At 59.7% G+C, this 57,671-nt stretch carries 48 protein-coding genes and 2 pseudogenes (2 of these 50 cut by a window edge); 32 read left to right on the forward strand and 18 right to left on the reverse strand.

Annotated features, from left to right (window positions below; genetic code table 11):
• A protein-coding gene (locus ABLV52_RS16470) for an amino acid permease (RefSeq protein WP_023290924.1) crosses the window boundary here: on the reverse strand, positions 1–1,010 show its 5' portion. 220 nt of this gene lie to the left of the window's left edge; only the first 1,010 of its 1,230 coding nucleotides appear in the window; the start codon lies at positions 1,008–1,010; the stop codon falls past the left edge of the window.
• A 123-nt stretch (positions 1,011–1,133) separates the two neighbouring features.
• Complete coding sequence (locus tag ABLV52_RS16475; protein WP_017899256.1) at positions 1,134–1,595, reverse strand: multidrug/biocide efflux PACE transporter; 462 nt, start codon at positions 1,593–1,595, stop codon at positions 1,134–1,136.
• Positions 1,596–1,697: 102 nt separating this feature from the next.
• Between ABLV52_RS16475 and ABLV52_RS16480 the strand changes: the two genes are divergently transcribed.
• From ABLV52_RS16480 to ompK26, 3 genes are all read left to right on the forward strand, one after another.
• Positions 1,698–2,567, forward strand: a complete 870-nt coding sequence (locus ABLV52_RS16480; protein WP_023290923.1) for a LysR family transcriptional regulator — start codon at positions 1,698–1,700, stop codon at positions 2,565–2,567.
• A 118-nt stretch (positions 2,568–2,685) separates the two neighbouring features.
• Complete coding sequence (locus ABLV52_RS16485; protein ID WP_044524632.1) at positions 2,686–3,864, forward strand: acetyl-CoA C-acetyltransferase; 1,179 nt, start codon at positions 2,686–2,688, stop codon at positions 3,862–3,864.
• 250 nt (positions 3,865–4,114) lie between these two features.
• Positions 4,115–4,810, forward strand: coding sequence for a KdgM family porin OmpK26 (ompK26, locus tag ABLV52_RS16490; RefSeq protein ID WP_004205398.1), 696 nt, complete (start codon positions 4,115–4,117; stop codon positions 4,808–4,810).
• A gap of 132 nt (positions 4,811–4,942) precedes the next feature.
• On the opposite strand, the gene ABLV52_RS16495 is transcribed toward ompK26, so the two are convergent.
• Entirely contained in the window at positions 4,943–6,118 is a 1,176-nt protein-coding gene (locus ABLV52_RS16495; RefSeq protein ID WP_032453989.1) for an oligogalacturonate lyase family protein, read from the reverse strand.
• A 483-nt stretch (positions 6,119–6,601) separates the two neighbouring features.
• Between ABLV52_RS16495 and kduD the strand changes: the two genes are divergently transcribed.
• Positions 6,602–7,363: a 2-dehydro-3-deoxy-D-gluconate 5-dehydrogenase KduD gene (kduD, locus tag ABLV52_RS16500; RefSeq protein ID WP_023290920.1), complete on the forward strand. Its 762-nt coding sequence runs from the start codon at positions 6,602–6,604 to the stop codon at positions 7,361–7,363.
• A gap of 296 nt (positions 7,364–7,659) precedes the next feature.
• The gene (locus tag ABLV52_RS16505) at positions 7,660–9,081 is read left to right on the forward strand and encodes a sugar porter family MFS transporter (protein WP_004205402.1); all 1,422 of its coding nucleotides are present in this window, start codon (positions 7,660–7,662) and stop codon (positions 9,079–9,081) included.
• Here the strand turns inward: ABLV52_RS16505 and ABLV52_RS16510 are convergent.
• On the reverse strand, positions 9,078–10,073 hold the full coding sequence (locus ABLV52_RS16510; RefSeq protein WP_032453988.1) for a LacI family DNA-binding transcriptional regulator: 996 nt from the start codon (positions 10,071–10,073) through the stop codon (positions 9,078–9,080). The genes ABLV52_RS16505 and ABLV52_RS16510 overlap by 4 nt on opposite strands.
• Positions 10,074–10,167: 94 nt before the next feature.
• Between ABLV52_RS16510 and ABLV52_RS16515 the strand changes: the two genes are divergently transcribed.
• The 4 genes from ABLV52_RS16515 (at position 10,168) to ABLV52_RS16530 (ending at position 14,474) form a co-directional block, all read left to right on the forward strand.
• Positions 10,168–10,302 (forward strand): hypothetical protein, encoded by a 135-nt coding sequence (locus ABLV52_RS16515; RefSeq protein ID WP_032429210.1) that lies wholly within the window; start codon positions 10,168–10,170, stop codon positions 10,300–10,302.
• 12 nt (positions 10,303–10,314) lie between these two features.
• A complete protein-coding gene (locus ABLV52_RS16520) occupies positions 10,315–11,556 on the forward strand; it encodes an MFS transporter (RefSeq protein ID WP_023290917.1) in 1,242 nt (413 codons plus the stop codon).
• A gap of 19 nt (positions 11,557–11,575) precedes the next feature.
• Positions 11,576–13,009 (forward strand): glycoside hydrolase family 32 protein, encoded by a 1,434-nt coding sequence (locus tag ABLV52_RS16525; RefSeq protein WP_032429209.1) that lies wholly within the window; start codon positions 11,576–11,578, stop codon positions 13,007–13,009.
• 121 nt (positions 13,010–13,130) lie between these two features.
• Complete coding sequence (locus tag ABLV52_RS16530; RefSeq protein WP_023290915.1) at positions 13,131–14,474, forward strand: carbohydrate porin; 1,344 nt, start codon at positions 13,131–13,133, stop codon at positions 14,472–14,474.
• A gap of 59 nt (positions 14,475–14,533) precedes the next feature.
• Here the strand turns inward: ABLV52_RS16530 and ABLV52_RS16535 are convergent, their stop codons facing one another.
• From ABLV52_RS16535 to ABLV52_RS16550, 4 genes are read right to left on the reverse strand one after another with little or no spacing between them, the layout of a single operon-like run.
• Positions 14,534–15,820: an ABC transporter substrate-binding protein gene (locus ABLV52_RS16535; RefSeq protein ID WP_309319390.1), complete on the reverse strand. Its 1,287-nt coding sequence runs from the start codon at positions 15,818–15,820 to the stop codon at positions 14,534–14,536.
• Between the two features lie 16 nt (positions 15,821–15,836).
• A complete protein-coding gene (locus tag ABLV52_RS16540) occupies positions 15,837–16,964 on the reverse strand; it encodes an ABC transporter ATP-binding protein (RefSeq protein ID WP_205425655.1) in 1,128 nt (375 codons plus the stop codon).
• Between the two features lie 12 nt (positions 16,965–16,976).
• Entirely contained in the window at positions 16,977–17,879 is a 903-nt protein-coding gene (locus ABLV52_RS16545) for a carbohydrate ABC transporter permease (RefSeq protein WP_023290913.1), read from the reverse strand.
• Positions 17,872–18,762, reverse strand: coding sequence for a sugar ABC transporter permease (locus ABLV52_RS16550; protein WP_002915995.1), 891 nt, complete (start codon positions 18,760–18,762; stop codon positions 17,872–17,874). Before ABLV52_RS16550 ends, ABLV52_RS16545 begins: the two co-directional genes overlap by 8 nt.
• Positions 18,763–19,021: 259 nt before the next feature.
• Here ABLV52_RS16550 and ABLV52_RS16555 point away from each other — a divergent pair, with 259 nt between their 5' ends.
• Positions 19,022–19,219, forward strand: coding sequence for a hypothetical protein (locus ABLV52_RS16555; protein WP_072420552.1), 198 nt, complete (start codon positions 19,022–19,024; stop codon positions 19,217–19,219).
• Here ABLV52_RS16555 and ABLV52_RS16560 read toward each other — a convergent pair.
• Complete coding sequence (locus ABLV52_RS16560) at positions 19,216–19,542, reverse strand: cupin domain-containing protein (RefSeq protein WP_023290912.1); 327 nt, start codon at positions 19,540–19,542, stop codon at positions 19,216–19,218. The two genes, ABLV52_RS16555 and ABLV52_RS16560, sit on opposite strands and share 4 nt — an antisense overlap.
• 139 nt (positions 19,543–19,681) lie before the next feature.
• Here ABLV52_RS16560 and ABLV52_RS16565 point away from each other — a divergent pair, with 139 nt between their 5' ends.
• Positions 19,682–20,395: an aspartate/glutamate racemase gene (locus tag ABLV52_RS16565; RefSeq protein ID WP_348890619.1), complete on the forward strand. Its 714-nt coding sequence runs from the start codon at positions 19,682–19,684 to the stop codon at positions 20,393–20,395.
• Here the strand turns inward: ABLV52_RS16565 and ABLV52_RS16570 are convergent.
• Positions 20,361–21,287 (reverse strand): LysR family transcriptional regulator, encoded by a 927-nt coding sequence (locus ABLV52_RS16570; protein ID WP_023319085.1) that lies wholly within the window; start codon positions 21,285–21,287, stop codon positions 20,361–20,363. The two genes, ABLV52_RS16565 and ABLV52_RS16570, sit on opposite strands and share 35 nt — an antisense overlap.
• Before the next feature lie 136 nt (positions 21,288–21,423).
• On the opposite strand from ABLV52_RS16570, the gene lysA reads away from it, so the two are divergent.
• Positions 21,424–22,686: a diaminopimelate decarboxylase gene (gene lysA / locus ABLV52_RS16575; RefSeq protein ID WP_023290909.1), complete on the forward strand. Its 1,263-nt coding sequence runs from the start codon at positions 21,424–21,426 to the stop codon at positions 22,684–22,686.
• Here lysA and ABLV52_RS16580 read toward each other — a convergent pair.
• Positions 22,679–23,680 carry a LacI family DNA-binding transcriptional regulator gene (locus ABLV52_RS16580; protein WP_004229436.1) on the reverse strand — a complete coding sequence of 334 codons (1,002 nt, stop codon included), beginning with the start codon at positions 23,678–23,680 and terminating at the stop codon, positions 22,679–22,681. The genes lysA and ABLV52_RS16580 overlap by 8 nt on opposite strands.
• A gap of 299 nt (positions 23,681–23,979) precedes the next feature.
• Between ABLV52_RS16580 and ABLV52_RS16585 the strand changes: the two genes are divergently transcribed.
• The 4 genes from ABLV52_RS16585 to ABLV52_RS16600 all read left to right on the forward strand — a co-directional run bounded on the left by ABLV52_RS16585 (position 23,980) and on the right by ABLV52_RS16600 (position 28,069).
• Positions 23,980–25,317, forward strand: coding sequence for a PTS transporter subunit EIIC (locus ABLV52_RS16585; protein ID WP_023290908.1), 1,338 nt, complete (start codon positions 23,980–23,982; stop codon positions 25,315–25,317).
• A 7-nt stretch (positions 25,318–25,324) separates the two neighbouring features.
• On the forward strand, positions 25,325–26,752 hold the full coding sequence (locus ABLV52_RS16590; RefSeq protein WP_023290907.1) for a glycoside hydrolase family 1 protein: 1,428 nt from the start codon (positions 25,325–25,327) through the stop codon (positions 26,750–26,752).
• Between the two features lie 67 nt (positions 26,753–26,819).
• Positions 26,820–27,593: a GntR family transcriptional regulator gene (locus tag ABLV52_RS16595; protein WP_348890620.1), complete on the forward strand. Its 774-nt coding sequence runs from the start codon at positions 26,820–26,822 to the stop codon at positions 27,591–27,593.
• Positions 27,590–28,069: a GNAT family N-acetyltransferase gene (locus ABLV52_RS16600; RefSeq protein ID WP_023290906.1), complete on the forward strand. Its 480-nt coding sequence runs from the start codon at positions 27,590–27,592 to the stop codon at positions 28,067–28,069. The genes ABLV52_RS16595 and ABLV52_RS16600 overlap by 4 nt, the downstream gene beginning before the upstream one ends.
• Here ABLV52_RS16600 and galR read toward each other — a convergent pair.
• Positions 28,030–29,046 (reverse strand): HTH-type transcriptional regulator GalR, encoded by a 1,017-nt coding sequence (gene galR / locus ABLV52_RS16605; RefSeq protein ID WP_002915981.1) that lies wholly within the window; start codon positions 29,044–29,046, stop codon positions 28,030–28,032. The two genes, ABLV52_RS16600 and galR, sit on opposite strands and share 40 nt — an antisense overlap.
• A 93-nt stretch (positions 29,047–29,139) precedes the next feature.
• Here galR and ABLV52_RS16610 point away from each other — a divergent pair.
• From ABLV52_RS16610 to lplT, 3 genes and pseudogenes are all read left to right on the forward strand, one after another.
• Positions 29,140–29,404 (forward strand): annotated as a pseudogene (locus ABLV52_RS16610) (hypothetical protein).
• 262 nt (positions 29,405–29,666) lie between these two features.
• Entirely contained in the window at positions 29,667–31,826 is a 2,160-nt protein-coding gene (gene aas / locus ABLV52_RS16615) for a bifunctional acyl-ACP--phospholipid O-acyltransferase/long-chain-fatty-acid--ACP ligase (protein ID WP_348890621.1), read from the forward strand.
• The gene (gene lplT / locus ABLV52_RS16620) at positions 31,819–33,012 is read left to right on the forward strand and encodes a lysophospholipid transporter LplT (RefSeq protein ID WP_023290904.1); all 1,194 of its coding nucleotides are present in this window, start codon (positions 31,819–31,821) and stop codon (positions 33,010–33,012) included. The genes aas and lplT overlap by 8 nt, the downstream gene beginning before the upstream one ends.
• Before the next feature lie 198 nt (positions 33,013–33,210).
• On the opposite strand, the gene ABLV52_RS16625 is transcribed toward lplT, so the two are convergent.
• The 5 genes and pseudogenes from ABLV52_RS16625 to ABLV52_RS16645 form a co-directional block, all read right to left on the reverse strand.
• Positions 33,211–34,251, reverse strand: a complete 1,041-nt coding sequence (locus ABLV52_RS16625; protein ID WP_008806332.1) for an NADP(H)-dependent aldo-keto reductase — start codon at positions 34,249–34,251, stop codon at positions 33,211–33,213.
• A 221-nt stretch (positions 34,252–34,472) separates the two neighbouring features.
• Positions 34,473–34,691: a YgdI/YgdR family lipoprotein gene (locus tag ABLV52_RS16630; RefSeq protein ID WP_002915974.1), complete on the reverse strand. Its 219-nt coding sequence runs from the start codon at positions 34,689–34,691 to the stop codon at positions 34,473–34,475.
• A gap of 123 nt (positions 34,692–34,814) precedes the next feature.
• Entirely contained in the window at positions 34,815–35,528 is a 714-nt protein-coding gene (locus ABLV52_RS16635) for a TerC family protein (RefSeq protein WP_023290903.1), read from the reverse strand.
• A 63-nt stretch (positions 35,529–35,591) separates the two neighbouring features.
• The gene (mutH, locus tag ABLV52_RS16640) at positions 35,592–36,287 is read right to left on the reverse strand and encodes a DNA mismatch repair endonuclease MutH (protein ID WP_048298206.1); all 696 of its coding nucleotides are present in this window, start codon (positions 36,285–36,287) and stop codon (positions 35,592–35,594) included.
• An 88-nt stretch (positions 36,288–36,375) separates the two neighbouring features.
• Positions 36,376–36,516 (reverse strand): annotated as a pseudogene (locus ABLV52_RS16645) (hypothetical protein); the annotation flags it as partial.
• Positions 36,517–36,969: 453 nt separating this feature from the next.
• Here ABLV52_RS16645 and rppH point away from each other — a divergent pair.
• From rppH to recD, 12 genes are all read left to right on the forward strand, one after another.
• On the forward strand, positions 36,970–37,500 hold the full coding sequence (rppH, locus tag ABLV52_RS16650) for an RNA pyrophosphohydrolase (RefSeq protein WP_004205443.1): 531 nt from the start codon (positions 36,970–36,972) through the stop codon (positions 37,498–37,500).
• Positions 37,501–37,512: 12 nt separating this feature from the next.
• A complete protein-coding gene (gene ptsP / locus ABLV52_RS16655; protein ID WP_023290901.1) occupies positions 37,513–39,759 on the forward strand; it encodes a phosphoenolpyruvate--protein phosphotransferase in 2,247 nt (748 codons plus the stop codon).
• Between the two features lie 244 nt (positions 39,760–40,003).
• Positions 40,004–40,879, forward strand: a complete 876-nt coding sequence (gene lgt, locus ABLV52_RS16660; RefSeq protein ID WP_004205445.1) for a prolipoprotein diacylglyceryl transferase — start codon at positions 40,004–40,006, stop codon at positions 40,877–40,879.
• 6 nt (positions 40,880–40,885) lie between these two features.
• Positions 40,886–41,680 (forward strand): thymidylate synthase, encoded by a 795-nt coding sequence (thyA, locus tag ABLV52_RS16665; protein WP_348890622.1) that lies wholly within the window; start codon positions 40,886–40,888, stop codon positions 41,678–41,680.
• Positions 41,681–41,867: 187 nt separating this feature from the next.
• Positions 41,868–42,419 carry a prepilin peptidase-dependent protein gene (locus ABLV52_RS16670; protein ID WP_032429208.1) on the forward strand — a complete coding sequence of 184 codons (552 nt, stop codon included), beginning with the start codon at positions 41,868–41,870 and terminating at the stop codon, positions 42,417–42,419.
• Positions 42,416–42,973, forward strand: a complete 558-nt coding sequence (locus tag ABLV52_RS16675; protein WP_032453975.1) for a prepilin peptidase-dependent protein — start codon at positions 42,416–42,418, stop codon at positions 42,971–42,973. The genes ABLV52_RS16670 and ABLV52_RS16675 overlap by 4 nt, the downstream gene beginning before the upstream one ends.
• A complete protein-coding gene (locus tag ABLV52_RS16680; RefSeq protein WP_348890623.1) occupies positions 42,970–43,377 on the forward strand; it encodes a DUF2509 family protein in 408 nt (135 codons plus the stop codon). The genes ABLV52_RS16675 and ABLV52_RS16680 overlap by 4 nt, the downstream gene beginning before the upstream one ends.
• On the forward strand, positions 43,362–43,685 hold the full coding sequence (locus ABLV52_RS16685) for a prepilin-type N-terminal cleavage/methylation domain-containing protein (RefSeq protein ID WP_023290895.1): 324 nt from the start codon (positions 43,362–43,364) through the stop codon (positions 43,683–43,685). Before ABLV52_RS16680 ends, ABLV52_RS16685 begins: the two co-directional genes overlap by 16 nt.
• Positions 43,686–43,697: 12 nt before the next feature.
• On the forward strand, positions 43,698–47,075 hold the full coding sequence (gene recC / locus ABLV52_RS16690; RefSeq protein ID WP_348890625.1) for an exodeoxyribonuclease V subunit gamma: 3,378 nt from the start codon (positions 43,698–43,700) through the stop codon (positions 47,073–47,075).
• Positions 47,076–47,195: 120 nt separating this feature from the next.
• Entirely contained in the window at positions 47,196–50,081 is a 2,886-nt protein-coding gene (ptrA, locus tag ABLV52_RS16695) for a pitrilysin (RefSeq protein ID WP_032453972.1), read from the forward strand.
• Positions 50,078–53,614 carry an exodeoxyribonuclease V subunit beta gene (gene recB, locus ABLV52_RS16700; protein WP_348890626.1) on the forward strand — a complete coding sequence of 1,179 codons (3,537 nt, stop codon included), beginning with the start codon at positions 50,078–50,080 and terminating at the stop codon, positions 53,612–53,614. Before ptrA ends, recB begins: the two co-directional genes overlap by 4 nt.
• A complete protein-coding gene (recD, locus tag ABLV52_RS16705) occupies positions 53,611–55,455 on the forward strand; it encodes an exodeoxyribonuclease V subunit alpha (RefSeq protein ID WP_348890628.1) in 1,845 nt (614 codons plus the stop codon). Before recB ends, recD begins: the two co-directional genes overlap by 4 nt.
• Before the next feature lie 208 nt (positions 55,456–55,663).
• On the opposite strand, the gene argA is transcribed toward recD, so the two are convergent.
• Positions 55,664–56,995, reverse strand: coding sequence for an amino-acid N-acetyltransferase (argA, locus tag ABLV52_RS16710; protein ID WP_004149616.1), 1,332 nt, complete (start codon positions 56,993–56,995; stop codon positions 55,664–55,666).
• 226 nt (positions 56,996–57,221) lie between these two features.
• Here argA and amiC point away from each other — a divergent pair, with 226 nt between their 5' ends.
• Positions 57,222–57,671, forward strand: partial view of an N-acetylmuramoyl-L-alanine amidase AmiC gene (gene amiC, locus ABLV52_RS16715; protein ID WP_023290890.1) — the 5' portion only. The gene runs 804 nt beyond the window's last position; the window shows 450 of its 1,254 coding nt (coding positions 1–450); it begins with the start codon at positions 57,222–57,224; its stop codon lies off the right edge, out of view.

Genomic DNA, 57,671 nt, shown 5'->3' on the forward strand with positions numbered 1-57,671 from the left:
ATCGACATCGCGCGGTTGAAGGCGCGGCTCTTGCGCACGCCCATCAGGCCCAGCGAGCTTTTGACGATTTCGCTGGCGCCTTCAATGACCCCGAAGTAGGTGCCGAGAAAGGATTTCGACATGGCGACCACGGCGACGATAATGCCGGTCACCGCCAGCCAGCCCGGCGCGCCGGGCACCATCGACAGGGCGGAGAGGATGGTCACCCCCTGATCGCGGGCGGTCTCAATATAGGTCGCCGGGATAGCCAGCAGGCAGCTGAAGACGAAAAACAGCACGCTGGCGCAGATGATGGTGTAGGCCACCTTCATGATTTTTTTGCATTTACCCATGGCCAGGTCGCCGTGTTTCTCCTGCTGGTCGATAGCAAAAGTCGAGATGATCGGCGTATGGCTAAAAGCGAAAACCATCACGGGTATGGAGATCCAGACCTGGTGGAGCGTCTGCGAGCTGAACTGCATCTGGCTGGTGAGATGTTCCGGATGCCAGTCGCGGATTAAATAGAGGGAGAGAAACAGAAAGCAGGCGATAAGTGGAAAGACCAGAAAGCCCATCACCTTGATGGTGATCTGCCGGCCCATGAGAAAGATCAGATTAAGGACCAGCACCACGCCAAGACTCAGCAGCGCGCGTAGCGCAGGCGTCATCGGCGTGTGATGCGCCACCTGCTCGGCCAGCGAGTTGGTGATGGCCACGGCGTAGATCAGCACGACCACAAAGAAGGCGAGGAAATAGAGGCCGGTGATCAGGTTGCCAATTTTCTTACCATAGTAGTGATTGACTGCGCCGGTGATCCCGGTTCCCGGCGCGATATTGGCCGAGAGAATAAACTGGCTCAGCGCTTTGTGAGGCCAGTAGGTGAGCGGCCAGGCGACCAGCGCGGTGATGAAAAGGACGATGGCGCCAGCCGAACCCAGCTGGATCGGTAGAAATAGCGTCCCAGCGCCTACTGCAGTGCCATATAAGGCAAAACTCCATAGAGTTTCTTCTTTAGACCAAATTTTAGACATTATGCGACTTTATCAACCGTCAAACCAAAAAAAAGGAGTGCAATTTACCATATTTATGGTTCATCTGTTGCGATAGTTTTTGGTGATAAAGCCGCGGCGGATCGCGAAGGATCCGCCGCGGGGCTAGCCGCGTGCCGCCTGGCGCGGGCGGCGGTGACGGATCACGCGCTCGCGCAGGGTGTCCCAGACCCAGTTAAACGCCATGGTGTAGGGCAGGAAGAAGAGCATGAAGCCGATCTCCAGCATAAACGCCTGCAGTAGCGATACCCCCAGCACGATAGCCACCATGGTGACGCCGATGATAACAAAGCCGGTCTCGAAGCCGATCGCGTGCAGCGCCCGCACTTTCAGCCGGCGGGGGACGCGGGAGACCGGCCACAGGCGATCGAAAGCCGCGTTATAAATGATGTTCCATACCATCGCCAGGGTGGCGAGCAGAATGCTCAGCCCGCCCATCTCCACCACCGAACGCTGCATCAGCCAGGCGGCGGTGGGGGCGAGGATCAGCGTCGCCAGTCCTTCGAAGGTGATGGCGTGGATAACGCGTTCGGTGAGCGTCTTGCGCTGATGCGGGGTCTGTTGCATGGCGAGCTACCTCCAGTTTTAGCCTGAACAGGAAATTACCCGGCAGTTTATGGAAAAATATGATAAACAAAAGATAGAAACCATCGATAAAGTAGATACATCATGCGTTATTCACCGGAAGCGTTAACCGCCTTTGTCGAGGCCGTTGACAGCGGGTCGTTCTCCGCCGCAGCCCGTCGCCTGCGGAAAAGCCAGTCGACGATCAGTACCGCTATCGCCAACCTGGAGGCTGACCTCGGGGTGACCCTCTTCGATCGGGCAACGCGGCAGCCGACGCTGACGCCGCAGGGGGAGCAGGTGCTGAGCTATGTCAAAGCGATCCTCGCCGCCAGCGAGCGGCTGGATGAGCTGGCGGTGTCGCTGTCCGGCGAGACGGAGCCGCGACTGACCTTTGTGCTCTCGGACACCCTGCACCCGGACGTGCTGGAAGATCTGCTGGTGCAGTTTGACCGCCGCTTCCCTCATACCGAGTTTGAGTGTTTGATTGGCGAAGATGAGGACGTGATCGATCTCCTGCAAAAATCCCGCGCCCAGGTGGGATTGATTGAGGCGAGAGAGCGCTACCCGACCGATATCGGTAGCACCCGCCTGCCGCTGCAGACGGCGATGGGCATTTACGTGGCGCATGACCATCCGCTGGCGGCGCAGGGCAAGGTTGTCTGGGATGAGCTGCGCAGCTGGCGCGAGCTGCGTTTGAGCACCTTTCTGGCCAGCGCCACGGAGCCTGCCGCCGGGCAGGTCTGGTCGGCGCCAAACTACCTGCTGCTGCTCAGCATGGCGGTGCAGGGCTTCGGCTGGTGCATTCTGCCCTGCGCCCTGGTGGCGGAGTTTGCGCCGCAGGGCGGGCTGGTGGCGCTCGATATCCCCGGCTGGCCGCGGGCGATTTCGGTGGATCTGCTGTGGAATAAGAAAGCGCCGCCCGGGGCGGCGGGCAGCTGGCTGCGTCAGCATCTGCAGCGGCGTGAACGTTAACGAATGGCTAATTCTTTGTGATTGGCCTCACTTTTTTTAAACAATTACAAAGTTTTTTGATAACAATTATCTAGTATATCGCTGTTTCTTTGCGCAAAAGCACGGGCAGGGGTAGAGGATGAAGGATGTCGTGATCGTCGGGGCGCTGCGAACGCCGATTGGCTGCTTTCAGGGCGCGCTATCGCGCCATTCAGCCGTTGAGCTGGGTAGCGTGGTGGTGAAGGCGCTGGTGGAGAAGACGGGAATCGATCCGCAGAGCGTGGATGAGGTGATCCTCGGCCAGGTGCTGACCGCGGGAACCGGGCAAAACCCGGCCCGTCAGTCCGCTATTCGCGGCGGGTTGCCCAACACTGTATCGGCTATCACCATTAACGACGTCTGCGGTTCAGGTCTGAAAGCCCTGCACCTCGCCACCCAGGCCATCCAGTGCGGGGAGGCGGACGTGGTGATCGCCGGCGGCCAGGAGAACATGAGCCGCGCTCCGCATGTCCTCACCGACAGCCGCACCGGCGCCCAGCTGGGCAACAGCCAGCTGATTGACAGTCTGGTCCATGACGGCCTGTGGGACGCCTTCAACGATTACCATATGGGCGTCACGGCGGAAAACCTCGCCCGGGAATACGGCATCAGCCGCGAACTGCAGGACGCCTGGGCGCTCAGCTCGCAGCATAAGGCGCGCAAGGCGATTGATTCCGGACGCTTTCGCGATGAGATTGTCCCGGTCGTTACCGAGCATAACGGCGCGGCGCGCACCGTAGATACCGATGAACAACCGCGGGTGGATGCCAGCGCGGAAGGGCTGGCCAGCCTGCAGCCTGCCTTCGATCGTCTCGGATCGGTGACCGCCGGCAACGCATCCAGCATCAATGACGGCGCGGCGGCGGTGATGATGATGAGTGAGGCGAAAGCCGAGGAGCTGGGGCTGCCGATCCTCGCGCGGATCCGCGCCTTCGCCAGCGTCGGCGTCGATCCGGCGCTGATGGGCATCGCCCCGGTGCACGCCACCCGCCGTTGTCTGGAACGGGCCGGCTGGCGGCTGGACGACGTCGATCTGATCGAAGCCAATGAGGCCTTTGCCGCTCAGGCTATCTCCGTTGGCCGGGTACTGGAGTGGGATGAGCGACGGGTCAACGTCAACGGCGGCGCGATCGCCCTCGGCCACCCGATCGGCGCCTCCGGCTGCCGGATTCTGGTGTCGCTGGTGCATGAAATGATCAAGCGCGATGCGCGTAAAGGGCTGGCGACGCTGTGCATCGGCGGCGGTCAGGGCGTGGCGCTGGCGGTAGAGCGCGCGTAGCGCTGAATGTCGATTTCCATGGCCTCCTGCGGGAGGCCTTTTTTATGCGCCGCGCTTTGCCGACCCCCCTCTTTTTTGCCGTATTTCCCTTCTCCCCATCGTCAATTTATTGAGCTCCGTCACGTCTTGTTGTGCCACCTTTTTTGAAACAAATAACTACGATCCTGGTCACTAAAACTGAGGTGCTTAAAAAATAAAATAACGTTTCATAAAAACGAAATGACATTTTATTTATTATAAGGGGTACCCTATGTTAAAACGATCTCTGGTTCTGGCCGCCCTCTGCGGTATGTCTTTTGCGGCAACCGCGGTCACGATAGATTTACGTCATGAATTTATTGATGGCGGCAAGAGCGATAAAAGCAATGCCGACCGCGTCTCGGTATCCCACCGCTTCGCCAACGGGCTAGGCTTTACCGTGGAGGCCAAATGGCGTTCAGGCGGCGACAACGGTTCGCAACCCTATTCGGACGTGGTGGGCAACGGCCATGAAGACACCATCAGCTGGCGCTGGAAAGCGACGTCGAACCTTTTCCTCACCCCCGGGTTTACCATAGAGAGCAACGACAGCCGCTCCATTTACAAGCCGCATCTGCACGTACAGTACAGTTTCGACAATGGCTTCTATGTCGCCGCTCGCTATCGCTATGAGTACACCCGCTATCCGAACGATGCCGGTAAAGATGATGACAAGGTGAATCGCGGCGACGCGTGGGCCGGGTTTGCCCTCGGCGACTGGCGCACCGAGCTGAACTATGTCTATGCCCGCAGTTCGGAAGGGGTGAACCGCAACGACAACAAACCCTACTCACAGGAATATAACGTGAAGGTAGCCTATAAGCTGGATAACAACTGGTCGCCGTATGGTGAAATCGGCAACGTCGGCGTGAATGACCGCAGCGATCGCCAGACCCGTTTCCGCGTCGGGGTGGCCTACTCGTTCTGATTTCCGCCAGACCCTCATCGTCTCTCTTCCCCGGCGCCGTCAGCCGGGGTTTTTTATGCGCCAAAGCGAGGGAACAAAAAAAGCCCTCCGCGAAGGAGGGCAAGGCCAGTTACAGAAAAACGTTCGCCGGGCTCAGGCGCTCAGCATCGGCGGATGGTCAGGTAATTTCGCGATATAGATGGCCGGCTTGCCGTCTTTATCGGAGCTGAACAGAATGGCGCTGTCATCCGGCGTAAACGAGGGGTGCGGGTGAGTCACCTGCCGGCTGTTGGCCACTGTCGCCCACGAGGTATCATGGCGCGCGACGCGGAAGTAGCGCTTCTCCGCCACGTTAAAGACGTAGAGATAAGGATCGTTATCAATGGAGTAGCCGCCGGTATCTTTGACATCGACCGGCGTGCCCGATCCATCGCCCACCAGCAGCGTGCCGTCGAAATTGCTCATCAGATGCGAGCAGGCGGGCATCGTCATCAGGGCCTCGTTGACGCCGCTTTCCGGATCAAAGCGATAGATCGTCCGCCCCTGCTGGCCTTTCAGATAGGAGACGTAGATCAGCGCTGAACCGTCCGGTACCCAGAATTCATGGGTGCAGCTTTCGCCCGGGGCATGCGCTTTGACTTTACGCACGTTGCTGCCATCTTCATTGACCAGCCACATGCGGGCGTCAACCAGATCGTGCGGCCCTTCATGGCAGAAGGCGACGGTATGGTCGTCGAAGGGACGATAGATCGGATGTCCCAGCCAGATTTTTTCTTCATGGATCACCTGGCTCTCTCCGCTGCGCAGGTCGACGCGCAGCAGGCGGCAGTGCGGTCCTTTGTGGAAGAAGTCATGAAAAATCTGCCAGTCGTTGAGCGGCGTCCAGTCGCTTTTCGCAATCTCAATGCCTACCAGTTTGCTGCAATCGCTGTTCGCCACCCAGGTGCCATAGCCGACCCACTCCTCGCTGACGCGGTAAACTTCACGCTCGGCGAGGGTGGTGAGGTTCACCTCCAGCAGGGTACGGTCATTTTTCACGTAATAGAGCGACTTATCGTCCGGGGAGAGGAAGCCGCCGAAGGTGTTATCCCCGGCGCCTTCCGTCAGCTGGACAGCTTCGGCGCTGGCGATATTCAGCAGATAGTAGTTCCAGTGGCCGTCAAACTCGCCGGCGAACAGTAAATGGCTGCCATCGTTAAAAAAGCACTTCTGATAGAAGTAGTTGCGATGACAGGTAACCTCCGGGGGGGTTAAGCGGGTGACTTCCGCCCCGGTATCCGGATCGCGGCTGACGTGATAGTTCAGTTTGACCCGCATGCCTTTAGCCATGTAGTGCTCCTTTCTTTCCTGCGATGCCGCTGGACCAGAGGCGTGTCGCTGAGTGATGTGTTTTAAAAGATGGGTGTTAATTTATCAAAACAACGTTTCATTATTTGTGATGTCTCACGCAGTTCAGCGCAATTCCCGCATCTTCCGCGGCATGCTGGCCCCACTTCGACCGTCTCTCCAGGCAACCGGTTGAATCATCATCCTTTTAAAACCGCTTCCTGTTCGGCGCGCGTTGCCGCATCCGTTCGCTTTTTCTTTTTTTGTAATCGACGTCATAAAAAATGAAACGACGTTTTAAATATCATTGAAAATGACAGGGAGCGGGGCTAAGATGGCACCCATTAGTAAAACGGAACTCTGTTTTATTTTTATGATGGGCTATGCCCGTGAGTTCGCCCTACGCTCAGTCGCGCCGCCGGCGCGAGCCGGGCCGAGAGAACCTTGCCTGCACACTGCAGGCTCTGAACGACTAAGGAACACATTATGATTCTTGATGCATTCTCCCTGCAGGGAAAAGTGGCCGTCGTGAGCGGATGCGATACCGGTTTAGGTCAGGGGATGGCCCTCGGGCTGGCGGAAGCGGGCTGCGATATTGTCGGTATCAATATTGTCGAGCCGGTGGAAACCATCGAGCGGGTGACGGCGCTGGGACGCCGCTTTCTCAGCCTGACCGCCGACCTGCGCCAGATCGACGGTATCCCTCAGCTGCTGGAGCGGGCGGTGGCGGAGTTTGGCCATATTGATATTCTGGTCAACAATGCCGGCCTCATCCGCCGCGAGGACGCGCTGGCGTTCAGCGAAAAGGACTGGGACGACGTCATGAACCTCAATATCAAGAGCGTATTTTTCATGTCTCAGGCGGCGGCGAAGCACTTTATCGCCCAGGGCAGCGGCGGGAAGATCATTAACATCGCCTCGATGCTGTCGTTCCAGGGCGGGATCCGTGTGCCGTCGTATACCGCGTCCAAAAGCGCGGTGATGGGCGTTACCCGCCTGCTGGCCAACGAGTGGGCTAAACACCATATCAATGTCAACGCCATCGCCCCGGGGTATATGGCGACCAATAACACCCAGCAGCTGCGCGCTGACGAGCAGCGCAGTAGCGAAATCCTCGACCGCATTCCCGCCGGGCGCTGGGGCCTGCCGTCCGACCTGATGGGGCCGGTGGTCTTCCTCGCTTCCCCAGCCTCCGATTACATCAATGGCTACACGGTAGCGGTGGACGGCGGCTGGCTGGCGCGCTAACCGTCGGCGACGGCCGGCGCGACACTCATCGCCCCGGCCGTCTGAGCAATTATTGTCCATACCGTAAAATGAGGATCGTCCATATTCCAGAGTGCAGAATGAATGTTACCGCCCTGTATGGACAGGGTTATTAACTAGGCGAAACGAATTTTTTGTTACTTTGAAAGTTTAATGTCCATCACAAAACCCATCTTGCCAGCAAAATAGTCCATATCTTTGGCGTATCCCGCCTGACAAACTCCTCCGCCAGTCACGTACTTTCGTCCTATGTCTTTCTCTGTGTGGCAGGAATAAAAATGACTTCAATCAGTAACGACTCTGCATTAACGCCGCGGGCGCAACGTGACACCCGGCGGATGAACTGGTTTGTTTCTATCGCCGCGGCGGTGGCGGGGTTGCTCTTTGGCCTGGATATCGGCGTGATATCCGGGGCGCTGCCCTTTATAACCGACCACTTCACCTTATCCAGCCAGCTTCAGGAGTGGGTGGTCAGCAGCATGATGCTGGGGGCGGCGATAGGCGCGCTGTTTAACGGCTGGCTGTCGTTCCGCCTTGGCCGCAAATACAGCCTGATGGCGGGGGCCGTGCTTTTTGTCGCCGGCTCTATCGGCTCCGCTTTTGCCGCCAGCGTGGAAGTGCTGCTGGTGGCCCGCGTGGTGTTGGGGGTGGCCGTTGGGATCGCCTCTTATACCGCGCCGCTGTACCTCTCCGAAATGGCCAGCGAGAACGTGCGCGGAAAAATGATCAGTATGTATCAGCTGATGGTGACCCTCGGCATTGTGCTGGCGTTTCTTTCCGATACCGCCTTTAGCTACAGCGGTAACTGGCGCGCCATGCTGGGCGTGCTGGCGCTGCCGGCGGTGATCCTGATCGTTCTGGTCGTCTTTCTGCCGAACAGCCCTCGCTGGCTGGCGGAGAAAGGGCGCCATATCGAAGCGGAAGAGGTGCTGCGGATGCTGCGCGATACCTCGGAGAAGGCGCGCGATGAGCTTAACGAGATCCGCGAAAGCCTGAAGCTGAAGCAGGGCGGTTGGGCGTTGTTCAAGGTCAATCGTAACGTGCGCCGGGCGGTGTTCCTTGGCATGCTGCTGCAGGCGATGCAGCAGTTCACCGGCATGAACATCATCATGTACTACGCCCCGCGTATTTTCAAAATGGCGGGCTTTACCACTACCGAACAGCAGATGATCGCCACCCTGGTGGTGGGCCTGACCTTTATGTTTGCCACCTTTATCGCGGTGTTCACGGTGGATAAAGCGGGCCGCAAGCCGGCGCTGAAAATCGGTTTCAGCGTGATGGCGCTGGGCACCCTGGTGCTCGGCTACTGCCTGATGCAGTTCGACAATGGCACCGCCTCCAGCGGCCTCTCCTGGCTTTCCGTCGGCATGACCATGATGTGTATTGCCGGGTATGCGATGAGCGCGGCGCCGGTGGTGTGGATCCTCTGCTCTGAGATCCAGCCGCTGAAATGCCGCGACTTCGGCATCACCTGCTCCACCACCACCAACTGGGTGTCGAACATGATCATCGGCGCCACCTTCCTGACGCTGCTTGACGCGATCGGCGCCGCCGGGACCTTCTGGCTCTACACGGTGCTCAACGTGGCCTTTATCGGCGTCACCTTCTGGCTGATCCCGGAGACCAAAAATGTCACCCTCGAGCACATTGAGCGCAACCTGATGGCGGGCGAGAAGCTGCGCAACATCGGTAACCGTTAATGTGAGGCGCGCGGCAGCCACGGGCTGGCGACCTTGCGCGTCTCCCGATGGTTGTCGCCGTGAATGATATGCAGGGCGCTCAGGCGCCCGATGTCGTAGTGCGGCAGCTGCACCGTGGAGAGCGGCGGCAGAAACAGATCGCCAATGCCCACCATATTGTCGTATCCCACCACCGCCACGTCCTGTGGAATGCGTAGCCCCTGGCCCAGCAGCGTCTGATAGACCATAAAGGCGATGCGATCGTTGCCGCAAATCACCGAGTCAAAGCCGGGTTTACCCTCGCGGATATGCGCCATCACCACCCCAGGAATATCGTGGTAATGCTCATCGCCCTGGGCCATATACGAGTGGGTCAGGCTGTCCGGTTCGATGCCCGCCTCCCGGCAGGCGCGCTCCAGCCCCTGACGGCGGCGGATTGTCGCCAGCTGGCTGGCGGGTAAGTGCAGGCACAGCGGACGACGATAGCCCGCGGCAAGCAGGGCTTTTACCGCGTCGTACTGACCCTGCTCATCGTCCGGGATATAGCTGGCCACCGGCTGGCTGAGGCTTTCGCAGTTGGCCAGCACGCAGGGCAGGGTCAGCAGTTTGTCCGGCAGCGGCACCTGGCGCAGGCCCATGGTGGTAAAGATAATGCCGTCTGGACGGTGGGAGAGGAGCAGGTCGACCACCGCTTCCGGCCGATCGTCGGAAAACATGTTGACCACAAAGCTGTTCCAGCCGTGGGCGCGGGCGGTCTCTTCGATCGAGAGGGTGATCTCCACCGAAAAGGGGGTGGTGACGGTATCCAGCGCCAGCACGCCGATGGTGCTGGGGGTGGCCCGCGCCCCGCGGATCTTTTTCGCCGACAGGTCGGGGACATAGTTGGTTTCGGCGATGGCGGCCTGCACGCGGGCCAGCGTCTCCGGCTTGAGCCGCTCCGGGGTGTTCAGCGCCCGAGAGACGGTCATCAGAGATACATTCGCCAGTTTTGCTACATCTTTCAGGGACGCCATTTTTTCCTCCGCCATAGCTGCAGAGTACAGGCTATACAACTAAGTCGCTGATGTAAAAGCGTGAAACGATTTTATGCTAGCCTCGTCCTCCACGCTGCCGCGGTTAATATTTGATCGCGATCGCATCTTCATTATGTTAACGTTAACTTTTGTGATTAACATCATGTATCGCAGCGAATCCCCCTGCGCTTTGTTTTTTGTTAACGTTACCATAATTGCATTCCTCTAACACGAGAATGTCATGATGAAAGCGCATCACTCACACAGCTACCCGTTGCTCAGTGCCTTACTGTTTTTCTTTTTCGTGACCTGGTCGTCATCCGGCTCCTTGCTCTCCATCTGGCTGCACCAGGAGGTCGGGCTGAAGGCCGGCGATACCGGTATCATCTACGCCGTTCTGTCGGTTTCCGCGCTGTTTGCGCAAGTTTGCTATGGCTTTATCCAGGATAAGCTGGGGCTGCGCAAACATCTGCTCTGGTATATCACCGCGCTGCTGATCCTCTCCGGTCCGGCGTATCTGCTGTTCGGCCATCTGCTGAAAATTAACGTCCTGCTGGGCAGCATCTTCGGCGGGATCTACATCGGCTTGACCTTTAACGGCGGCATTGGCGTGCTGGAATCCTATACCGAGCGCGTGGCGCGCCAGAGCCAGTTTGAATTCGGCAGGGCGCGGATGTGGGGCTCGCTGGGCTGGGCGGTGGCCACCTTCTTCGCCGGTCTGCTGTTTAACATCAATCCGCAGCTTAACTTCCTCGTCGCCAGCTGTTCCGGACTGGTGTTTTTTATCCTGCTGGCGCGGCTGCGCGTCTCCTCGGCGCCGCATGCGATGCAGGAGGCGGTTTCGGGCGGCAAGGTGACCCTGGAAGATGCGCTGCGCCTGCTGACGCTGCCGCGCTTCTGGGCGCTGGTCTTCTTCGTCATCGGCACCTGCATCTACGGCGTCTATGACCAGCAGTTCCCGGTCTATTTCTCATCGCAGTTCGCGACCCTGCAGGAAGGCAATGAGATGTATGGCTACCTCAACTCCTTCCAGGTGTTCCTCGAGGCGGCCGGCATGTTCTGCGCGCCGTGGCTGGTGAACCGCATCGGCGCCAAAAATGGTCTGATTTTCGCCGGCATGGTGATGGCGATGCGCATGGTGGCCTCCGGCCTGGTGGAGGGGCCGCTGCTGATCTCCATCACTAAACTGCTGCACGCGGTGGAGCTGCCGATACTGCTGGTGGCTATCTTTAAGTACAACAGCATCAACTTCGATAAACGCCTCTCCTCCACCCTCTATCTGGTGGGCTTCGCCTGCACCAGCTCGATTATCGCCAGCGTTTTGTCGCCGCTGGCGGGCTACAGCTATGAAAAATATGGCTTCGCCCAGTCCTATCTGATCATGGGCCTGCTGGTGTTCTGCACCACCTTTATTTCCATCTTCTTGTTGCGCTCCGGCAAATCCTCCGCCGATCCGCTGGTGTCGCAACCTACCGCTGTCTGAATCAAAAAGAGTGAAAATGATGACTTACACAATCTCCAGGGCTGAACAGGTACTCCAGACACAACGCCAGGCGCTCAATCTGCGCTGGTATCCGCACTATCACCTGGCGGCCCGCGCCGGGTGGATCAACGACCCAAACGGTCTGGTGTGGTTCGACGGCTGGTACCATGCCTTTTATCAACATCACCCGTACTCCACTCAGTGGGGGCCGATGCACTGGGGGCACGCGCGGAGTAAGGATCTGGTGCACTGGGAGCATCTGCCGGTGGCCCTGGCGCCGGAGGGGCCGGAGGATAAAGACGGCTGCTTCTCCGGCTCGGCGGTGGTCGATGGCGATACCCTGGCGCTGATTTACACCGGGCATAAATTCCACGGCGATCCGGGCGACGAAGCCAATCTGTATCAGGTTCAGTGTCTGGCCACCAGCCGGGACGGGATCCACTTCGAGCGCCAGGGGATGGTGGTCGACACCCCGCCGGGTATGCACCACTTCCGCGACCCGAAGGTCTGGCGGGAAGGAGACAGCTGGTACATGATCGTCGGCGCGCGCGAAGGCGATACCGGCCAGGTGCGGCTGTACCGCTCAGCCGATCTGCGCCAGTGGCAGGATGTGGGGGTGCTGGATGAAGCGGAAAGCGCCATGGGCTATATGTGGGAGTGCCCGGACTTCTTCACCCTCAACGGCAAACGCGTTCTGATGTTTTCCCCGCAGGGGATGCAGGCCGAGGGGTTCCGCAACCGCAACCTGTTCCAGAGCGGCTATCTGATCGGCGAGTGGCAGCCGGGGCAGCGATTCGTCCGCCACGGCGAGTTCAGAGAGATGGATCACGGCCACGATTTCTATGCGCCGCAAAGCTTCGCCACCCCCGATGGCCGGCGGATCGTGATTGGCTGGCTGGATATGTGGGAATCACCGCTGCCGGAGCAGCAGGACGGCTGGGCGGGCATGCTCTCCCTGCCGCGCGAGCTGAGCCTGAGCGCGGATAACCGCCTGCAGATGCGCCCGGCGAAAGAAGTGGAGAGTCTGCGCGGCGCCTGGTTCCCGTGGCCGGTAAGCACCCTGAACAATCAGCAGACCACGATGGTCGACAACTGCGAGGCGATGGAGGTGAACCTGCGCTGGAACTGCGCCCGCAGCAGCGCCGAGCAGTATGGTCTGCGCTTTGGCGATGGCCTGCGCCTCTACGTAGATGCCCAGCAGCAGCGTCTGGTGCTGGAGCGGCATTATCCGCAGCATGGCCTGTGCGGGACGCGCAGCGTGCCGTTGACCGCGGGGGCGGATCTCAATCTGCGGATATTTTTCGATAGCTCTTCGGTGGAGGTGTTTGTCAATGACGGCGAAGCCTGCCTGAGCAGCCGTATCTATCCGCAGGCTCCCCGCCGTGAATTAGCGTTATTTGCCTGGAGCGGCTCAGCGGCATTAACTGAAGCCGGAGCCTGGCAGCTCGAATAATAATAAGGCTGTTGTCGTTAATAACCCGTCTTTGACGATGGGCGGGTTATTATTGCCTGCATCGTCGTGCATTACCCATTAATAACAAATTGAGTTCATTCCATAATAAAAGGGTTTACCGATGAATAAAATCTGGGTCGGGTGTTTTCTCACGTCTCTCTCTCTGCCACAGGCGATGGCGCAGGCGCCGTTATCGCTGGAGGATCGGCTGGCGCAAATGGAGCAGCGGCTGAAGGCGACGGAGGCGCGCGCCGCCAGCGCAGAGGCGGAGATTAAGACGCTGAAAGGCCAACAGCAGGCCACGACGGTCGCCCGCGCGGCGCCGGCTACGCCGCGCCTGCAGCTAAACGACAATGGCGAATTAAAATTTTATGGCGATGTCGAATTTAATCTTGATGGCGCCAGCCGCACCGGCAGCCTGACGTCGGTCAAAACCAGCGCGAATAAAAGCTGGGCGCCCGGTGATAAAGAGCGTTGGGATATTAATGGCCGTATTCTGCTGGGTTTCGATGGCCGACGTAATGGCGCCGACGGGAAATATGCCGGATTCAGCGTGCAGCCCCTGGCGGATATGGATGGCAAAATGAATCTCGATGATGCGGTATTTTTCTTTGGTCAGCAGGATGACTGGAAAATAAAAATAGGCCGCTTTGAAGCCTGGGATATGTTCCCCCTGAATCAGGATACCTTTATTGAATATTCAGGAAATACCGCCAACGACCTCTATTCCGACGGCTATGGCTATATTTACATGATGAAAGAGGGGCGCGGGCGCAGCAGCAGCGGCGGCAACCTCCTGTTCAGCAAAACGGTGGATAACTGGTATTTCGAGGTTAACACCCTGGTGGAGGATGGCAGTTCGCTGTTTGTCGATCAGAACTATCACGGTAATGCGCTGGAAAACCGCAAAAACGTGGTGTACGTGCGGCCGGTGGCGGTGTGGCAGTCCGGCGCGTGGTCGGCGGCGGCGGCGATAGAGAGCAACCTCGTCAACAACGCCTACGGCTATCAGAACCAGGGCGGGCGCTGGGTCGACCAGTCAAACCGTACCGGCTACGGGATGACCATGAGCTGGAACACCCTGAAAAGCGATCCGCAGGACGGGGCGGTGGTCAATCTGAGTACCGCCCTGCTGGACGCGGCGGACGAAACCGACTTCAGCGCCGGGATCAACGCCCTGTGGCATCGCGTGGAGCTGGGCTATATCTACGCGCATAACAAAATCGACCAGTTCAACATGGCCGGGGTGAGCAGCGAGTGCGATGACGACTGCGCAATCCTCGCGCCGGGGCGCTATGATATCCACACCGTGCATACTTCCTGGCAGTTGCCGAATATTATGGCGATGCCGAACTTCAATATTTACCTTGGCGCCTACGCCTCGTGGCTCGATTCCACGGCAGCGAAGAGTGGGAATCCCGATGAACGCTACGGCGCCCGGGTGCGCTTTAAATATTTCTTCTGACAGGATACTCAGGCAGGCTCTCCCGCGGCGGACGCCGCGGGAGGTTTCCGACGGGCAGGTTAGCGCATCGCGCGGCGCAGAATGCGGTCGGTCTGGCGCTGGAAGTCCTCGGCCGCTTCTTCCACCGACTTTTTACCGTAGTCGATGTACTGCAGGGTAGTGCCGAACTGGGCGACAATCTGCGGGTCGTCGAAGTACGGCGAGACCGGCAGAGTGGTGGGCAGGGATTGCGCCAGCTTCAGACCGGACACCGCCGGATCGTCGGCTTTGATGATCCCGTCTTCGGTCAGGTAGGCGACCGCCGCTTTACTTAGCGGCACGCCGCGCTCCAGTCCGAGAATATCCACCCCTTCTTTACTGTTCAGCAGGAAGTTAATCACTTTCGCCGCCGCCTGCGGGTTTTTCGTCGATTTGCCAATCGACAGCATTTGCGCAGGCTTGAAGAACAGTCCGGCATCGGTGGCCCCGGGGAGCATCGGGTATTCCCCCAGCACCAGCTTCGCCGGCGGCTTCAGGTTGTCGGAGTATTTGTTGATGGTGGAGTTCCACATGTAGGTCCCGCCCCATTCACCCTGGATCCACGGCTTCATCTCGTACATGTTGCTCTTGCCGAAGGAGGCATAGTAGCGGGTATCCGGCATGACATGGCTGTCGATAAGCTTCTTATACATGCCGAAGAAGTCCGCCCACTGCGCTTTGCTGTAGGAGAATTTGCGTCCTTTCTCATCGATGGCCGGCTGGTTGTATTTTTGCACCATGTAAGAGTTGAGCAGGGCCAGCACGTCCTGGTGCTCAAGCACCACCGGGTAGTACTGTTTCCCGAGTTTGCTTTCGAAAGTTTTCCCCGCCGCCAGCAGTTCGTCCCAGGTTTTCGGGAAGGGGATGCCCGCTTTTTTCCACGCTTCGTCGTTAAAGTAGAAGACCCGGGCGGTGACCGACACCGGGATGCCGTTGAGCTTGCCATTGACCGTGGTGGACTGCAGCTCTTTGGCGTCGAACTGGCTGAGATCGATCTCGTCTTTCAGAGTGTTGAGATCGTAAAAACCCTCGCCATTTTTCGAAAAAATCGGCAGCCAGTTCCAGTTGGTCTGCATCACGTCTGGCTCGGTGCCGCCGGCTATCTGGGTGGTCAGGCGCGAAAGATGGCCGTCCCAGCCGGTATATTCCGCTTTGACATTGATATCGGGATATTGCTGGTGAAAAGCCTCCAGCGCCTTGAGAGTCACCTGATGGCGGCCATTGCCCCCCCACCAGGACATACGCAGGTCGACATCCTGCGCCAGCGAGGAGAAGGCGCTAAGGCCCAGGGTGGCGGAGAGGGTGGCGCTTATCAGCACGTTTTTCATTGTTATGCTCCAGGGTTCACAGAGAGAGGTTCTGTTCGGTTTTGGCGTCAAAGATGTGACACTTGTTAAGATCAAAGGTGAAATAGACTTTTCGATTCAGTCCCTTAGCTATCATCGGCTTCGCATCGTCCGACGGCACGCGAGCGGTCAGCTCGTAGCCCGCGACCTGCAGATAGACAAAGAACTCATGGCCCATGTTTTCCACCCGCACCATCTCGCCCATGCAGCCGCCTTCGGCGAACGGCGCGTCGGAGAGCGACACGAATTCCGGGCGGACCCCGTAGAACACCTCCTGATGCTGATACGCGCCGACTTTCTCCGCCAGACGGTCGTTCAACGGCAGGTGCTGGTCGCCAAGGGTCAGGCACAGGCGGCCGTCGTGTTCAACCAGCTGGCTGGGGCGAATATTCATCTCCGGCGCGCCGATGAAGCCGGCGACAAACATATTTTTCGGCTGGTGGTAGAGGTTGTCCGGGGTATCGACCTGCATAATGTGGCCGAGCTTCATCACGCAGATGCGGTCGCCCATGGTCATCGCTTCCGTCTGATCGTGGGTAACGTAGACGGTGGTCGCCGGTTTACCGGATTTTTTCAACTGCTTATGCAGATCGGAAATGCGGATGCGCATCGAGGCGCGCAGTTTGGCGTCCAGGTTGGAGAGCGGTTCGTCGAACAGGAAAACGTCGGGTTTTTTGACGATCGCCCGGCCCACCGCCACGCGCTGCGCCTGGCCGCCGGAGAGCTGGCGCGGCAGACGTTCCAGCAGTTCCTCCAGTTCAAGAATTTTCGCCGCTTCCTCCACCTGCCGATCAATCTGCGCCTTGGGCAGCTTGCTCAGCTTCAGGCCGAAGGCGAGGTTTTCCCTTACCGTCATATGCGGATAGAGGGCGTAGTTCTGGAACACCATCGCGATACCACGGGATTTAGGCGCCAGGTTGTTGACGATCTTATCGCCGATCCGCACCTCGCCGCCGCTGATGGTCTCCAGACCCGCCAGCATGCGAAGGGTGGTCGATTTGGCGCAGCCGGAAGGGCCGACGATCACCATAAATTCGCCATCGGCAATCTTCAGGTCGATACCATGCACCGCTTTAAACCCGTTTGAGTAAACTTTTTCCAGTTTGTTGAAAATCACTTCAGCCATGATATTTCCCTCTTAACCTTTGATTCCGCTGCTGGTCACGCCCTGCACGAAGTAGCGTTGAGCCAGGAAGAAGACGATGATGGACGGCAGAATGGAGATGCTCGCCATTGCCAGAATTTCGTTCCACGGCGCGCCTTCCGTGACGTCGATAGACATTTTTAGCGCCAGCGCGATGGGATACTTATCGACGCTGTAGACGTAGATCAGCGGACCGATAAAGTCGTTCATCGACCACATGAACTGGAACAGCGCCACCGAGATAATGGCCGGCTTGAGGATCGGCACTACCACATACCACAGCACCTGGATGGAGTTGCAGCCGTCGATCTGCGCCGCCTCTTCCATATCGCGTGGGACGCCGCGCAGAAACTGGATCAGCATGAAGACAAAGAATCCCTGGGTGGCGAAGGCCAGCGGCAGATACAGCGGCAGATAGCTGTTCAGCATCCCCATTTCACGGAACATCAGGTACTGCGGGATCAGCAGGACGGTGCTCGGCAGCAGCATGGTGGTGATGAGCGTCGCGAACCAGAACTTCTTCCACGGGATCTCAAAGCGTGCGAAGCCGTACGCCACAATGGTGGAGGAGATGATCGTTAACACGACCTTCGGGATCACATACTTAAAGGTGTTCAGCATATAGTGGCCGAAATGGTATTCGGTGCCGGTCTTCCAGCCGTTGATGAACCCGTCCCAGGTGGCGTGAGTCGGCCACAGCCCGAGGGTGGTGAAGATCTCATGGTTCGGCTTGAACGAGGCGGAGAACATCCACGCCAGCGGGTAGAGCATCAGCAGGCCGACGAACACCAGCACGACGTAGCGCACCACCCGGCTCACCTTTTCCCGGCGCAGCGTACGGGCGACCTCACGATCGGCGTCGCTTATCACCGGCGCCATCTGTTGAATATCAGCCATTTTTGCCTCCCTTATCGGCGGAATAGAAGACCCAGTATTTCGATGACTTAAAGGCTATCGACGCAAAGACCGCCACGACGAGGAACAGCACCCACGCCAGCGCGGCGCCATAGCCCATGTCGAAGTACTTAAAGGCGGTATCGTAGATGTAGAGCGAGAACAGGTAGGTGTAATAGGTCGGGCCGCCGCCGGTTATCACGTACGGGCCGGTAAACTCCTGGAACGCCTGGGTGGTCTGCATAATAAAGTTGAAGAAAATCACCGGGGTGATCAGCGGCACGGTGACCTTCATAAACATCTGCCACTTCGAGGCGCCGTCGATCATCGCCGCCTCATACTGCGACTGCGGGACGTTCTGCAGCGCGGCGAGGAAGATGACCATCGCGGAACCAAACTGCCAGACGCGCAGCAGGGTGACCGACATCAGCGCCAGCGAGGGTTCCCCCAGCCAGTTGATGGCATCGATGCCAAAGACGGCGAGAAAACTGTTCAGCAGGCCGTCAATGGCGAACAGGGCGCGCCACAGCACGGCAATCGCCACCGAGCTGCCAAGGATCGACGGGATATAGTAGGCGGTGCGGAAAAAGCCGATACCGCGCAGTTTGAAATTGAGCACAAAGGCAATGCCGAGGGCGAAAGCCAGTTTTAAGGGGATGGTTAAAAAGACGTAGGCAAAGGTCACCCCCATCGATTTCCAGAACAGGCTATCCTCGGTCAACATATAGCGATAGTTTTCAATGCCGTTAAATACCGGCGGACTCATCAAGTCGTACTCAGTAAAACTGAGAAAGAAAGATGAAACAAAAGGAAAAGCGGTAAAGACAATCAGCCCGATGATATAGGGCGATATCCATGCCAATCCCAGCAGCTTGTTTTCATTCATACATACCTACCTGGCTTACGAGTTGTAATACGGATCCGGTGACGCGGCGCTGTCGGCCTTTGGCCGCGAACCACGCAAAAAAGTCTGAACGCTTCCTCTGGTTAACATATCCTTGTTAATGAATGGATTAGGTTTTAAGTGGCCCAGCGTGGAGGGGCCGTCAGGCTCTTTTTTTATGCTGATCTGTTTTTTATAAAACACCGTTTTAATTTCATTTTATTGCGATTTATTTCCGCGTCATGCAGATCTGGATGGAAATGTGATCAAAGTCGAAACGATGTTTCAAAAAGGTGAGATGGTAAGCATTTTAGGCGTTTGTGAGGGGCTGAAAAGTATGAAATATCAGCGTAAGCGAGGCGGGGAATATTATTATCAGGGTAATGATTTTGCTGGTATATTTTATTCGAAGGTACAGATAGATAACCGGGGGCGACAAGCGCCCCCCGACAGGGATTAACCCTGGAGGAAATCTTCGCGGATGGGGGTAAAGGTATCGAGCAGCGTGCCGGGCTGCAGACAGACGCAGCCGTGCATGATCCCCGGCTGCTTGTACAGCGTATCGCCAGCGCTGACGACGCGCGTCTCCTCGCCGATGGTGAATTCGAACTCGCCGGAGAGCACGTAGGTGAGCTGTTCGTGAGGGTGGTTATGCATTGGGCCGACGGCGCCGGCGGCAAAATTTACCTCCACGGCCATCATTTTGCCGTCATGGGCCAGAATGCGGCGGGTTACGCCATTGCCAAGGTCTTCAAGGGTGGTGTCTTTATGGAAAATAAACATCTGCCGATCCTGTTGTTAAAATGAAACATTGTTTCACTTAAGTTATCTCACTCTTCATGAAAAAGAAATACGCGGCCAGAGAAGTGGAAAGTTGATCACAAGTTTGTTTCACTGGCAGAAACAACATAAGGAGCAAAAGATGAAAACCATTGGCCTGTTAGGCGGCATGAGCTGGGAGTCAACGATCCCTTACTATCGCCTGATTAATGAAGGCGTGAAGGCGCGACTGGGCGGGCTGCACTCCGCCAGACTGGTGTTGCATAGCGTCGATTTTCACGAGATTGAAGCCTGTCAGTCCATCGGCGACTGGGATCGCGCCGGCGCGATCCTTGCCGACGCCGCGGTTGGGCTGCAGCAGGCGGGCGCCGAGGGCATTGTCCTGTGCACTAACACCATGCACAAGGTGGCGGATGCCATCGCCGCCCGCTGCCAGGTTCCCTTTCTGCATATCGCCGACGCCACCGGAAGGGCGATTGCCGCCAAGGGCCAGCGGCGGGTCGCGCTGCTGGGCACCCGCTATACCATGGAGCAGACCTTTTACCGGGGTCGTCTGCAGGCGCAGTTTGCCATCGAGACGCTGATCCCCGAGGCCGACGATCGGGCGCGGATCAATCAGATCATTTTCGACGAACTCTGTCTCGGCACCTTCAGCGAGGCGTCGCGGGATTATTATCTGCAGGTGATTGCCGCCCTGGCGGAGCAGGGGGCGGAAGGGGTAATTTTCGGCTGCACGGAAATTGGCCTGCTGGTGCCTGCCGAGCTCAGCCCGCTGCCGGTCTTTGACACCGCGGCGATCCACGCTGAGGACGCGGTCAACTTTATGCTCTCTGCAGAACCGACGCCAGCGGCGTGAGGATCTGCGGCAGACTCTGCTGCAGGTGCGTCACGAAGGCGTCGACCAGCGCCGATCGCGGGCGATGGAGCGGGCGGATCAGGCTGACGGTAAACGGCACTTCGACGCTGAAGCGGCGCACCACCACGCCGCTATCGGCATAGTCCAGGGCGGTCAGCGGGTTAACCACCGAGATCCCGGCGCCGGCGCGCACCATGGCGCAGATCGAGGCCGCGCTGTGGGTTTCGACCACCATCCGCCGCTTGACCTGATGCTCAAGGAACAGGGCGTCGAGCAGCTGGCGATAGCTGTCGGTGCGCGACAGGCTGATGTAGTTCTCGCCCTGAAAATCGGCGGGGGTCAGCGTCGTCTGCGCCGCCAGCGGATGGCCGGCGGGCAGGACGCAGACTTCATTCAACGTCAGCAGCGGGGTGCGTTCAGTGCCCGCGGGGGTATGCAGGGTCTCCGTCAGGCCAAGGTCATGGCGCTGGGCGGAGAGCCACTCCTCCAGCAGCGGCGACTCCTGGGGGACGATCTGCAGGCTGACCTCCGGGTAGCGGGCGAGGAACGGCGGCAACAGCAGCGGCAGAAAGGACTGGGAAAAGACCGGCAGACAGGCTATCGACAGCTCGCCCTGGCGGAACTCGCGCAGGCTCTCGGCGGCGCTGACGATGCGGTCCAGGCCGTACCAGGAACGCTGAACCTCCTCAAACAGGCGCAGGCCCTGCACGGTTGGCTGCAGGCGACCGCGGGTCCGTTCAAACAGCCGCAGGCCGAGCACCTTCTCAAAGCGCGCCAGCTCGCGGCTGACGGTGGGCTGGGAGGTATGCAGCATCCGCGCGGCTTCGGTCAGGTTGCCGGTGGTCATCACCGCATGAAAGATTTCGATATGACGCAAATTGACGGCTGGCATGCGGTCTCCCTGAGGCTCGGCTGGAACTATATCATTTTTGCATAGAGTCGCGATAAAACGATATTTTTTATTCGTCCGGCGCTGTGGCGTAATCAGAAAAAACAGCGACCAACACACGCACTACACCGGAGTTCTTATGCCACACTCGCTTTACGCCACCGATACCGATCTGACCGCGGACAATCTGCTGCGCCTGCCGGCGGAATTTGGCTGCCCGGTCTGGGTCTATGATGCGCAGATTATTCGCCGCCAGATTGCCCAGCTCAGCCAGTTTGATGTGGTGCGTTTTGCGCAAAAAGCCTGCTCTAACATCCATATTCTGCGTCTGATGCGCGAGCAGGGGGTGAAGGTGGACTCGGTGTCGCTGGGGGAGATCGAGCGTGCGCTGGCGGCGGGCTACGATCCGCAGCAGAATCCAGAGGATATTGTCTTCACCGCCGATCTGATCGACGAGGCGACCCTCGATCGCGTCAAGGCGTTACAGATCCCGGTGAACGCCGGCTCGATCGACATGCTGAGCCAACTGGGTGAAGTGTCGCCGGGCCATCGCGTCTGGCTGCGCGTCAACCCGGGCTTTGGCCACGGCCACAGCCAGAAAACCAATACCGGCGGTGAGAACAGCAAGCATGGCATCTGGTACAGCCACCTGCCGGCGGCGCTGGAAGTGATGCGTCGCTATCAGCTGCAGCTGGTGGGGATCCATATGCATATCGGCTCTGGCGTCGACTATGGTCACCTGGAGCAGGTGTGCGGCGCGATGGTGCGCCAGGTTGTCGACTTTGGTCAGGATCTGCAGGCCATCTCCGCCGGCGGCGGCCTGTCTATTCCTTACCGCGAGGGCGAAGAGGCCATCGACACCGCTCACTATTATGGCCTGTGGAACCGCGCCCGGGAGCAGATCGCCACCCATCTGGGTCACCCGGTGAAACTGGAGATTGAACCCGGACGCTTCCTGGTGGCCGAGTCCGGCGTGCTGGTGTCGCAGGTGCGCAGCGTGAAAGAGATGGGCAGCCGCCACTTCGTGCTGATTGACGCTGGCTTTAACGACCTGATGCGCCCGGCAATGTACGGCAGCTATCATCATATCACCGCTCTGGCGGCGGATGGCCGCGATCTCAGCGCCGCGCCGCAGGTGGAGACCGTGGTGGCCGGGCCGCTGTGCGAGTCCGGGGACGTCTTTACCCAGCAGGAAGGGGGGAAAGTTGAGACCCGTCTGCTGCCGGCGGTGGCCCCAGGGGATTATCTGGTGCTCCATGACACTGGCGCCTACGGAGCCTCGATGTCATCCAACTATAACAGCCGTCCGCTGCTGCCGGAGGTGCTGTTTGATGGCGGCAAGGCGCGGCTGATCCGCCGTCGCCAGACCATCCAGGAGCTGCTGGCCTTAGAGCTTATTTAAAAAAAGGTCCCGTCGTCACCGACTCACGCAACACCAGCGTGCCGGTGAACGGCGGGATCGTTTCGATCGGCTGCTGGTTAGCAAGCTTGATCGCCTGATCGATAGCCGTGGTGATCATGTTGTCGATCGGCAGATAGACCGTCGACAGCCCCGGCTCCAGCCATTTCGCGCTTGGCGCATCGTCGAAGCCAAACAGCGACACATCCTGCGGAATACGCAGCCCCGCCTGATGCAGCGCCTTAGACGCCCCCAGCGCCATATCATCGTTACAGGAAAACAGCGCGCTGAAGCGGGCTTTCTCGTCCAGCAGTTCCCGGCACAGCTCGTAGCCGCGGGTCATCGTCGAGTCCCCGTATTTCACCCGGCTCGGATCCCACTCAATACCATGTTTTATCAGCGCGTTGCGATAGCCCTGCAGGCGCGCCTGGCCGGTGGGGGTGTGCATCGGGACGGTGATGCAGGCAATATCGCGGTGGCCTTGGGTAATCAGATACTCCACGGCCTGGAAGGCGGCTTCCTGCTGTTCGAAGAACACGCAGCGTTCGCGGGCCTGCGCCACATCACGGTTAATCACCACCAGCGGCATGGCGATCGAGTTAATCAGCGACATGATCGCCTTCTCGCTCATATGCCGGGTATAGAGGATGATCGCATCGCACTGCCGGTCGGCGAGCATCTGCACCGCTTCTTCTTCGCGCTCCGGCGTATCATGGCCGTCGGTGACGATAAGCTGTTTTCCCCAGGCTTCGGTCTGGCGTGACGCCTGCTGCAGCAGACGGCCAAAGTAGAAGCCGTCAAAGGTGGAGACGACCAGCCCGATACTGTTGCTGGTCTGATTGGCCAGCGAGCGGGCAAGGAAATTCGGCCGATAGCCCAGCTCTTCCATCGCTTTAAAGACCTGTTGGCGGGTGCTCTCTTTCACCTGACCTGTGCCGTTCAACACGCGGGAAACCGTCGCTTTCGAGACGCCTGCGCGAATTGAGACATCCAGCATTGTAGCCATTCATCGATTCCTGATTTCACGTGGTAAGGCGCAGTTTATCACAGACCGAAAAGGGACATATCGACGGGGCGGGGCGGAAAAACCATCGCGATCACGCTTTTAGCAGGAACTGACCAACCGGCGCTATCTGGTATGCCAATAGCTTTTATTATCGATATTTGGGATACCACGCAGCGGGTTGCGAGCGCTGTCACAGAACAATTTTTACCTGGCAACTATGTTTTGGTATGCCAAAAGTCTCTGGCTGTCCACCTGGCCGCAATAAGCCCTTTACTCTGAGGTACTCTTTTATGGCATTACAGGACAAACTGATCGACGCGCTGGGGCGTTTCGCGACGACATTCAACAGCTATCGCTACATTATGGCGATCAAATCGGCGTTTATTACCCTGATGCCGGTGATCATCGTCGGGGCCTTTTCGGTACTGATCTCCAATATGGTGCTGGATCCAAAGAATGGGCTCGCCAGCTTTTCCTCGCTCTCCTTTCTCGCCGCGCTGAAGCCGATCACCAGCGCGCTGAACTACGCCACGCTCAACTTCCTCAATATCGGCGCCGTGTTTCTGATCGGCATTGAGCTGGGGCGGATCAACGGCATCAAAAGCCTGTTTCCCGGCCTGTTGGCGGTGATCTGTTTTATCTGCGTCACGCCGACCACGGTGGAGATGATGGTCGATGGCCAGATGCACGTGGTGAAAGATGTCCTGCTGCGTCAGTTCTCCGACACCCGCAGCCTGTTCCTCGGGATGTTCATCGCCATTCTGTCGGTCGAGATTTACTGCTGGCTGGAGGGGCGCAAGGGACTGAAGATCAAGATGCCGGATACCGTGCCGCCGAACGTCTCTGCCTCTTTTTCGGCGCTGATCCCGGCGATCATCACCACCACCGCGATCGCCACCTTTGGTTTTCTCTTCCACCAGCTGACGGGAATGTATCTCTACGATGCGGTCTACCAGGTGGTGCAGCAGCCGCTGGAGCGGGTGGTGCAGAGCCTGCCGGGGATCCTGCTGCTGATGTTCGTCGCCCAGCTGTTCTGGGTGATCGGTATTCACGGCAACCAGATGATCAAGCCGATCCGCGAGCCGCTGCTGCTGGGGGCGATCACCGTCAATATGAGCGCCTTTGAGCAGGGGAAAGAGGTACCGAACATCATCACCATGCCCTTCTGGGATGTTTACATGAGCATCGGCGGCTCGGGGCTGACCATCGGCCTGCTGATTGCGGTGATGATCGCCACCAGGCGCAAAGAGATGAAAGAGATCGCCAAGCTGTCGATAGGCCCGGGGCTGTTCAATATTAACGAGCCGGTGATCTTCGGGATGCCGATCATGCTCAACCCGATCCTCGCCATCCCGTTTATCATCACCCCGCTGGTGACCGGCAGCATCGGCTATTTCGCCACCCTGACCGGCTTCGCCGGCAAGGCGGTGGTGATGGTGCCCTGGACCACGCCGCCGCTGATCAACGCCTGGCTCTCCACCGCCGGCTCGATGGGGGCGGTGGTCACCCAGCTGATCTGCATCGTGGCCGCGGTGCTTATCTATCTGCCTTTCGTCAAAATCGCCTCCCGCCGTGCCGATGCCGCGCAGCGTCAGGCAGACAATCAACAGACCGCCAACCCTGTCTGAGGAGCCTATGACTACCGTACGGATGACTATTCCCGATGATTTTATCCTTGGCGCGGCGGCTTCCGCCTGGCAGACCGAGGGCTGGAGCGGGAAAAAACCGGGGCAGGACTCCTGGCCCGATCTCTGGTACAAAAACGACCGTCACGTCTGGCATAACGGCTATGGCCCGGCGGTGGCTACCGATTTTATCAACCGCTTTCAGGAAGATGTGCAGCTGATGAAGCTGGCCGGGCTGACCCACTACCGCACTTCGATCAACTGGTCGCGCTTTCTGACCGACTATGAAAACGTCACGGTGGATGAGGAGTATGCGGCCTATTACGACCAGCTGTTCGATGCGCTGCTGGCCAACGGCATCACGCCGATGATCTGCCTTGAGCATTACGAATTACCGGGCTATCTGCTGGAAAAGTATGGCGGCTGGGGGTCGAAAACGGTGGTCGAGCTGTTTGTGCGCTACGCGGAGCAGGTTTTTGCCCGCTACCACCCGAAGGTGACCCGCTGGTTTACCTTTAATGAGCCGATCGTGGTGCAGACCCGGGTCTATCTTGATGCCCTGCGCTGGCCCTATGAGCAGAACACCAGCACCTGGATGCAGTGGAACTACCATAAGGTGCTGGCGACCGCTTGCGTCGTGAAGCGATTTCGCGAGCTAGGCTATCCCGGGACCGTCGGCTGTATCCTCAATCCGGAGGTGACCTACCCGCGCTCCCGCGCCCCGCATGACCTGCGCGCGGCGGAGATCTACGATCTGTTCTATAACCGTATGTTTCTCGACCCGCTGGTGCACGGGGTCTGGCCGCCGGCGCTTCTCGCGCTGCTTGAGCAGCATCAGGTGACGTGGGAGGCCAGCGCGGAGGATCTGGCGATTATCCGCGAGCACACCGTCGATGAGCTGGGGATTAATCTTTACTATCCGCACCGGGTCAAAGCCCCGTCGCGGGCCTGGCATCCGCATACCCCGTTCCATCCGGCCTGGTATTATGAGCCGTTTGAGCTGCCCGGCCGGCGGATGAACGCCTCCCGCGGCTGGGAAATCTACCCGCAAATCATCTTTGATATGGCGATGCGGATAAAAAATGACTATCGCAACATTCCCTGGTTCGTGGCGGAGAGCGGGATGGGGGTGGAAAACGAAGGCCAGTTCCGTAACCGCGAAGGCGCCATTGACGACAGCTACCGCATTCGTTTTATCAGCGAACATCTGTGGCACACCCTGCGCGCCCGCGAGGCAGGGGCCAACTGCCAGGGCTATATGCTGTGGGCGTTTACCGACAACGTGTCGCCGATGAACGCCTTTAAAAACCGCTACGGGCTTATCGAAATCGATCTGCAAAATCATCGCGCCCGGCGACCCAAAGCCTCGGCGCACTGGTTTCGTCAGCTCGGCGAACGGCGTGAACTGGTTCTGGATATCGATGATGAATACCGCTAGCCGGGGGCAATATTTGCTAAGATAGCGCCGTGTTTGACTCGCAGGCATGTAACGCACAGGTGATTTTGTGGAAAAAGCGATAATTCCGCCGGAAAAGAAGCCCTATCAGGAGATTGGTGATGACCTGCGCGCCCAGATCGCGCAGGGGCGCTACCCGATCGGGTCGCGCTTGCCGCCGGAACGCCATATTGCCGAAACCTATGGCGTCAGCCGGACCATCGTGCGCGAAGCGCTGCTGATGCTGGAGCTGCAGGGGACGGTGGATATCCGTCAGGGATCCGGGGTGTACGTCATGCGTATCCCGCACGAAAACGACAGCGAAGAAGAGCAGCTGCTCAGCAGCGACGTTGGTCCGTTTGAAATTCTCCAGGCGCGCCAGCTGCTGGAGAGCAATATCGCCGCCTTTGCCGCGAAAATGGCCACCCGCGCCGATATCGATAATCTGAAGCGGATTATCGAGCAGGAGCAGCGGGCAATCGCCCTCAACGACACCGCCCAGGATAACGCTCGTCTGTTCCATCTGGTGCTGGCCGGGGCGACGCAGAACCAGATGCTGTTAGCGACGGTGGAGCGGATCTGGCTGCAGATGGACAGCAGCCCGCTGTGGCAGCAGTTTAATGTGCATATTGCCAGCCGCGCCTGGCGGCTGAAGTGGCTCGGCGACCGGCAGACCCTGCTTGCCGCGCTGCGGCGTCGCGATGTGATGGGCGCCTGGCAGGCGATGTGGCAGCATCTGGAAAACGTTAAAAACAGTCTGCTGGAGCTGTCCGATGAAGACGCCCCGGACTTTGACGGCTATCTGTTCGACTCGGTGCCGATTTTTCAGGGGAAGCTGGTATGACGATCCTGCCGCTGTACGCCGCGCCGCAGTTCGCCCGGGAGGTGACCGACTGGCTGTGGCAGGCCTTTGGCGGCGAGGCGCTGCCGCGGGAGTTTTTCGCCAGCATTGTGCAGCATAGCCAGACGGCGGAGGCGCTGCCGCTGACCTTTATTGCCGTGGAAGGGGAGCAACTGCTGGGAACGATTGGCCTCTGGCGCTGCGATTTGATCAGCCGCCAGGATCTGTTTCCCTGGCTGGCGGCGCTGTACGTCGCGCCCGCCGCTCGCGGTCAGGGGCTGGCCGGACAACTGCAGCGGCATGTGATCGATTATGCCCGCCGCGCGGGCTATCGGGAGCTTTATCTCTACTCCGCCTGCCGCGATTTTTATGAACGCTTCGGCTGGCGCTACATCGGCGAGGGGCTGGATTACCCGGCCACCGCCGTGCATCTCTATCGCTACGACTTATCGCCTTCCTGCGGGGCCACCACCGAATGACGGCGTACCAGCGTCGGGCTAAACAGGTGGGTGATCTCCGGCGCCGGGCGCTGCTCCGCCAGGGCTAAGGCCAGCTCGGCCGCCTGGGTCGCCATCGTGACGATCGGGTAGCGGACGGTGGTCAGCCGCGGGCGAACATAGCGCGAAATCAGGACATCGTCGAAGCCGATCAGCGAAATTTCCCGCGGGACGTCGATGCCGTTGTCGTTCAGCACCCCCATCGCGCCGGCGGCCATCGAGTCGTTATAGCAGGCGACGGCGCTAAAGTGGCGGCCGCGGCCAAGCAGTTCGGTCATCGCCTGTTCGCCGCCGCTTTCATCCGGCTCGGCGAACGTGACCAGCCGGTCGTTGCACGGCAGGCCGCTCTCCTCCAGCGCCGCGTAGTACCCCTGCAGGCGATCTTCCGCATCAGAGATATCGTGGTTTGAGCACAGGTAGCCGATACGCGTGTGCCCCTGCTGGATCAGATGGCGGGTCGCCAGCCAGGCGCCGTAGCGATCGTCCAGCGCTACGCAGCGCGTTTCATATCCGGGCAGGATGCGGTTGATCAGCACCATGCCGGGGATCTGCTTCATCAGCCCGGCGAGTTCCTCATCGGGGATCATTTTGGCATGTACCACCAGCGCCGCGCAGCGGTGACGGATCAGCTGCTCTATCGCCTGGCGCTCCTTCTGCACGTTGTGGTAGCCATTGCCAATCAGCAAAAAGTTGCCGGTGCGATAGGCCACCTGTTCGACGGCTTTGACCATCGCGCCGAAGAAGGGGTCGGAGACATCGCCTACCACCAGGCCGACGGTTTCCGTGGACTGCTGGGCCAGCGCCCGGGCGTTCGCGTTGGGGTGATAGTTGAGGGTTTCCATCGCCGCGCCCACGGACTGACGCGAGGCTTCGCTGGCTTTGGGAGAGTTGTTGATGACGCGGGAGACGGTAGCGACGGAGACTCCTGCGAGTCGGGCTACATCCTTAATTGTCGCCATACCATGCCTTTTATAGGGTAAGCGTTTACATACTGCTATGTTACGGGAAAGAGCGGCAGATTCAAGGCGCGGCGGCGAAGGAATGGCGCAAATGTGATTCAGAGCGGGCTTATCGGTGACCTGTTTACATTGACGCTATCAGTAATTGAAACCGGCTCGGGGAAATACAAACCTTTGCTTACACTTTGCGATGCGCTGTTGCGAATGTTCGCTGGTTTGTCCGCCGAGCAGGTTGATATTCTGGCTATCCCAGAGGTATTGATAGGTGGAGTCAACATCATGTTGACCACTTTACTTACACCAGCCTGCGCAGATGCGCAGGTTTTTTTTTGCCCGTCGCCGACGTTGTTACAGATAGCGAAAATCGTAATAACTGGTTGCACTTAGGCTCACTCCCTTGCGTTTTCCCGCTGGCCCGAAGCGGGCGAAAAACGCGACAATCGAGATCCCAGAGGTATTGATAGGTGAGTTTCTCAGGTACGCTCTTCGTACTGGACGTCTTACACCAGCCTGCGCGGATGCGCAGGTTTTTTTTATTCTGAAAATCCCCCCGCTGCACTGCTTTCCCACGCCTTCTCGTGTAACCTGCTTTGACTCATCACCGGTCACATGGAGTTGTTATGCTTTTGGGATTTTTCAGACTGCTGTTCAAGGGGTTATACCGGGTCAGACTGACCGGCGACACGCAGGCTTTGCACCAGCAAAAAGTCTTAATTACCCCGAACCACGTCTCGTTCCTCGACGGCATTCTGCTGGCGCTGTTTTTGCCGGTCCGACCGGTTTTTGCCGTCTATACCTCAATCAGCCAGCGCTGGTTTATGCGCGCGCTGACGCCGATTATCGATTTTGTGCCGCTGGACCCGACCAAACCGATGTCGATCAAACATCTGGTGCGCCTGATTGAACAGGGGCGGCCGGTGGTCATCTTCCCGGAAGGGCGAATTTCGGTCAGCGGCTCGCTGATGAAAATTTATGACGGCGCCGCCTTTGTCGCCGCCAAATCGCAGGCGACCATCGTGCCGCTGCGCATTGAAGGCGCTGAGCTGACGCCCTTCAGCCGGCTGAAGGGGCTGGTGAAACGTCGCCTGTTCCCGCGTATTCAGCTGCATCTGCTGCCGCCCACCCATCTGCCGATGCCTGAGGCGCCGCGCGCCCGCGACCGGCGCAAAATCGCCGGAGAAATGCTGCATCAGATCATGATGGAAGCCCGGATGGCGGTGCGTCCGCGGGAAACCCTGTATGAGTCGCTGCTGGCGGCGCAGGACCGCTTCGGCGCGCGCAAACCCTGCGTGGAGGATATCAACTTCCAGCCGGATACCTATCGCAAGCTGCTGACCAAAACCCTGTTTGTCGCCCGCATTCTGGAAAAATACAGCCAGCGGGGCGAGAAGATCGGCCTGATGCTGCCCAACGCCGGCATCAGCGCGGCGGTGATTTTCGGCGCGATCGCCCGCGGGCGCATTCCGGCGATGATGAACTATACCGCCGGGGTGAAAGGGCTCAGCAGCGCCATCGCCGCCGCGGAACTCAACACCATTTTTACCTCGCGCACCTTCCTTGATAAAGGCAAGCTCTGGCACCTGCCGGAGCAACTGACTCAGGTGCGCTGGGTGTTCCTGGAAGATCTCAAAGGCGATATCACCCCTGCGGACAAACTGTGGATTTTCGGCCATCTGCTGGCGCCGCGTCTGGCGCAGGTTAAGCAGCAGCCGGAAGACGCGGCGATGATCCTCTTCACCTCCGGCTCGGAGGGCAATCCGAAAGGGGTGGTGCACAGCCATAAAAGTCTGCTGGCCAACGTCGAGCAGATCAAAACCATTGCCGACTTTACCGCTAATGATCGCTTTATGTCGGCGCTGCCGCTGTTCCACTCCTTTGGCCTCACCGTCGGTCTGCTGACGCCGCTGCTTACCGGTGCGGAGGTGTTTCTCTATCCCAGCCCGCTGCACTATCGCGTGGTGCCGGAGCTGGTCTACGATCGCAACTGCACAGTGCTGTTCGGCACCTCGACCTTCCTCGCCAACTATGCCCGCTTCGCTAACCCCTATGATTTCTATCGTCTGCGCTATGTGGTCGCCGGGGCGGAGAAGCTGCAGGAGAGCACCAAACAGCTGTGGCAGGATAAATTCGGCCTGCGCATTCTCGAAGGCTATGGCGTGACCGAGTGCGCCCCGGTGGTCTCGATCAACGTGCCGATGGCGGCGAAGGTCGGCACCGTGGGGCGTATCCTGCCGGGGATGGACGCCCGCCTGCTGGCGATGCCTGGCATTGAGCAAGGGGGGCGGCTGCAGCTGAAAGGGCCGAACATTATGAAAGGCTACCTGCGGGTGGAAAATCCCGGGGTGCTGGAAGCGCCGACGGCGGAAAATCAGCACGGCGAAAAGGAAGCGGGTTGGTATGACACCGGCGATATCGTCACCTTCGACGAGCAGGGCTATGTCCGCATCCAGGGCCGCGCGAAGCGCTTCGCCAAAATCGCTGGCGAAATGATCTCTCTTGAGATGGTGGAGCAGGTGGCCCTCGGCGCGTCGCCGGACAAAATGCACGCCACGGCGATTAAACAGGACGCCAGCAAAGGCGAGGCGCTGGTGCTGTTTACCACCGATAATGAACTGACTCGCGAAGCCCTGCTGCGCTACGCTCGCCAGCACGGCGTACCGGAGCTGGCGGTGCCGCGCGATATACGCTGGCTGAAACAGCTGCCGGTGCTCGGCAGCGGCAAGCCAGACTATGTCACCCTGAAAAACATGGTCGACGAGGCGGAAACATCCCATGAGTGAGTCAGTGCATACTAACCCTTCGCTGTATTCGAAAGGGATGATGGCGGTGATCTGCGCCCAGTTCCTGTCGGCCTTCGGCGACAATGCGCTTCTCTTCGCCACCCTGGCGCTGATGAAGCAGCTTTATTATCCGGAGTGGAGCCAGCCGGTCCTGCAGATGTTGTTTGTGGGCGCTTACATCCTGTTTGCCCCCTTTGTCGGCCAGTTCGCCGACAGCTTTGCCAAAGGCCGGGTGATGATGGTGGCCAACGGCCTGAAGCTGCTCGGCGCCGGCTGCATCTGCTTCGGCGTTAATCCGTTTATCGGCTATACGCTGGTGGGGATTGGCGCCGCCGCCTATTCGCCGGCCAAGTATGGCATTCTCGGCGAACTGACCACCGGCGATAAGTTAGTGAAGGCTAACGGACTGATGGAGTCCTCGACCATCGCGGCGATCCTGCTGGGCTCCATGGCCGGCGGGATCCTCGCCGACTGGCACGTGCTGGCGGCGCTGATCGTCTGCGCGCTGGTCTACGGCGGGGCGGTGGTGGCTAACCTGTGGATACCCAGGCTGCCGGCGGCGCGTCCGGGGCAGTCATGGCGTTTTAAGCCGATGACGCACAGCTTCTTCAGCGCCTGCCGCACGCTGTGGCGCAACGGCGAAACCCGCTTTTCGCTGATGGGCACCAGCCTGTTCTGGGGCGCTGGCGTGACCCTGCGCTTCCTGCTGGTGATCTGGGTGCCGGTAGCGCTGGGCATTACCAGCAACGCCATGCCCACCTATCTTAATGCGATGGTGGCGGTGGGGATTGTGCTGGGGGCCGGGGCGGCGGCGAAGCTGGTGACTCTGGAGACGGTGTCGCGCTGTATGCCGGCCGGGATATTGATCGGTATTGCGGTAATGGCGTTTGCGGTGCAGCAGTCGCTGCTGCCGGCGTTCGGACTGCTACTGCTGCTCGGGGTGTTCGGCGGCTTCTTTATCGTGCCGCTGAATGCGCTGCTGCAGGAGCGCGGGAAACACTCGGTCGGGGCGGGTAACGCGATTGCGGTACAGAACCTGGGCGAAAACGTGGCGATGCTGCTGATGCTGGGGCTCTATTCCCTGGCGGTGAGCGTCGGCGTTCCGCCGGTCGCCGTGGGGATAGGTTTTGGCGCGGTGTTTGCCGTGGCCATCGCCGCGCTGTGGGTCTGGGGGCGGCGTAAATAACTTCTCGTCGCGGTTGACTCGAAATCGTAACCCCTGCCAGGCGCGCGGGCAGAGGGAAACCCCGGGTTGCGGCTTGCGCCTGACCCGGGCTACCGCGGCTGCTGAGGTGGCTACCCGACCGGGGTAGCGTAGGCCCGGTAAGGCGTAGCCGCCACCGGGCAACAACGCGACGCCAGAAGCCGGCGTCGACAGGTCGTGCTACGGTGCCGGGTAGGTATAAACCTGATGCACCGCTTCAATCTCCGCTAATACCTCTTCGCTCAGCTCAAGCTGTAAACTTTCCACGTTGGCCTGCAGCTGCGCCATGGTCGTCGCCCCCAGCAGGGTGCTGGCGACAAACGGCTGCCGACGCACAAAGGCCAGCGCCATTTGCGCCGGATCGAGGCCGTGGCGTTTGGCGATATCCACATACGCCGCCACCGCTTTCTGCGACTGCTCGCTGCTGTAGCGCGTAAAGCGGCTGAACAGCGTATTGCGCGCCCCCGCCGGCTTCGCGCCGTTGAGGTACTTCCCGGTCAGGGTGCCGAAAGCCAGGCAGGAGTAGGCCAGCAGCTCCACGCCTTCGAACTGACTCACTTCCGCCAGGCCGACTTCAAAGCTGCGGTTCAGCAGGCTGTAGGGGTTCTGAATGGTCACGATCCGCGGCAGGTCGTGCTTATCCGCCAGGTGCAGATAACGCATCACGCCGAAGGCGGTTTCGTTCGACACGCCGATGTAGCGGATCTTGCCGGCGCGCTGGAACTCGGTCAGCGCCTCGAGGGTATCCAGCAGGGTCACCGCGGGGGCGGCGTCGGCCCAGGTGTAGCCCAGCTTGCCAAAGCAGTTGGTGGGGCGCTGCGGCCAGTGTACCTGGTACAGGTCGAGATAATCGGTCTGCAGACGCTTCAGACTGGCGTGCAGCGCCTCGCGGATATTTTTCCGGTCCAGGACGTGGTTTGGCCGAATACTGCTGTCGTTATTACGCGCGGGCCCGCTGACCTTCGAGGCGAGCACCAGCTTTTCGCGATTGCCGCGTTTCGCCAGCCAGTTGCCGACGTAGGTTTCGGTCAGCCCCTGAGTTTCCGGGCGCGGCGGGACAGGGTACATTTCAGCGACATCGATCAGATTGATGCCGTTGGCGACCGCATAGTCGAGCTGCTGATGGGCATCGGCCTCGCTGTTCTGCTCGCCAAAGGTCATGGTTCCCAGCCCGAGGGTGCTGATTTCAAGTGAACTGTGTGGGATACGGTGATACTGCATAGCCAGCTTCCTTTTTATTTATAAGGTCAGGCATTCCCCGACAAAGGAGTATCAACATGGCAGAGGGTGAGAAAAAGAGGAAGTAAAAAAATCAAAAAAGCCGGGTGACGAGGAGGAGCGGTGGGTGAAACCCGCGGTGTCCTGGTGTGTCCCGACTCTTCTCAGAAGACTGGTTGTCGGTAAGCGCAGCGTCAACAGAGGCTGGGGCCGACGGGGAAAAATTAACGCTTAATGATTTGTGAAACGTCGTCACGATTGATCTGCATTTTATTACCCTGCTGATCTTCGTAGCTGATAAGACCGGTATCGTCATCCACGGTGGGTTTACCGTCGGTCAGGATCATTCGCCCATCTTTGGTCGCCATGACGTAATCGCTGCTGCAACCGGAAACCGAGAACGCCAGTCCTACGGCGGAAATCAATACTGCCCATTTTTTCATCGTCATCACCTCTTGAGTAGCTGCACCCCATACCTGTCTATTAATAGCCTGATTTGTGAGACATAAAAAGCAGTAAAGTCTGAAAAAGGGTTGCAGCCTGTGACCAGGCTGCAATTTTGTGGTTTACAGCGGGTTTTTCTTATTGCGCAGCAGGTTAAGGCTCTCCACCGCAATAGAGAAGAACATCGCGAAGTAGATGTATCCCTTCGGCACATGGACGTCGAAACTTTCCAGCATCAGGGTAAAGCCGACGAGGATCAGAAACGACAGCGCCAGCATTTTCACCGACGGATGACGGTCAACAAAATCGCCGATAGGTCGCGCGGCGAACATCATGACCCCCACCGCAATCACAACCGCCGCCATCATAATAAACAGATGATCCGACAGGCCGACGGCGGTGATCACCGAGTCGAGGCTAAAGATGATGTCCAGCAGCATGATCTGCACGATGGCGCCGAGGAAGGAGTGAACGTTAGTTTTCAGCCCCTCCTCTTCGCCTTCGATAGATTCATGGATCTCTTTACTGGCTTTCCAGATAAGGAACAGTCCGCCAAACAGCAAGATCAGATCGCGAAACGAAATCTCCTGACCGAGGACGGTAAAGAGCGGGTTGGTCAGCTTAACGACCCAGGCGATAGAGGCCAGCAGCGCCAGGCGCATGACCATCGCCCCCATTAAACCGATCCGTCGCGCGTGGGCGCGCTGGGCGGTGGGGAGCTTGGCCACGACCAGAGAGAGAAAAATAATATTATCGATCCCGAGCACGATCTCCAGCAGCGTCAAGGTGCCCAGCGCCAGCCAGGCGTTAGGATCGGTTATCCATGCAAATAACATTGTTCAAAGTCCTGCAAAATAGAAAGCAGCAATTATATGCAAGCCCCAACGCAGAACAAAAAATTAATCGTGTTGTAACAAGAAATGGCGGGCGAGCAGGGCGGCGGTAAAATTCTTTTTCAGATAGAAGCCGCGCGGCAGCGTGAGGATCGTCTCCCCGCGGGCGCCGATGGCTTCGGTCAACGCCTTGCTGTTGGCCGCTTTCGGTCTTAGCTGTAGCACCTCGCCGTGGCGGGCGGTAATGCGCTCCACCTCACCGAGGACAATAAGATCCATCAGCTCTTCCCAGTCCATGCGCAGCTGGCGCTCCTCTTCTTCGTCCGGACTCCACAGCAGCGGTGCGCCGACGCGCCGCGCCGCCAGAGGAATGGCGCGCTCTCCCTCCACAGGGATCCACAGGACTCGCTGCAGCTTATGCCGCACATGGCTGCTCTCCCAGGTGACGCCGCTATTGCCAGTTAACGGGGCGACGCAGACAAAAGTCGTCTCCAGCGGACGGCCCCGGCTGTCGATAGGGATCGTTTTGAGCTCCACCCCCAGCGCGGCGAAATCCTGCTCGGGTTTACTGCCCGCGCTGGCCCCCAGCCACAGCTCCAGCAGGATGCCCGTCCAGCCTTTATCACGTTTCAGATCGCGGGGAATGGGGATCCCGGCCAGCGCCGCCAGCTCACCCAGCGTATAGCCGGCCAGCTGGCGGGCCTGGGCCAACAGCTGTTCCTGACTTTGCGGCGGAGAGGAGAGCGGAGCGATAGCGGGCATAGGGCGACACCTTTGGTTAAAAAATGAGCGCTAATTTTGCGCGTTGTGGATAGAGTTTATCGTTTTCTGAGTAACTATACCAATCCCATGATTTATATGATTTTTTAAGGTCATTACGCGGCAGGTGAAAACCATGAAAACAGGTTTTCCAGAACTGGTCACTGACAATAAACAGGATCTTACACCATGTTATCCACAGAAAAGTGGGATAACTGGGGAAAAGCCCCACTACTGGTTCGATTTACAGCCTTGACGTGCGACGAAAATCGAATTTTTAGAGAAAATATGCCCGCGACCTGCGCGTAATCTGTGGATAAAATCGACATTGCTCGATCTTTCATCAGTCGGCGGATCGCATGTGTGATGATCGTCACGTTATGCTGTAATAAGTGAAAGGAATATATTCTAACTTAATGAATATGCTATCATTATTATAAGGTGCTAGCAGTGCGATGTTCAGATTACTCCGGGTTTTCCCGGGTTAATTCCGTACTTCTTCACAACTCTATCCACAGAAAAAGTGAATAAAATCGGACATCGGGCGCTTTCGCTGTTTATAACTCTGGCAATTACTGTGAGTTATTCAAATGTTATCCGTTCTCAGTGTGCGAACAGAGTGGTTTACCGTTTCCGACGAGTGTGAAACAATCATTCACATTGAAGCTTATCTTGAGGTAGTCCGGTGATTGATGACGATGGCTACCGCCCAAATGTCGGTATTGTAATCTGTAATCGTCAGGGCCAGGTCATGTGGGCCCGACGCTATGGTCAGCACTCGTGGCAGTTCCCGCAAGGGGGCATAAATCCAGGAGAATCCGCAGAGCAGGCGATGTATCGGGAATTGTTTGAAGAGGTCGGGTTAAGCCGTAAAGATGTGCGGATCCTTGCCTCAACCCGTAACTGGCTGCGTTACAAGTTGCCTAAACGTTTGGTGCGTTGGGACACAAAGCCGGTTTGTATCGGCCAGAAACAAAAGTGGTTTCTTTTGCAGTTGATCGGTAACGACGCGGACATCAATATGCAAACCAGCAGCACACCTGAATTTGATGGCTGGCGCTGGGTGAGTTACTGGTACCCGGTGCGTCAGGTGGTGTCGTTCAAACGCGACGTCTACCGCCGGGTGATGAAAGAGTTCGCCAGCGTCACTATGTCGCTGGCGGAGAGCGCACCTAAGCCGCAAAGCGCGCCTGCTTATCGACGTAAAAGAGGTTAAGCCACGCACATTATGCTCACTCGGTTGCGAGAAATAGTCGAGAAGGTCGCGAGTGCGCCGCGTTTAAACGAGGCGCTGGATATTCTGGTGACGGATGTCTGCCAGGCGATGGAGACGGAAGTCTGCTCGGTTTACCTGGCTGACAATGATCGACGCTGCTATTACCTGATGGCTACCCGCGGGTTAAAAAAACCTCGCGGGCGCACCGTTGCGCTGGCGTTCGATGAAGGCCTGGTGGGGCTGGTTGGCCGCCTGGCGGAGCCCATCAACCTCGCCGATGCGCAAAAACACCCCAGCTTCAAGTATATTCCCGCCGTCAAAGAGGACCGCTTCCGCGCCTTCCTTGGCGTGCCGATCATCCAGCGCCGCCAGCTGTTGGGCGTGCTGGTGGTCCAGCAGCGTGAGCTGCGCCAGTTTGATGAAAGCGAAGAGTCTTTCCTCGTCACTCTCGCCACCCAGATGGCGGCGATCCTCTCCCAGTCCCAGCTGAACGCCCTGTTCGGTCAGTATCGTCAGACGCGCATTCGCGCTCTGCCGGCCTCTTCCGGGGTGGCGATCGCCGAGGGCTGGATGGACGTCAGCCTGCCGCTGATGGAGCAGGTGTATGAAGCCTCGACGCTGGACACCGCCTCGGAACGTGAACGCCTGACCGGCGCGCTGGAAGAAGCGGCCAACGAGTTTCGTCGCTACAGCAAACGCTACGCCGCCGGCGCGCAAAAAGAGACGGCGGCGATCTTCGATCTCTACTCGCACCTGCTCTCCGACGCCCGCCTGCGTCGCGAGCTCTTTGCCGAAGTCGACAAAGGCGCCGTCGCCGAGTGGGCGGTCAAAAAGATCATCGAGAAGTTCGCCGAACAGTTTGCCGCGCTGAGCGACGGCTATCTAAAAGAGCGGGCCGGCGACCTGCGCACGCTGGGTCAGCGTCTGCTGTTCCATCTCGACGACAGTATTCAGGGACCTAACACCTGGCCGGCGCGCATTATCCTCGTGGCGGACGAGCTGTCGGCCACCACCCTCGCCGAGGTGCCGCAGGATCGTCTGGCCGGCGTGGTGGTGCGCGATGGCGCTGCCAACTCCCATGCCGCCATTATGGTGCGGGCCCTTGGCATCCCAACGGTGATGGGCGCCGATATTCAGCCCTCGCTGCTGCATGGCCATACGCTGATTGTCGATGGTTATCGCGGCGAGCTGCTGGTGGATCCTGAACCTGTTCTTTTGCAGGAATATCAGCGGCTTATCAGCGAAGAGAACGAGCTCAGCCGCCTGGCGGAGGACGATCTCCAGCGCGCATCGGAGCTGAAAAGCGGCGAACGGGTGAAAGTCATGCTCAACGCCGGCTTAAGCCCGGAGCACGAAGAGAAGCTCGGCAGCTTTGTTGACGGTATTGGTCTGTACCGTACCGAAATTCCTTTTATGCTGCAGAGCGGCTTCCCCTCAGAAGAGGAGCAGGTCGCCCAGTATCAGGGCATGCTGCAGATGTTTAACAGCAAACCGGTGACCCTGCGTACTCTGGACATCGGCGCGGATAAACAGCTGCCGTACATGCCGATCAGTGAAGAGAACCCGTGCCTTGGCTGGCGCGGGATCCGCATCACCCTCGATCAGCCGGAGATCTTTTTGATCCAGGTGCGAGCGATGCTGCGCGCCAACGCCGCCACCGGCAACCTCAGCATTTTGCTGCCGATGGTTACCAGTCTGGAAGAGGTCGATGAGGCCCGTCGGCTGATCGACCGCGCCAGCCGGGAAGTGGAAGAGATGATCGGCTACGCCATCCCGCGTCCGCGTCTGGGGGTGATGCTGGAGGTGCCGTCGATGGTCTTTATGCTGCCGCAGCTGGCCAGCCGGATCGATTTTATCTCGGTAGGCACGAACGACCTGACCCAGTACCTGCTGGCCGTCGACCGTAACAATACCCGGGTCGCCAGCATGTATGACAGCCTGCATCCTGCGGTATTGCGGGCGCTGGCGATGATCGCCCATGACGCGGAGCGCTTTGGCATCGATCTGCGACTGTGCGGCGAGATGGCAGGCGACCCGATGTGCGTGACGATCCTCATCGGTCTCGGTTATCGCCATCTGTCGATGAACGGCCGCTCGGTGGCGAGGGTGAAATATCTGCTGCGCCGCATCGATATCGAAGAGGCGCAGGAGCTGTCGCGTCGCAGCCTCGAAGCCCAGATGACCGCTGAGGTGCGCCATCAGGTGGCGGCCTTTATGGAGCGGCGCGGTCTCGGCGGCCTGATCCGCGGCGGGCGGTAGCGGTAGCCCGGGTGAGGCGTAAGCCGTAACCCGGGAATCCTCTGTTCGCACCCTCCGGCAAAATAGGATACCACCGGGAAAACGGCATTCTATTAGCATCCGTATACATATCTTTTACACGCCGGCGCGGATCGCACACCTGGCTTATGCTATGATTCGCCTCCTTCGGCGTGCCCGTTTTAATCGGGCATGGATCATCACCGCTGTCCACTTTCGGCGGAATAACAAGTCTTTATGGTGACAGATGAATAGTGGCTACCTGCATTTTCCGGAGTTCGATCCGGTCATTTTTTCTCTAGGCCCGGTCTCCCTCCACTGGTACGGTTTAATGTACCTGGTGGGCTTTGTCTTTGCGATGTGGCTGGCCACCCGTCGGGCGAATCGTCCGGGCAGCGGCTGGACGAAAAATGAAGTGGAAAACCTGCTTTACGCGGGCTTCCTCGGCGTCTTCCTGGGCGGCCGTATCGGCTACGTGCTGTTCTACAACCTGCCGGTCTTTCTTGCCGATCCGTTGTATCTGTTCCGCGTCTGGGACGGCGGCATGTCGTTCCACGGCGGCCTGATCGGCGTGATCCTGGTGATGATTATCTTCGCCAGACGCACCAAACGGACCTTCTTCCAGGTCTCCGATTTTATCGCGCCGCTGATCCCGTTTGGCCTTGGCGCCGGGCGTCTGGGCAACTTTATCAACGGCGAGCTGTGGGGCCGCGTGGACCCGAGCTTCCACTACACGATGATTTTCCCGGGCTCCCGTGCTGAAGACCTGGCGCTGCTGCCGACCCACCCGGAATGGCAATCGCTGTTTGATACCTATGGCGCGCTGCCGCGCCACGCGTCGCAGCTGTACGAGCTGGCGCTGGAAGGGGTGGTGCTGTTCCTGATCCTGAACCTGTTTATCCGTAAACCGCGCCCGACCGGTTCCGTTTCCGGCCTGTTCCTGATTGGCTACGGCCTGTTCCGCATTATCGTGGAATTCTTCCGCCAGCCCGACGCCCAGTTCACCGGCGGCTGGGTGCAGTACATCAGCATGGGGCAGATTCTTTCGATCCCGATGGTGCTTGCGGGTATCATCATGATGGTTTGGGCTTACCGCCACCGTCCGCAGCAACTGAATTCTTGAGGAACCATGAAACAGTATCTTGATTTGATGCAGAAAGTGCTCGTCGAGGGCACGCCAAAAAATGACCGCACCGGCACTGGCACGATCTCTATTTTCGGCCATCAGATGCGTTTTAACCTGCAGGAAGGCTTCCCGCTGGTGACCACCAAGCGCTGTCATTTACGCTCCATCATCCATGAACTGCTGTGGTTCCTGCAGGGTGACACCAACATCGCCTATCTGCACGACAACAACGTCACCATCTGGGACGAGTGGGCAGATGAAAATGGCGACCTGGGGCCGGTTTACGGCAAACAGTGGCGTTCCTGGCCTGCGCCGGACGGTCGGCATATCGACCAGATCAGTACGGTGATGGACCAGCTGAAAAACGACCCGGACTCCCGCCGGATCATCGTTTCGGCGTGGAACGTCGGCGAGCTGGATAAGATGGCCCTGGCGCCGTGCCACGCCTTCTTCCAGTTCTATGTCGCCGACGGCAAGCTCTCCTGCCAGCTGTATCAGCGCTCCTGTGACGTCTTCCTCGGCCTGCCGTTCAACATCGCCAGCTACGCGCTGCTGGTGCATATGGTGGCGCAGCAGTGCGATCTGCAGGTCGGCGATTTCGTCTGGACCGGTGGCGATACCCATCTGTACAGCAACCATCTCGAGCAGACTCATCTGCAGCTGAGCCGCGAACCGCGTCCGCTGCCGAAGCTGGTCATCAAACGCAAGCCCGCGTCGATCTTCGACTACCGCTTTGAAGACTTCGAGATTGAAGGTTACGATCCGCACCCGGGAATCAAAGCGCCAGTGGCGATTTAACCCCCTCTGCAGATATGACCAACCGGCGTCCAATGGCGCCGGTTTTTTTATGCCGTTTTCACCACCTGAATGAGTGGCAGCCCTCGTCGCCATTAGGATTGGAACGCTTCATCCCGCCCCTGGCCACAGGCGGTTGTGGGCGGGAATGTTGGAAAGAGGCTCGCAAAAAAATGTTCTGCTGTTGATCATACAAATCTTTTTTGCGTGTCTGGCCGGGAAAGCTATTTTCCGTCGTCGCGCCAGGGCTAACCGCCGCGGCATACTCTGCGGCATGAACAGAGAACATGGCTATACCCTGATGGAAACCCTGGTGACGCTGACGTTAATGATGATCCTCAGCGTCGGCGGCCTGTACGGCTGGCAGCGCTGGCAGCAGCAGCAACGACTGTGGCAAACCGCCGTCCAGGTGCGGGATTTCCTGGTCTTCCTGCGCGATGACGCCAACGCCTACAACCGGGACCGCGTGCTTCGCGTCGGCCAGGATGAAGAGGGCTGGTGCCTGAGTGCGCAGGGGGAGGCGCCGGCGTGCGCCTCCGCGTCGACCTTAACGCTGCGCCCGCGCTGGCCGGGGATCTCGCTGGCAGGCGTCACGCCTGGCCTGGGATTCTACGGACTGCGCAGCACCGCCTGGGCAGGGAATCTGCGGCTGCAGAGCGAGGCCGGCAGCTGGAGCATTGTGATTTCACACTGGGGGCGGATTCGTTTATGCCGCAGCGACAGCGCGGGAGGGTGCCAGTGAGCCGCCGCGGGTTTTCCCTTGCGGAGGCGCTTATCGCCATGGCGATAGGCTCGCTGCTGCTGATTGGCGCCTGCCGCTTTCTACCCGCCCTGCAGCGCCATATTCTGCGCCAGGGCGAACAGCTGGCCCTGGAGAACGAACTGTGGCAGCGGGTGCATGCCGTGGGTAAACATCTGCAGCGCGCCGGATACTGCCGGGGAGCGTGCGGCGGAGCCGGACTGGAGCTTGCCGCCGACGGCGAGTGCCTGATTGTGCGCTGGGACGCGAACAGCAATGGGACATGGGAAACCTCCCCTGCGGCAGCGGCGGAGAGCACCGGCTTTCGCCTGCGCGACGGCGCGCTGGAGACTTTGCGCGGAGCCAGCGACTGCCGCGGCAGCGGATGGGAGAAAATCACCAATCCGGCCGCTATCGTGGTGACGCGCTTTGCGGCGCAGCGTCTGCTGACCGAGGGCTTCGCGCCGGAGCTGATCGTGACGCTGGCGGCGCGCTCTGCCCGGCAGGCGGGTCTGGCGGCCGAGGTGGAGCAGCGGGTGACGGGGTATAACCTGTGATCCGCCAGCGTGGAATGTCGTCGCTGCTGATGGTGCTCCTGTTGCTGACTCTCGGTAGCCTGCTGCTTGAGGGGCTTAACCTGCAGCAGCGGGCGCTGCTGGCGCAAACCGCCAGCGAAACGCAGGCGATCCGCGATACGGCTGTGGCCCATTCGGCGCTACAGTGGGGAAAACAGCAGGCCTGGTCGACACTGGCGCCGCTGGCCTGCCGCGAGCAGGCGCAGCAGGGCTGGCGAGCCTGTCTGCGCATCTTCGACGACGGTTCGCTGCTGCTCAGCAGCGCCAGCGGCGAGGTGCAGGTCTGGCAGTCCGGCGAGGTGCGCGGCGGGCAGGTGCGTTTCTCCGCCCATGGCTGGAGCGATTTTTGCCCGCTCAGGGAGGTGAGCTTATGTCAAATGCCATGAAGCGCCAGCGGGGTTTTAGCCTGCCGGAGACCGTGCTGGCGATGGCGCTGATGGTGCTGACGGTCGCCGCGCTGGGCGGCTATCAGCGCGGAATGGCGCAAGGGGTCCACCAGCTGAACCAGACGCGTCAGCTATGGCGCGACGCCTGGCGCTATAGCCAGCTCTCCGCGCCGCCTCCGCCGGCAGGCGAGCAGGTAAGCCGTATGCAGACATCGACGCAAAGATGTGTCAGCATCACGGTAACGATCAGTATGCCCGTTGCAAAGCGGGCGCAGATGACCCGGCTGCATTGCCCGGTCAGCCAGTAGTCAGGAGCAATTATGTTAAGGGTATACCACTCAAACCGGCTGGATGTTCTCGAGGCGTTGATGGAGTTTATCGTCGAGCGCCAGCGGCTGGATGACCCTTTTCAGGCTGAAATGGTGCTGGTGCAGAGTACCGGTATGGCGCAGTGGCTGCAGATGACCCTGGCCTCGCGCTTCGGAATTGCCGCCAACATCGAGTTTCCGCTGCCGGCGAGCTTTATCTGGGATATGTTCGTGCGCGTCCTGAAAGATATCCCTGGCGAAAGCGCCTTCAGCAAGCAGAGCATGAGCTGGAAGCTGATGACTCTCCTGCCGCAGCACCTGGAAGAAGACGATTTTATCCTGCTGCGCCAGTATCTGAGCGATGACGGCGACAAACGCAAGCTGTTTCAGCTGGCCGCCCGGGTAGCGGACCTCTATGACCAGTATCTGGTCTATCGCCCGGAATGGCTGATGCGCTGGGAGGCCGACCAGCGGGTTGACGGCCTCGGCGACGCCCAGCAGTGGCAGGCGCCGCTGTGGAAAGCGCTGGTGCGCTATACCGCCGAGCTCGGTCAGCCGCAGTGGCACCGCGCCAATCTCTATCAGCGCTTTATCAGCGCCCTGGAAAAGGCGGATGAACCGCCCGCCGGGCTGCCGTCGCGCGTCTTTATTTGTGGAATTTCCGCGCTGCCGCCGGTCTACCTGCAGGCGCTGCAGGCGCTGGGTAAGCATGTCGATGTCTATGTGCTGTTCACCAACCCCTGCCGCTACTACTGGGGAGATATTAAAGATCCGGCGTTTCTGGCGAAGCTACTGTCGCGTCAGCGACGCCATCACCGCGAGGCGCGCGCGCTGCCCCTGTTCCGCGACGCCGGGCAGGCGCCAGGGCTGTTTAATGACGCCGGGGAGCAGGATGTCGGCAACCCGCTGCTCGCCTCCTGGGGCAAGCTGGGACGCGACTATATCTACCTGCTGGCGGGGCTGGAGCGCTATGAGGAGCTGGACGCCTTTGTCGATATCGTTCCTGATAACCTGTTGCATAACCTGCAGTCGGATATCCTCGAACTGCGCAACGCGGCGGTGGCCGGGCAGAGCGCAGAGGCGTTCGCTCACAGTCGCGACAAACGTCCGCTGGCGCAGGACGACCGCAGCCTGAGCATTCACGTCTGCCACAGTCCGCAGCGTGAGGTGGAGGTTCTGCACGATCGGCTGCTGGCGATGCTGGAGGCGGATCCGACGCTCACGCCGCGGGATATCATCGTCATGGTGGCGGATATCGATAGCTACAGCCCCTATATACAGGCGGTGTTTGGCGCCGCCAGCGGCGACCGCTGGCTGCCGTGGGCGATCTCCGACCGCCGCGCCCGGGAGTCGCACCCGGTACTGCAGGCGTTTATCACGCTGCTCTCGCTGCCCGACAGCCGCTTCGCCAGCGAAGATGTGCTGGCGCTGCTGGACGTGCCGGTGCTGGCGGCGCGCTTTAACATCAACGAAGAGGGGCTGCGCTACCTGCGCCAGTGGGTCAACGAGTCCGGGGTCCGCTGGGGAATGGATGACGACAACGTCCGTGAGCTTGACCTGCCGGCGACCGGCCAGCACACCTGGCGGTTCGGCCTTACCCGCATGCTGCTGGGCTACGCGATGGACAGCCGGGAGGGCGAATGGCAGTCGGTGCTGCCCTATGACGAATCCAGTGGTTTGATCGCCGAACTGGTGGGTAACCTCGCATCGCTGCTGATGCAGCTTAACCTGTGGCGACGCGGTCTCGCCCAGCAGCGGCCGCTGGCGGAGTGGCTGCCGGTCTGTCGCGATCTGCTGAATGACTTTTTCCTGCCGGACAGCGAGACCGAAGCGGCGCTGGCGCTGATTGAGCAGCAGTGGCTGGCGGTGATTGATAGCGGTCTGGAAGCGCAGTATGACGACCAGGTGCCGTTGACGCTGCTGCGCGATGAGCTGGCCCAGCGCCTCGATCAACAACGGATCAGCCAGCGCTTTCTCGCCGGCCCGGTCAACATCTGCACCCTGATGCCGATGCGCTCTATTCCTTTCAAAGTGGTTTGCCTGCTGGGGATGAACGATGGGGTTTATCCGCGAACGCTGCCGCCGCTGGGCTTTGATTTAATGAGCCAGAAGCCGCAGCGCGGCGACCGCAGCCGGCGCGATGATGACCGCTACCTGTTCCTTGAGGCGCTGATGTCCGCCGAACAGACGCTGTATATCAGCTACATCGGCCGTTCTATCCAGGACAACAGCGAGCGCTTTCCCTCGGTGCTGGTGCAGGAGCTGGTGGATTACATCGGCCAGAGCCACTGTCTCGCCGGCGACGAGGAGCTTGATTGCGACACCAGCGAGGCGCGGGTTAAGGCCCACATCACTCACCTGCATACCCGCATGCCGTTCGACATCGCCAATTTCCAGGAGGACGAGAACAAGAGCTACGCCCGGGAATGGCTGGCTGCCGCCGGCCAGCAGGGTGAGGCGCATAGCGACTTCATTCAACCGCTTACCCCACCGCTGATAGACAGCCTGCCGTTCGAGCAGCTCCTGCGCTTCTGGCAGCATCCGGTTCGCGCGTTCTTTCAGCAGCGTCTGCGGGTCAATTTCCGTGCGGAAGAGGATGATATTCCCGATGACGAGCCCTTCACCCTGGAAGGGCTGAGCCGTTATCAACTGAACCAGCAACTGCTCAATACCCTTATCGAGGAACAGGACGCCTCGGCCATGTTCCGCCGCTTCCGCGCCGCCGGCGAGCTGCCGTATGGCGCCTTTGGCGAACTGGTGTGGGAGACGCAGCGTCTGGAGATGCAGGCCCTGGCCGAGCGGGTGAAAGCCGAGCGCCAGCAGGCGCAGAGCATGGAGATCGATCTCCAGTGCGGCGGCGTAAATCTGACCGGCTGGCTGCAGCAGGTGCAGCCGGACGGGCTGCTGCGCTGGCGGCCTTCGCTGCTGAGCGTCTCCCAGGGGATGCAACTTTGGCTGGAACACCTTGTCTACTGTGCCAGCGGCGGCACCGGCGAGAGCCGGCTGTTTGTGCGTAAAGAGGGAGAGTGGCGTTTTCCGCCGCTGGCGCCCGCCGAGGCGCAGGCGTACCTTAATGAGCTGGTGGATGGCTATTTGCTGGGGATGTCGCAGCCGCTGCTGCTGCTGCCGGAAAGCGGTGGCGCCTGGCTGAAAGCCTGTTATGACGCCGAAAAGGATGTCATCGTAATGGACGAAGAGACGCAGCAGAAAGCGCGGAGCAAATTCCTGCAGACCTACGAAGGTAACATGGTGGTCAGCGGGGAGGGCGCCGATATCTGGTATCAACGCCTGTGGCGTTCGCTGGAGCCGGCGCATTACGAAGAAATCATTGCCCAGACGCAGCGTTATCTGTTACCGCTATATCGTTACCATCAGTCCACACAAATTTAAATAGTATAAAAATTGCGCAGTGAATGGCGGTTCATTTATTATGCGCAACGTATCACGGACTGATGGACATAAAAGGCTGCACGCCGTGCAGCGCAAGTTTGTTAATGATGAGGTTCGTGAATGCCCCGCAGTTTATGGTTCAAGGTTTTTGTAGTGCTGGCCGCCCTCTGGGCGCCGTTGAGTCAAGCCGACACCGGATGGCAGCCTGTTCAGGAGACGATCCGCAAAAGCGAAAAAGATACGCGTCAGTATCAGGCGATCCGTCTTGATAACGACATGGTCGTGCTGCTGGTTTCCGATCCGCAGGCGGTGAAATCGCTGTCGGCGCTGGTGGTGCCGGTGGGATCCCTGCAGGATCCGGCCGATCATCAGGGGCTGGCGCATTTTCTGGAACATATGACGCTGATGGGGTCGCAAAAATATCCCCAGCCTGACAGCCTTGCAGAGTTTCTTAAGCTGCATGGCGGCAGCCATAACGCCAGCACCGCGCCCTACCGCACCGCGTTCTATCTCGAAGTGGAGAATGATGCGCTGGACGGGGCCGTAGACCGGCTGGCCGACGCCATCGCTGCGCCGCTGCTGGATAAAAAATATGCCGACCGCGAACGTAACGCGGTCAACGCCGAGCTGACGATGGCCCGGACGCGAGACGGGATGCGCATGGCCCAGGTCAGCGCAGAAACCATTAACCCGGCTCACCCGGCGGCCCACTTCTCTGGCGGCAACCTCGAGACGCTCAGCGATAAGCCTGGCAACCCGGTTCTTGATGCGCTGCACACCTTCCGCGATAGCTGGTACTCCGCCAACCTGATGAAAGCGGTGATCTACAGCAACAAGCCGTTGCCGGAGCTGGCGCGCATGGCCGCTGACACCTTTGGCCGCGTGCCGAATCGTCACATCAGCAGGCCGGAAATAAGCGTCCCGGTGGTAACCGATGCGCAAAAAGGCATTATTATTCACTATGTGCCGGCGATGCCGCGTAAAGTGCTGCGCGTCGAGTTTCGCATCGACAACAACAGCGATCGTTTCCGCAGCAAAACGGATGAACTGGTCACTTACCTGATCGGCAACCGCAGCCCGGGGACGCTCTCCGACTGGCTGCAAAAGCAGGGACTGGCGGAAGGTATCCGCGCGGATTCTGATCCGGTGGTGAACGGCAACAGCGGCGTGCTGGCGATCTCGGCCACCCTCACCGATAAAGGCCTGGCGCACCGCGACGAAGTGACGGCGGCCATATTCAGCTACCTCAACCTCCTGCGTACTCAGGGTGTCGACAAACGTTACTTTGACGAGTTGGCGCATGTGCTGGCGCTGGATTTCCGCTATCCGTCGATCAACCGCGACATGGATTACGTGGAATGGCTGGCGGATACCATGATCCGGGTGCCGGTCGAGCATGCGCTGGACGTGGTCAACATTGCCGATCGCTACGACCCGCAGGCGATCAAAGACCGGCTGGCGATGATGACTCCGCAGAACGCGCGCATCTGGTATATCAGCCCGCAGGAACCGCATAACAAGACCGCTTATTTTGTCGATGCGCCGTATCAGGTGGATAAGATCGGCGAGCAGACGTTCGCTGACTGGCAGCAAAAAGCGCAGGCGATCAAGCTGCAGCTGCCGGCGCTCAACCCCTATATTCCGGATGATTTCACCCTCATCAAAAGCGATAAAGCCTGGCCGCACCCTCAGCTGATCCTCGATGAGCCGACCCTGCGGGTGGTTTATGCCCCGAGCCAGTATTTCGCCAGCGAGCCGAAGGCGGATATCTCCCTGGTGCTGCGTAATCCCCAGGCGATGGACAGCGCTCGCCGGCAGGTGATGTTTGCCCTCAACGATTATCTCGCCGGCATCGCCCTCGATCAGCTCAGTAACCAGGCGGCGGTCGGCGGCATTTCGTTCTCCACCGGCGCCAATAACGGGTTAATGGTCAATGCCAACGGCTACACCCAGCACCTGCCGGCGCTGTTCAGCGACCTGCTGCAGGGATACTTCAGCTATACGCCGACCGAGGAGCAGCTGGAGCAGGCCAAATCCTGGTACGCGCAAATGATGGACTCCGCTGAGAAGGGCAAAGCCTACGATCAGGCGATAATGCCGATCCAGATGGTCTCCCAGGTACCGTATTTCCAGCGCGAAGTACGCCGGGCGCTGTTGCCTTCCATCACCTTGCAGGAAGTGCTCGACTACCGCGCCAACCTGAAAACCAAGGGGCGCCCTGAACTGATGGTGATCGGCAATATGTCCGCCGATGCCGCCACGACGCTGGCTCGCCAGATCCAGCAGCAGCTGGGCGCTGACGGCAACGAATGGTGCCGCAATAAAGACGTGGTGGTGAACCGGCAGCAGCTGGCGATCTTCAACAAAGCGGGCAACAGCACCGACTCCGCGCTGGCCGCGGTGTTTGCGCCGCCCAACGTGGATGAGTTCAGCAGCACCGCCGCCAGCACCCTGCTGGGACAGATTATTCAGCCGTGGTTCTACAACCAGCTGCGCACCGAAGAGCAGCTCGGCTACGCGGTCTTTGCCTTCCCGATGAACGTGGGGCGCCAGTGGGGCATGGGCTTCCTGCTGCAGAGTAGCGATAAGCAGCCGGCTTTCCTCTGGCAGCGGTTCCAGGCCTTCTTCCCCACCGCGGAGGCGAAGCTGCGGGCGATGAAGCCGGAAGAGTTTGCCCAACTCCAGCAGGCGGTGATAAGCCAGATGCTGCAGGCGCCACAGACGCTGGGCGAAGAGGCATCGAAACTGAGCAAAGATTTCGATCGCGGTAATATGCGTTTTGATTCACGTGATAAAGTAGTGGCTCAGATTAAACTGCTGACGCCGCAAAAACTTGCCGATTTCTTCCATCAGACGGTGGTGGATCCGCAGGGCATGACGATATTGTCCCAGATTTCCGGTAGCCAGAATGGCAAAGCGGACTACGCCCAGCCGGCAGGCGGCAAAGTGTGGGAAAACGTCAGCGCATTGCAGCAATCCTTACCCCTGATGCGAGAGAATGAATGACCGACACCGCTGAGTCTTTGGATCCCCTGCGCTTGCCCTTGAGGGGCGAGCGCCTGATAGAAGCCTCTGCGGGCACCGGAAAAACCTTTACCATCGCCGCGCTGTATCTGCGGCTGCTGCTGGGGCTGGGCGGCGAGGCCGCCTATCCCCGCGCCATCAGCGTTGAAGAGCTGCTGGTGGTGACCTTTACCGAGGCGGCGACCGAAGAGCTGCGCGGACGTATCCGCAGCAACATCCATGAACTGCGCATCGCCTGTATGCGCGGTGAATCCGACAACCCGCTCTACAGCGCGCTGCTGGCGGAGATCGCCGATAAAGACGATGCCGCGAAGACCCTGCTGTTGGCCGAACGGCAGATGGACGAGGCGGCGGTGTTCACCATCCACGGTTTTTGCCAGCGGATGCTGAGCCTTAACGCCTTCGAGTCGGGCATGCTGTTCGAGCAGCAGTTGATCGAGGATGAATCCCGCCTGCGCTATCAGGCCTGCGCCGACTTCTGGCGCCGTCACTGTTATCCACTGACCCGCGATATCGCGGCGGTGATCCATGATGTCTGGAAAGGGCCGCGCGACCTGCTGAAGTCCCTTGACCGCTGGCTGCAGGGCGAAGCGCCGCAGCTCAAGTCGCCGCCAGCCGCCGACGAGACGCTGGCCGAACGCCATCAGCAAATCATCGGCCGCATTGACTCGCTCAAGCAGCAGTGGCGCGAGCAGGTGGGGGAGATCGAAGGCGTGCTTGAAGATTCCGGCCTTGACCGGCGGAAGTTCAATCGCGGCAACCAGGGCAAATGGCTTGAGAAAGTGACCGCCTGGGCGCAGGAAGAGACGTTGAGCTATCAGTTGCCCGACGCGCTGGAGAAATTTGCCCAGTCGTTTCTGCTTGAGCGTACCAAAGCCGGTGGCGAACCGCCCGTGCATCCTCTGTTTAGCGCCGTCGAATCGCTGCTGGCCTCGTCGCTGACGCTCACCGATCTGGTGCTGGCGAGAGCGATGGTCGAGATCCGTGATGCGGTCGCGCGCGAAAAGCGCCGCCGCGGCGAGCTGGGGTTTGACGACATGCTCAGCCGGCTTGACGAGGCGCTGCGCGGCGACAGCGGCGAGGCGCTGGCCAGCGCCATTCGCCAGCGTTTTCCGGTGGCGATGATCGATGAGTTTCAGGATACCGACCCCCAGCAGTACCGGATTTTCCGCCGTATCTGGCGCCAGCGTCCGGAGACGGCGCTGCTGCTGATCGGCGATCCGAAGCAGGCCATCTACGCCTTTCGCGGCGCCGATATCTTTACCTATATGAAAGCGCGCGGCGACGTTGCCGCGCACTACACGCTTGACACCAACTGGCGCTCCTCCCCTGGCATGGTGGGTAGCGTCAACCGGCTGTTCAGCCTCAGCGATAACCCCTTCATGTTTCGTGAGATACCGTTCCTGCCGGTGAAGTCGGCGGCGAAGAACCAGGGGTTGCGCTTTACCGTTGACGCGGCGGATGTCCCGGCGATGAACGTCTGGCTGATGCCCGGCGACACCGTTGGCGCCGGCGATTATCAGACGTTTATGGCCCAGCTCTGCGCCACGCAGATCCGCGACTGGCTGAGCGCCGGTCAGCAGGGGCGCGCACGGCTGTGGCGTGGGGAAACCTCGCGCCCGGTGCAGGCTTCGGATATTACCGTGCTGGTGCGCAACCGGCTGGAGGCGGCGCAGGTGCGTGGAGCGCTCCAGACGCTGGGCATCCCCTCGGTCTACCTCTCCAACCGCGACAGCGTTTTTGAGACGCTGGAGGCCCAGGAGCTGCTCTGGCTATTGCAGGCGGTGTTGTCCCCGGAGCGGGAAAATACCCTGCGCAGCGCGTTGGCGACCTCAATGTTTGGCCTGACCGCGCTGGATATTGAAAACCTCAACCAGGATGAGCAGGCGTGGGACGCGCTGGTGGAGGAGTTCAGCGAATACCGCCAGATCTGGCGTCAGCGCGGGGTGATGCCGATGCTGCGGGCGCTGATGACGGCCCGGCACATCGCCGAGAACCTGCTGGCGACCCGGGGCGGCGAGCGGCGCTTAACCGACATACTGCACATCAGCGAATTGCTGCAGGAGGCGGCCAGCCAGCTGGAAAGCGAGCATGCCCTGGTGCGCTGGCTGACGCAGCATATCGCCGAGCCGGACAGCAACGCCGCCAGCCAGCAGATGCGTCTCGAAAGCGATAAGCACCTCGTGCAAATCGTCACTATTCACAAGTCAAAAGGACTGGAATATCCCCTGGTCTGGCTGCCGTTTATCGCCCGGTTTCGCAAACAAGACCAGGCGTTCTATCACGATCGCGAGACGTTCGCGGCGGTACTGGATCTGGGCCAGGATGAGGCCAGCCTCGAGCTGGCGGAGGCGGAACGGCTGGCGGAAGATCTGCGCCTGCTGTACGTCGCTCTCACCCGCGCGGTCTGGCACTGCAGCCTTGGCGTGGCGCCCCTCAGCAGTCGAAAGTCCGGCAACAGCGATTTTCATCTGAGCGCCCTCGGGCGGCTGCTGCAGGCGGGCGAAGCCATGGATGCCGCCGGGCTGGCCGCGCGTTTAGCGGACTTCTGCCATGGCGATATTGCATTACAGAGACCTGGCGAGCTGGATCTGACCCCGTGGCAGGCGCCGGCGGCGAGCATTCCTCCGCTGTCGGCGCGCGAGCTGCAGCGCCGCATCGCCGACGACTGGCGGGTGACCAGCTATTCCGGGCTGCAGCAGCATGGTTTCAGCGGCGGACAGGATCTGCTGCCGCGTCTGGATGTCGATGCCGCCGGCGTCGGCGAAGTCGTGGAAGATCCGCAGCTGACCCCGCACCAGTTTCCGCGCGGCGCCGCGCCGGGAACCTTCCTGCACAGTCTGTTTGAGGAGCTGGACTTTACCCAGCCGGTGCCGGACGGGTGGATGGCGGAGAAACTGCAGCTGAGCGGGTTTGACGCGCAGTGGGCGCCGGTGCTGACCGACTGGCTGGGGGGCGTGCTGAAGACCCGTCTGCCGGGGCCGGATATCGCGCTCAATCAGCTGGCGGCGCGGGATAAACAGGTGGAGATGGCATTTTATCTGCCCATCGCCCAGCTGCTGACGGCGGAGCGCCTTGACGCGCTTATCCGCCAGTACGATCCCCTTTCCGCCGACACGCCGCCGCTGGATTTCCGCCAGGTGCGCGGCATGCTGAAGGGCTTTATCGATCTGGTCTTCCGCCATGAAGGCCGCTATTACCTGCTGGATTACAAATCGAACTGGCTGGGGGAAGATCGCGAGGCCTATACCCGGCCCGCGATGGAGCAGGCGATGCGGGCTCACCGCTACGATCTGCAGTATCAGCTGTACAGCCTGGCGCTCCACCGCTATCTGCGCCACCGGCTGGCCGATTACGACTATGACCGCCACTTCGGCGGCGTGATTTATCTCTTCCTGCGCGGCATGGACGGGCAGGAGGGGGGGCAAGGGATCTTCACCACCCGGCCGGTGCGACCGCTGATTGACGGTCTGGATCAGCTTTTTGCCGGAGAAACTCAGGAGGAGGCCTCATGACTTTCGAACAACTACTGCTGGCGGCGGTGGAGCAGCGTCTGCTGCGGCCGCTGGACGTCCAGTTTGCTCTGATGGTGGCGCAAAACGACCCGCCGGCGGTCAAGCTGGCGGCGGCCTTGCTGAGCCGGGACGCCGGCGAGGGGCACGTATGCCTGCCGCTCTCGCGGCTGAGCGGCGACGAGGCGCTCGGCGGGAAAGCGGGGGAGATCCGCGATCGGCTGCTGGACGAAGCCGGCGCGCCGGAAGACTGGCCCGCGCTGCTGCTCGCTTCGTCGGCGGTGAGCTGCGGCGATGCCCCGGCGCCGATGATCTTATGCGGCGAACGGCTCTATCTGAACCGGATGTGGCGCAACGAGCTGACCGTCGCCCGCTTCTTCAACGAAGCCAACCGGGTGCTGGAGATGGATGAGGCCCGGCTGGCGTCAACCCTGAACGCTCTGTTCCCTGCCACCGGCGAAACCGACTGGCAAAAAGTGGCCGCGGCGGTGGCGCTGACCCGCCGCATCTCGGTGATCTCCGGCGGTCCCGGGACCGGGAAGACCACCACCGTGGCCAAACTTCTGGCGGCGCTAATCCAGATTGAAGACAGTCCGCGCTGTCGTATTCGCCTGGCGGCGCCGACGGGGAAAGCGGCGGCGCGCCTGACCGAATCGCTGGGCGCGGCGTTGAGAAAACTGCCGCTGACCGACGCGCAGAAAGCGTTGATTCCCACCGAGGCCAGCACGCTGCATCGTCTGCTGGGCGCCCAGCCCGGCAGCCAGCGCATGCGCTATCACGCCGGCAACCCGCTGCATCTGGACGTGCTGGTGGTGGATGAAGCCTCGATGATCGACCTGCCGATGATGTCGCGGCTCATCGACGCGCTGCCGGCTCACGGGCGGGTGATTTTTCTCGGCGATCGCGACCAGCTGGCCTCCGTGGAAGCGGGGGCGGTGCTGGGGGATATCTGCGCCTGGGCGAGTTCGGGCTATACCGCCGCGCGGGCGCAGGAGCTGACCCGGCTGACCGGTTCGCCGGTACCGGCGGGCGAGGGGGCTATCGCTGGCGCGTTGAGAGATAGCTTGTGCCTGCTGCAAAAGAGCTATCGCTTCGGCAGTCACTCCGGCATTGGGAGCCTGGCGCGGGCGGTGAACGCTGGCGCGCGCGCGGAGGTGAAGGCCACGCTGCGCCAGCCGTTTGACGATATCGCGCTTCATCCCCTCAGCACGACCGAAGAGTACGAAGCCATGCTCGGCGCGGCACAGCAGGGCTATGAGCGCTACCTGCAGCTGCGCCGCGAGCGGGCGGAACCGCAGGCGATGCTGGCCGCCTTCAGCGAATTTCAGCTGCTGTGCGCGCTGCGGGAAGGGCCGTACGGCGTGAGCGGCGTCAATGAGCGGCTGGAGCAGCGGCTCAACCGTCAGCGGGCGATCGCCCTGCCGCGCCACTCCCGCTGGTATGACGGCCGGCCGATTATGATCGCGCGCAACGACAGCACGCTGGGACTGTTTAACGGCGATATCGGGATAGCGCTGGAGCGCAACGGCGAGCTGAGGGTGTGGTTCCTGATGCCCGACGGCGCCATCAAGTCGGTGCAGCCGAGCCGCCTGCCGGAGCATGATACCGCCTGGGCGATGACCGTGCATAAATCGCAGGGATCGGAGTTCGACCATGCGGCGCTGATCCTGCCGGCGCGCAGCGTCCCGCTGGTGACGCGCGAACTGGTCTACACCGCGATCACCCGCGCGAAACAGCGGTTGTCGCTCTATGCCGACGAGCAGGTGCTCTCCCAGGCCATTGTGACGCGAACCGAGCGGCGAAGCGGCCTGACGGAGATCTTCGCCGGGCGCGAAGCCCCCTGAGATGCCGCGTTTGGGCGACGGGTAGCGTGACGACGCTCCTCGACGGCTGGGCGCATATCGGTGAGCCAGCGAGGTAAAGGGTCTACGCGAAAAGCAGAATTCTACCCGCGAGCCGCAGACAGCGTGCCGGCCAGGCGTAGCAGGGGACTGGCCCGGGGAGCGATAAACGCCGGTTTATCCCGGGCCGTTAGCAACAGCGAAGAAGGGCTTAAGCGAGGTCGGCCATCAGCACCTTCGACCGGCGCTGATAGTTATACATCTGCTTTTTACTCTCCGGCAGCAGGTCGATATCCACCGGCGTGAAGCCGCGCTCCTGGAACCAGTGGATGCTGCGGGTGGTTAACACAAACAGCTTGCTCAGCCCCATCTGTCTGGCCTGGGCGGCAATACGCTCCAGCAGCACCTCTCCCCGCGACGAGCTCCGGTAATCCGGATGCACCGCCACGCAGGCCATTTCGCCGATCTTCTCTTCCGGGAAAGGATAGAGGGCGGCGCAGGCGATAGTGGTGTTATCGCGCTGAATAATAGTGAATTTGTCGATCTCCATCTCCAGCTGCTCGCGGGAGCGGCGCACCAGGATGCCCTGCTGTTCCAGCGGGCTTATCAGCTCGAGAATACCGCCGATATCGTTGATGGTCGCCCGACGGATTTGCTCTGCGCTCTCCATGACGATCTGGGTGCCGATGCCGTCGCGTGAGAATAGCTCCTGCAGCAGCGCGCCATTCTCCTGATAGCTGATCAGGTGGCAGCGCCGCACGCCGCTGCGGCAGGCCTTCACGGCCCCGCGCAGGAAGCGCACGGTACCGGAGTTATAATCTTCGTCCGCTTCCAGCTCTTCGACGCGGGCCTGCGCTTCATTGGGGAACAGTTCGGAGACAATTTCCCCGGCCTGGTTGTAAACCCCTTGCGAAGAACAGAAGCCGATCATTTTCTCTGCTTTCAGCTTGATAGCCAACTGGGTGGCGATCTCTTCCGAAGTCAGGTTAAAGCTTTCGCCGGTGACCGACACCGCGACCGGCCCCATCAGCACAATGGCGCCGCTGTCGAGCTGGCGATGAATCGCCTCTTCGTCAATGCGGCGAATGCGGCCGCTGTGGCAATAATCAACGCCGTCATCAACGCCCAGCGGCTGGGCAATGATAAAGTTGCCGCTGACGACGTTGATATGGGCTCCCTGCAGCGGGGTGTTGTTGAGGCTCATCGACAGGCGGGCGGTGATCTCCAGCTGCAGCATCCCCGCCGCCTGCTTAACCAGCTCCAGCGTTTTGGCGTCAGTCACTCGCGTCTGCTTGTGATAGACCGGCTCGTGATGGTGCTCGGCGAGGTTAGCGTCAATCTGCGGGCGGGCGCCATAGACCACCACCAGGCGAATGCCCAGGCTATGCAATAACCCTATGTCATTGACAATATTTGAGAAATTTTCATGCTCAATGGCTTCGCCGCCCAGCATGATGACAAACGTTTTTCCCCGATGGGCATTAATATAGGGAACAGAATGGCGGAATCCTTCTACCAGTTCAGTGCGACGTTCCTTCACCATGACAAACCCTCAATGCATGATTATTCGTAATTATTGTATTTTTATTCTGTTTTGCCGTTAAACGCAAGCCCCAATTTGAGGCTAAGCCCTGAAAAACATGTGACCCGGCGCAGGGTGTCAATGAATGTTTACCCTTTTATAGATGACAGGTTATATGCCTTTCGTTAAAGTTTCTGGTCAATCTGTTTGTTTTGGGTATAAATGCGTTTTATTGCTTGGGAGTGGCATGTCGGGAAACAACTCTGGATTAAGCCGTCGCCGTCTGCTGCAGGGCGCGGGCGCCATGTGGTTAATGAGCGTGAGCCCCGTTGGGCTGGCCGCCGCCGCGCGGGTGGTTGCCGTTCGCGTCTGGCCAGCATCGACCTACACGCGCGTCACGGTGGAATCGAATCATGTGCTGAAATACCGGCAGTTTGCCCTCAGTAATCCAGAACGGGTGGTGGTGGATCTGGAAGGGGTTAATCTGAACTCGGTGCTGAAAGGCATGGGAGGGCAGATCCGCGATGACGATCCCTTTATTAAGTCCGCCCGCGTGGGCCAGTTTGATCCGCAAACCGTGCGCATGGTCTTCGAGCTCAAGCAGAACGTTAAGCCGCAGCTGTTTGCCCTTGCGCCGGTGGCCGGCTTTAAAGAGCGTCTGGTGATGGATCTTTACCCCGCCAACGCCACCGATGTG

Origin of the sequence: Klebsiella sp. GB_Kp056, from assembly GCF_040064755.1 — a bacterium.
In the GTDB taxonomy this organism is placed as follows: Bacteria; Pseudomonadota; Gammaproteobacteria; order Enterobacterales; family Enterobacteriaceae; genus Klebsiella; species Klebsiella quasipneumoniae.

Coding starts and splice junctions, on each gene's coding strand:
- ABLV52_RS16475 (WP_017899256.1), bottom strand. CDS start 1,595: ATGCAACAGACCCCGCATCAGCGCAAGACGCTCACCGAACGCGTTATC.
- ABLV52_RS16480 (WP_023290923.1), top strand. CDS start 1,698: ATGCGTTATTCACCGGAAGCGTTAACCGCCTTTGTCGAGGCCGTTGAC.
- ABLV52_RS16485 (WP_044524632.1), top strand. CDS start 2,686: ATGAAGGATGTCGTGATCGTCGGGGCGCTGCGAACGCCGATTGGCTGC.
- ompK26 (WP_004205398.1), top strand. CDS start 4,115: ATGTTAAAACGATCTCTGGTTCTGGCCGCCCTCTGCGGTATGTCTTTT.
- ABLV52_RS16495 (WP_032453989.1), bottom strand. CDS start 6,118: ATGGCTAAAGGCATGCGGGTCAAACTGAACTATCACGTCAGCCGCGAT.
- kduD (WP_023290920.1), top strand. CDS start 6,602: ATGATTCTTGATGCATTCTCCCTGCAGGGAAAAGTGGCCGTCGTGAGC.
- ABLV52_RS16505 (WP_004205402.1), top strand. CDS start 7,660: ATGACTTCAATCAGTAACGACTCTGCATTAACGCCGCGGGCGCAACGT.
- ABLV52_RS16510 (WP_032453988.1), bottom strand. CDS start 10,073: ATGGCGTCCCTGAAAGATGTAGCAAAACTGGCGAATGTATCTCTGATG.
- ABLV52_RS16520 (WP_023290917.1), top strand. CDS start 10,315: ATGATGAAAGCGCATCACTCACACAGCTACCCGTTGCTCAGTGCCTTA.
- ABLV52_RS16525 (WP_032429209.1), top strand. CDS start 11,576: ATGACTTACACAATCTCCAGGGCTGAACAGGTACTCCAGACACAACGC.
- ABLV52_RS16530 (WP_023290915.1), top strand. CDS start 13,131: ATGAATAAAATCTGGGTCGGGTGTTTTCTCACGTCTCTCTCTCTGCCA.
- ABLV52_RS16535 (WP_309319390.1), bottom strand. CDS start 15,820: ATGAAAAACGTGCTGATAAGCGCCACCCTCTCCGCCACCCTGGGCCTT.
- ABLV52_RS16540 (WP_205425655.1), bottom strand. CDS start 16,964: ATGGCTGAAGTGATTTTCAACAAACTGGAAAAAGTTTACTCAAACGGG.
- ABLV52_RS16545 (WP_023290913.1), bottom strand. CDS start 17,879: ATGGCTGATATTCAACAGATGGCGCCGGTGATAAGCGACGCCGATCGT.
- ABLV52_RS16550 (WP_002915995.1), bottom strand. CDS start 18,762: ATGAATGAAAACAAGCTGCTGGGATTGGCATGGATATCGCCCTATATC.
- ABLV52_RS16560 (WP_023290912.1), bottom strand. CDS start 19,542: ATGTTTATTTTCCATAAAGACACCACCCTTGAAGACCTTGGCAATGGC.
- ABLV52_RS16565 (WP_348890619.1), top strand. CDS start 19,682: ATGAAAACCATTGGCCTGTTAGGCGGCATGAGCTGGGAGTCAACGATC.
- ABLV52_RS16570 (WP_023319085.1), bottom strand. CDS start 21,287: ATGCCAGCCGTCAATTTGCGTCATATCGAAATCTTTCATGCGGTGATG.
- lysA (WP_023290909.1), top strand. CDS start 21,424: ATGCCACACTCGCTTTACGCCACCGATACCGATCTGACCGCGGACAAT.
- ABLV52_RS16580 (WP_004229436.1), bottom strand. CDS start 23,680: ATGCTGGATGTCTCAATTCGCGCAGGCGTCTCGAAAGCGACGGTTTCC.
- ABLV52_RS16585 (WP_023290908.1), top strand. CDS start 23,980: ATGGCATTACAGGACAAACTGATCGACGCGCTGGGGCGTTTCGCGACG.
- ABLV52_RS16590 (WP_023290907.1), top strand. CDS start 25,325: ATGACTACCGTACGGATGACTATTCCCGATGATTTTATCCTTGGCGCG.
- ABLV52_RS16600 (WP_023290906.1), top strand. CDS start 27,590: ATGACGATCCTGCCGCTGTACGCCGCGCCGCAGTTCGCCCGGGAGGTG.
- galR (WP_002915981.1), bottom strand. CDS start 29,046: ATGGCGACAATTAAGGATGTAGCCCGACTCGCAGGAGTCTCCGTCGCT.
- aas (WP_348890621.1), top strand. CDS start 29,667: ATGCTTTTGGGATTTTTCAGACTGCTGTTCAAGGGGTTATACCGGGTC.
- lplT (WP_023290904.1), top strand. CDS start 31,819: ATGAGTGAGTCAGTGCATACTAACCCTTCGCTGTATTCGAAAGGGATG.
- ABLV52_RS16625 (WP_008806332.1), bottom strand. CDS start 34,251: ATGCAGTATCACCGTATCCCACACAGTTCACTTGAAATCAGCACCCTC.
- ABLV52_RS16630 (WP_002915974.1), bottom strand. CDS start 34,691: ATGAAAAAATGGGCAGTATTGATTTCCGCCGTAGGACTGGCGTTCTCG.
- ABLV52_RS16635 (WP_023290903.1), bottom strand. CDS start 35,528: ATGTTATTTGCATGGATAACCGATCCTAACGCCTGGCTGGCGCTGGGC.
- mutH (WP_048298206.1), bottom strand. CDS start 36,287: ATGCCCGCTATCGCTCCGCTCTCCTCTCCGCCGCAAAGTCAGGAACAG.
- ptsP (WP_023290901.1), top strand. CDS start 37,513: ATGCTCACTCGGTTGCGAGAAATAGTCGAGAAGGTCGCGAGTGCGCCG.
- lgt (WP_004205445.1), top strand. CDS start 40,004: ATGAATAGTGGCTACCTGCATTTTCCGGAGTTCGATCCGGTCATTTTT.
- thyA (WP_348890622.1), top strand. CDS start 40,886: ATGAAACAGTATCTTGATTTGATGCAGAAAGTGCTCGTCGAGGGCACG.
- ABLV52_RS16685 (WP_023290895.1), top strand. CDS start 43,362: ATGTCAAATGCCATGAAGCGCCAGCGGGGTTTTAGCCTGCCGGAGACC.
- recC (WP_348890625.1), top strand. CDS start 43,698: ATGTTAAGGGTATACCACTCAAACCGGCTGGATGTTCTCGAGGCGTTG.
- ptrA (WP_032453972.1), top strand. CDS start 47,196: ATGCCCCGCAGTTTATGGTTCAAGGTTTTTGTAGTGCTGGCCGCCCTC.
- recB (WP_348890626.1), top strand. CDS start 50,078: ATGACCGACACCGCTGAGTCTTTGGATCCCCTGCGCTTGCCCTTGAGG.
- recD (WP_348890628.1), top strand. CDS start 53,611: ATGACTTTCGAACAACTACTGCTGGCGGCGGTGGAGCAGCGTCTGCTG.
- argA (WP_004149616.1), bottom strand. CDS start 56,995: ATGGTGAAGGAACGTCGCACTGAACTGGTAGAAGGATTCCGCCATTCT.